We start from the raw sequence: 57671 nt of genomic DNA, 5'->3' as shown, positions 1-57671 counted from the left end.
ATGGCACTCTAGGCGCTCTCTTTTAATATTTTTACATTCATCAATTTCAAAAAATGACTTCCACGTTTTAAACAAAATTTCAATCTGCCAGCGAAGTGAATACAGTGAGTGCACGTAGTTCGTTGGTACTCCTTCTAAAGACGTGTTCGTAATATATACATTCATCCCCATTAAACGCTTACTTTTATCCTTCATGACAATGCCTTTTTTCTTTTCACGTATCGCTTGGTTTTTTAGGCGTGTTTGCGTTTGATTATCGGTTAAACGATGGATAATGACACGTGCTGGAAGTTTTTGATTTTGGTCAATGTATGCCTCGGTAATTTCTATCGTTTCACCAGGGATTAGATCTGACATCATTTGTGTCATATCAAGCTGGATGTATTCTGTTTGCTTTTTTAACGTGCCGTTGTTGAAGTATTCTGGCTCAGGGTTCTTGATATAAATCCGCGTATTCAGCTTCAACCGCGAGATGTAGTAAGCTCCTTTATCATGAATAGTTTGTAAGTCTCCTAAATCGAAGTAACCAAGATCACGTAAACACAAATCGCCGGTCTCTACGGTTTCAAGGCAGATGGTACCGTATGTTTTATCATTATTCTTTCCTGGTCCAAGCTGCACGTTAAGAAATTGACCACTAAGTAAATCATATTCCAATTGGATTTTTACGCCTGCCGTATTACTACTTCCACCTGAACCTTGATAGTCAGTGGCGAAATGATCAGGCAGTTGAAACACTGTTGCATCCAAAATACGGATACGATTGAAAGTAGATATCATGTGTGCAGAAAGTGAGTGATTTGAACAGAGTTTTTGTTTGAGAAGAGAAGTAAAGACTTCTCGAAGAAATGCGACAGCTGCTGGATTAAAGCGTTGATTCAGTCCTTCTGAGCTCATAAGTACCCCAGTGGAAACTTCTAACTGACTACACAATTGTGTAAGTGATGTGCTAGCAATTTCTTGACTAAGCCATACGCAAAGGGCAATGAGTTCTTTTGCTTGATACTTACTAGATCGTTGTACAAAGCCAACTTGTTTGGCAATATCTTGTAGGACCACTGGAGATAAAAAGTATTGTAGCTCTTGAGCGAAAAGATTCAATCTATTTGAAATGATAGGATTCATCAAAACGCCATCCTTTCTTATAAACTGTTTACAATAAGCATAGCGTTTTTTCATTTTGAAGGTATGATTTTAACTTTGCTTGAAGGGAATTTGGAGGGACCACTTTAAACAACAGGAGTGATTTTTTCATGAAGAAAAATGGGTTTTTTATGTTAAAATATTTAAAAGAATATAATAATTTTTATTTTTCTAACCGTTTGTATTGAATTATAAAATTTTGGGGGGAATAATCTTATGGTTAAACTAAGTGAAATAGTGTCTAAACTGGACATTGAACTTGATATAAAATCATTTGGGAAGGATTCTGCTTTCAGTCAATTCATACCAATGGTCTATGAACCTTTAAAGTTTGACTGGAAATCAGTTTTTGAAAAAGACTTTGTGGAATTATTTAATGGTCTAATGTTAAAAGGAGATGCAAATGTAAAGAAAATTTTTCTTGCCGTCTTCCCTACAGATGAAGTGTTGGAACGTTTTATAGAAGAAAGTAATAGCGGAGACTTACTTTTTATGCACCATCCCTTATTGATGGAATGTGGAGATCCAAAAGGAGTATGGGGCAAAGGTTTTGTTCCTATAAAAGAAAAATACATTAAACAAATAAAAGAAAAGAAATTATCATTCTATACATGCCATGTACCGATGGATTATCATGCCAATTTAGGTACAAGTGTAGCTATTGCTAAACAATTAAATGCAGAAATTATTGATGGGTTTTTAACAAGTTCTATAAATAATGAAGACCTAGTTCTAATTTGTAACATTGAAGAAAAGAGTACAAGTGAGCTAACTTCTCACTTAAAAGAAATATTCGATATTCCATATGTTGATTTTGAAGGTAAGAACATAAATAACGTAAAGAAAATTGCTATCGTTGCAGGTTGTGGCGACAAAGTAAGTTGGATGGAGGAAGCTGAAAAGAGAGGAGTTCAAGCCTATATCACTGGCGAAATCCATTGCCATATTGATAACGAATATGGTAAACAAAGATACAAACAAATGATGGATTATGTTTCTAATACTTCGATGTCTTTAATCGGCGTTTCCCATTCTGCATCAGAATATCTGGTCCATAAAACATTGATGAAGGAATGGTTTGAGAATAACTTTGATATTGAAACAGTTTTAATTCCACAGGAAAAATGGTGGTTATAAAGTTATTAAGTAATATTTAAAAGAGCTTGGGAATTCAAGCTCTTTTTTGCGAATTTAGCTGAGAATTATATCGTGAAAACTAGATGTTTTAGTCTGTGCTTATTGCTGAAGTTTTAAGTCTAGCACCCCAAAAATGCAAAAAACAAGCAGAATTTTCATAAATAATTGTAAAAAAGTAAAATTCTCGTTATGGGGGTGTCTTAAAATCTTAGCTTGATGGGCATGTGGTGCTACCCCTAAAAGAATAAAGCTATATTTACTTGCTAATTTTATATAAATTAAAATGATTATCTACTATTAAGTTGGTCCTTATACTCTTTTAATGCTTCTTTCCAATGTCTTAATGGTTTTAAACCATTCAGGATAATGCAATCTTTGCTTAACACTGAATATTTAGGTCGGTTGACTGCTTGCGGGAATTCTTCTGTCGTTAAAGGAATTATATTGATATCTGTATTGAAGTCTTTAAAAAATTCAACTGCAAACTCATGCCATGAACATATTCCTTCGTTTGTCACATGATATAAACCGTATTGATCCGTCTTTATTAACTCTGCAATAAAATTTGCTAAATCTAGTGCATAGGTAGGTGAACCAAACTGGTCAGATACCACGCGAACTTCACCGTATAGATTTGCTATTTTTCTTATCTTAGCGATAAAGTGACCATCGCCCTTTCCAAATATCCAGGACGTTCTAATAATAAAATGTTTCTTCGTGTATTTTTTTACGAAATGTTCTCCAGCCAATTTCGTTTCTCCATATATATTTAATGGATTAGGACGATCTTCAAGATTGTATGGTGTATGCTTTTCGCCATCAAATACATAATCCGTACTAATATATACAAATTTACATTTTATTCTCCCTGCAGCTTCAGCAATATACTTGGTACCTAATACATTCGCTTCATATGCCAGCCCTTTATTTTTCTCTGCCCCATCTACATTTGTAAATGCTGCACAGTGTACAATTACATCTGGCTTTAACCTATCAAGATAAGAGCTAACTTTTATTTTATTTGTAATATCTAACGTGGTTCGATTCACACCATATAGCTCATGATGTGTTCTGCTGAGTACTTGCATTAAAGTTTGTCCTAGTTGTCCATCTACTCCCGTTATCAGTATCTTCATTTTAAAATTCCTCGTTTAACTTATGTAATTTTTAGTTAATAAAATTCATTCCCACCAAGTAGGGTTATCTATATACCACTTAATTGTTTGAGTGAGTCCAGCATCGAATAGATAGTTTGGTTTCCAACCTAATTCTTCTTTCAGCTTAGTAGCATCCATGGCGTAACGTCGATCATGTCCTAAGCGATCTGAGATAAATGTAATTTGCGATTGATCTTTATTTAGGAATTTGATTATTTTTTGTACAATATCTAGATTTGTATATTCATTATCTCCTCCGATGTTATAAATGTGCCCATCTGCTCCATCATGAAGAACTAAATCAATAGCTACACAGTGATCCTCTACATGAAGCCAATCTCTTATATGTAATCCATCACCGTATAGAGGAATATCTTTATTATTTAACGCATGAGTTATTGTTAATGGTATTAATTTTTCCGTGAACTGATAGGGACCATAATTATTGGAACAACGAGTGATATTCATAGGTAAACCGAATGTCTCATGATACGCTCGTACCATTAAGTCCGCACTAGCTTTACTTGCACTATAAGGACTATTAGGAGCTATTATTGAATGCTCTGTAAACGCACCTGTTTGAGATAATGTTCCATATACTTCATCTGTAGAAATTTGTACAAACTTTTTCACTTTTGTTTTATATGCTGATTGTAATAAGGCTTGTGTACCTAATATGTTAGTTTGAACAAAGATATGGGGACTTTTAATACTTCTATCAACGTGAGATTCTGCTGCAAAATTTAATACATAATCAAATTTCTCTTTTTTAAATAACTTATCTATGAATATTTCATTTGAAATATCCCCTTTGATAAATTTATAATTCTGATTTGATGATATTTCCTTGAGATTAGATAAATTTCCTGCATATGTTAATAAATCTACATTTACAATTTGGTATTGAGGATATTTCTTTAAAATGTAACGAATAAAATTACTACCAATAAAACCTGCCCCACCCGTTATTAATAATTTCAATTAAAATCATCTCCATAAACAAAGTTGATATTAGTATCTTTTAATCTAGGCAGTTTTCTATCTTTTTCTGATAAAATTGGTTGATTAGTTGGCCAAAATATTCCTATCGTTTCATCATTCCATAGAATTCCCTCTTCATGGTTAGGGGAATAATACTCATCTACTTTATACTGGACGATAGTATTAGGTTCTATTGTACAAAAACCATGTGCAAACCCTTTAGGAACGGTAAGTAGACGGTTATTATACTCACTTAAAATTGTTCCGAACCATTGCCCGTACGTGGGGGATCCCTTTCGAATATCTACCACTACATCGTAAATAGAACCAGAAATGCAGCTCACTACCTTCATTTGGGCTTTAGGATTCAACTGATAATGCAGCCCACGTATCGTGCCTGTGTGAACAGATAATGATTGATTATCTTGTACAAATTCTCCCTGTAAATCTAAAAGTTCAAATTTTTTCTTATTATATGTTTCTATGAAGTAACCACGTTTGTCACTGCATTTATCAAGCTCTATAATAAAAACACCATCTAATGCTGTATGAATTTTACGCATTCTTCTCTCTCCATTCATTTAAATGCTATTGATGGGCAACCCTTAATAAATATCGGCTGTATTGATTTTCCTTTACCGAATTTGCTATTTTTAATAGTTGTTGCTTGGTTATATATTTCTTTTTAAATGCAATTTCTTCTAAACAGGCTACTTTTAAACTCTGTCTTTTTTCAATCGTTTCTATAAATTGTGCTGCTTCTAATAATGATTCGTGTGTGCCTGTATCCAGCCATGCATAGCCTCTTCCCAATAATTCAACTTCTAATTCTCCCATCTTAAGATATTCTTTGTTTATATCTGTTATCTCTAATTCTCCACGACTAGACGGTTTTATGGTTTTTGCTATTTCTATCACACGTTTATCATAAAAATACAGACCAGTTACTGCATAGTTTGATTTTGGTTCCTTTGGCTTTTCCATGATATTAATTACATGCTTTTTAGAATCAAACTCTACTACTCCAAAACGCTCTGGATCATTGACATAATAACCAAAAACTGTAGCTCCCCTTTTCTTCTTAACAGCCTTTTCTAGTAATTCTGTTAGTCCATGACCATAAAAGATATTATCGCCAAGAATTAAAGCTACATTATCATTTCCAATAAACTCCTCAGCGATTATAAATGCTTGTGCTATACCTTCTGGATAAGGCTGAACAGTATATGAAAGAGTAATTCCATATTTTGAACCATCACCTAACATTTGCTCAAATTTATTAATATCTTGTGGTGTTGAAATAATTAGTATCTCTCTTATCCCCGCCAACATTAGTACTGATAAAGGATAATAAATCATGGGTTTATCATAGATAGGTAATAATTGCTTTGATACAATTTGGGTAAGGGGGTACAATCTAGTACCGCTCCCACCTGCAAGAATGATACCTTTCATGGCATTGTGCTCCTTCATAGTTTTTCTGATATGCTCAATTAAGAGCCTAAGCTTTAAAAACTATATAGCTTATTATGCAGGGGGCCATTACTTACTTAATAAAAGTGGCCTCCTACATAAATAATTAATTTAAATATTTTCCTATTACAATAGAATTATAATTACCACCGTAAGAATATGTACTAATTAAGGCATTGCTTACCGGTGTCTTACGAGCGTTTTCTGTGACAAGATCGATTCTTCCTCTATGACTCTTTACATTTTGCGTAGCTGGTATTTCACCGTCAAATGCACATATTACACTAATAAGAGAAAGAAGGCCTGCAGTTGCATGAGTTTCCCCAAAGATAGATTTTGTGGCACTAACAGGAGCTCCATTTCCGAATATACGTTCTATAACTCTCTCTTCAATACGGTCAAAATATGTATGACCATTGGCAGCTGCACAAATATATTCTATCTCTCCTGGAGAAATCATCGCCTCTTTCATTGCTAAACGCATAGATTCCTCCCATGCCTTTCCTAGATGATTTAAGTCCCCTATTTTACTATCATCAGATGTTAACCCAAAACCTTTAATTTCAGCTAAAATATTACCATTTCTTTTTAACGCTGCCTCCTCACTTTCTACAATAAAGGCAACGCTCCCTTCACCAAGTATGGTACCGCTATTATTACAATCAAAAGGACTTATATTCTCAGTTGTTAAGTATCTTTTTATTTTTGAGTGTCCCTCTATTATTGGATTATTTACTTCATCTGCCGTTACCACAATGAATGTGTCATAATCACTAGATTGAATCATGGCATAGGCATAGTATAGTGCACTAATACCAGAAACCCCGCCACATGAAATAGTTGAAGTAGGCCCTTTTATTTTAAAGTTTAATGAAATATGTCCAGCTGCTGCGTTCATAACTGTGTTTGGAAATAATTTAGCATTGGCGGCCTTAACACCCTCTTGGATAATATTTCGGTTAAATGATTCTACCGTTGCAACTGGTCCTGTACCAGTTGCAAAAATAATTCCTATCTTGTCCCTATTATTTTTATCTATCTTTAAGTTCCCGTTTTCTATAGCCATTTTCACTGACAATACTGCATGTTTGCTAATTGAATCCATCTTCCTTAATAAATTAGGATGTATTAGCCTTCGATAGTTTTGTTCTGGTATTTTTCCGGCTTGTATGCACTTAGGATTGTCGTTCCACTGTTTAATCTTTGAGGTACCACTCTTTCCCTTAAACATACAATCTTTAATTTCTTGAAGATTTGAAGAATTCCCAGCAAGTCCCCCTACACCAGTAATTACGACTTTTTTTTCTTTAATTAGCTTTTCCTTTGCGGCTGATAACTCAAGGTTCTCATTGTACTTACAGAATAAGATACTTGCATTGTTTCCACCGAAAGCAAATGAATTTGATAGTACATAACTCAAATCACTTACCCTACCTATGTTAGGTACAAAATCTAGATTAAACTTTTGGCTTTCAACTTCAAAGTTTATAGTTGGAGGTAAATATCCATGTTGAATAGCAAGAATACTTGTTACTGCTTCCGCCGCCCCTGCGGCTCCTAACATATGCCCTATCATTGATTTAGTTGAAGAAACTGGTGTCTTATTTTCATTAATTAATGTACGAATTGCTTTTGGCTCTGATACATCATTTGCTGGTGTACCTGTACCATGTCCATTGATATAGCTTACTTCCTTAGCATCTATATTGGCTTTCTTTAAAGCACCTCGCATGGATCTCAAAGCACCTTCCCCGCCCGGATCTGGTGCCGTCTGATGATAGGCATCTGAAGATAAATCGTAATCCACTACTTCAGCTAGGATATTTGCACCTCTTTCAACCGCATGATCTAAGGATTCCAAAACAAGAATAGCTGCACCTTCTCCGATTACCACGCCATTACTCTTGCTATAGGGCGATGGTGGCGTTGGTGCTAGTGCTTGTAAACTATTAAAACCACTCATTGACAATTTAGATAAGGGATCTACACCACCGGTTATCATTATATCTGCTTTGTTATTTCGAATTGTATCCAGCGCAAAACCAATTGAATTTGTACCAGCGGCACATGCATTGGAAATAATCATTTTTGGTCCTTTTATTTTTAAGTCTCGAGTAATATTGTCACAGGGAGTATGGATTGGATACTTAAAAAGTAACGTTTCATCTGCTTTTTCAATGCCATCTTTGATCCACTGATTATGAAATTCTTCTCCGCTCAACATCCCTCCTAAAGAGGTGCCTAATGATATTCCAATTCGGTATGGATTAAAGTTTTCTATTTTTAATTTTGCATTTTCAACCGCTTCCCTTGCCGCCATGACACCTATTTTTCCACATCGATCCATATCCTTTATTTCATCTTTAAAGAAGTAATCATCTACCTGAAGGTTTTCAATCTCCCCGCCATAATCTGTTACCATTTCTGCCATATCGATATTTTGAATTACCTTAATACCAGATTTCCCGGATTTAATATTGTCCCAAAATTCCTTTACACTATTTCCGTTTGAACAAATAATTCCCATGCCAGTCACGACGATTCGTTGATTATTTATGTTCATATGCCATCACCTTTACAGTATTTTGATTGACCATGATTTAGGTAGAATATATGGTGAGGACTGAGTATGTGCCTCATACAAAGCATTTTCTTTATTTTTCACATAAAATCCAATTCCTGAAACAGCAAATGGTTCCTCTAATAAAGCAACCCCGAGTCTCATATTTAATACAGGACTTTCTTTAAGTTCAATAACTTTACCAATTAATTGTTCTTCTATAAAAATCTCATCATTAACTGTAATTTGACTCTCTATTCCTGTCGTGAATCCCACAATTCTTTTATTTACTCCAGCTTCCGATTGCTGTTCTAAGGAGTCTCTTCCATAAAATTCATCTTTATAAAAATCAATAAACCATTCTAAACTAGCTTCGAAAATATTTAGTTCTTCTAAATGTTTAAATTCAAAATATGGATGTCGAATTTCTAACATTAACGTCTCTAATGTTTCCCAATCCACTTTTTTCAAGTTAATATCGTCATCTTTAAAAGAATTTATGGTTTCAAACACTATTGGTTCTAAGTATTTTTCAAACAATAATTGATAACCATACTCTGCTGTTACACCTGTTCTTGCCAATAGAATTTCCTTTCCAAATAATTGATTTAACACAAATGATTGAAATGGTAGTGATGATATTTCGAAATCTAAAAATTGTTGAGCTAATCTCCATGCATAAGGGCCTTCAAATCCAAGGAGAGAATGTGTTTGACTTATATCTATAATCTCAATGCCATTCGTCTTTTGATTTTCTAACCAAGCTAGTACAGTGTCCTTTTTATGCGGTGTAGTAATAACTGTAATAGAATCCTCATTTTTAAATAGATTGATTATATCGATTACAGTCCCATCTTCTTTTAACAATAAGGTAAAGAGTGTAGTTTCTTCTTCCATAAACATAATATCTTTCGTAACTAAACGATCTAGGAACTCTACATGGTCCTCCCCTTTTACAACAATTCTTCCTGTTTCCGATAAATCTATTACACCTATTCCGCTACGTACTGCATCATATGATTCATTTTTTTCTTTTTGTATATTAATTTGATTACTCATGATTAAGTGCCCCCAATTCTCTCTTTATCACATCATTTATTGTCGGTAAATTACAGACATTATCTATATATAGTTGTTGCATTTTCTTTAATTTTTCAATCTCAGTTTTGCTATATAGCATATTGAATATCGTTTTACTGGTGTTCCTTAAATCAAAAATTTCACAAGTATGCACACAATTAAAATAATCATTTTTCTCCATCAATGGAGCTAGTTCTTTATGCCAACCATTTGGGAATACAAGAAATGGATAAAGTCCATTAGGCATTATATAATTCCATTTTTCTATAATGCTTTTTAATGTAGGATTAAGGCTGTATCCTTGAGCTTTTAATTCTTCATATCCCATATGATTTACAAGGCTAATCACAGGTATTTTTCCAAATACTGCTTTTCCCATTGAACAAGATGTTATATTATCAGTGATAAATAAATCACACGATAATAATAGTTGCTCGTATTCTTCCAAATGAAGAAATGGTAGTGAAACAAATTCTATTTTCCCTCCATTTTTCATAGAAACAAATTTAGTCTCATCTGAAACCCCAATTAATTTAATACATGTATCGCTTGGAAAGTCCTGAAGATATAGACTTAATAGTTCTTGTAATATATATTCATAGCTAAACCTTGCATCATTGTACTGTTTCTTCTCCATGAGCCTCATTTTTACTAATAGGTTGGCCCATGATGATTTCGCAATCATAATTAATTTATCTTGCTCTCTACAACCAAGTTGTGCTCGTATTCTCATTTTTCTTTCTTCATCTACTTGTAAAGCCTCTTTATACAACTTGACGGAAATAATCTTCTCATTATCTTCTTTATAACTATTTACTGGGCACGTTCTAATTAACTTAAATTGAGACGGAATTTTAGGTAGTTTTATCAATGACCTTTTCTTTAAGCTATTGTAGTTTGCGTTTTTAAAAAGTTTATTTTCTAATAATCTATCCTCACTACCCCAAGCCAAAGAATCAATAGAGAAACAAGGTATGTGTAGGTTTAATAGATAATCAAGATCAATAATTGGAGACTCTAAAAATAAATTATGGTAATCAGCTAAAACAATAGCATCAGGTTGAAATGAATTAGTGATTTGTTTTATAACCTCTTTTTGTCTTAGCCCCTTTGTTAGTGATGTAACATTGGCTACAATTTTACTGGCATACCATGAGAATTTTTCGCTTGTTAAAAAATAAACTTCCCCATCTTTTTGAATTTGTTTAGCTAGACATAAGGCATTATGCAACTCACCAATGCTAAAATGACTAGGTGCAATAAACAATACTTTCATGTCTTATTCCCCTCTACTAAAATTTGCGAAAAGTATTCACTATCAAGTAAAGTTTCTCCAACTGCAATATTAAAGCGAATATCTCCATCATTAAATTCATTCTGATTACCATATATTCCGATTTGCATCCCTTTTTTGGGCCATTCGTATATAAAACATTTTGTACTATGTGATAATGCTAAAATAGATACAAATAACCCATTAGATAATTCGAGAATTATCTTATTATCTAAATAAATCTTTCTTTGTTTGCCATTTGGTATTAACGTGTTTTGCTCTCCATTCTGCCAATAATACATCTTTTTAATTTTTGTTTTTCCTTTTTTCTCCCAGAATAAGTGAAAGACACTAGTTTTCATTTTATCTTTCTGTAGACTTTTCAATTGTATTTGTAAGACAGGTAGATCATATACAGTTGTATATTCAACTTTCCACTCGTCAGATTGACAGAAAATCCGATTAATAAATTCCTTATATGTATTTTCCGTCGCTACTACTGATTGATTACTTTTATTGAGATATATTGAATTAATGCTCAAATCTTTCCTACAATCTGGGGTATAAGAATTAGCTGTTGGTATCATTACACCGGGTAAAAAATTATAAGAACTTAATACTGAGTTTTCTTTTAAAATCTCTTTATCTTTATACATAAATTCTGTTATTTTACTACTTTGGTTTACTTTAATCTTTAAATTTAGTACATTATTTTGAACTAGATATTCTTGTTTTTTTTCGCTATATGTTAATTTATTTCTTCCTTTAAGGAATAGATATATTTTTTTAGTTATCGCATTTCTATTTAATTCATCTTGATACGTGAGTACGGCATAATGTGCTTTTGACCAATTGACCTTTCCACTAAATTCAAAATTAAAATTGCTTATAGATTCTATGTCTTGTATAAACAATTGTTGTTCGTAAGATGTCTGAGGGAAAAACAATGTTAATTTCCCCTTTAATATGGAAGAAAATAAGTTTTTTAGACTTCCATGAATATGAAATTCCCCGTTTTCATTTATAATATGAAATTGGTCAGTCTCAATTGAGTACGGAATCTTATTAGATATAAATTTGGATGTATGATTAGTAATATCGTTATAGATTTCTTCCACTTCATCTTTGCTATCATGAGAACATAAAGTATAATAGTGAGTTTTTGTTATACATTTTTCTTTTTCACTCCGTTTAAATATTACCGCTGGCATCCACCTTAATCCAAATAGGATACGCTCTATATTTCCTTTCCATATAAATCCAATATTAATATTTTGTGATTCAAACAATGTATAATTTCGCTCATACATGTTTGGATGACTAGGTAGATCGAATTGATTTACAAATTCATAGTCATGTAGTGCATATGGATACTCACCATATACCATAGGTTTAGAAACTAACCCACTCTTTAATGGTACCGTCATCTTCGCATCATATAACATGCACCAAGGATATATCTTTATATATTTCCCTTCCTGTGCGAAATCATTTATTTGAACTATCTTATCTGACAAAAAACAAATGCTTCTCTTTAATTTTGTGGCCTCATGAATAATTTCAAAACATGAATCAGATTTTATTTCCCATGACAGCTCATTTACTTTCGGTTCTTTTACTGCATTTAAAAATGGATAATCTAGATCTGGCCATGCTTCTTTTGCCAATAATTGTTGCTTTCTAAGGTCATATATATATAAACAACCAGTACTTTTACTTATTTGTACAGTTATATACATATTTTCTAGAACTAAGTATTCTTTTGTTTCATAAACAGGATTTTTCCCATACGCATGAATCGGAATTATTGTCTTTAATTCCCCAATATTTTTATTTTGATGACTAACAGCCGTAAGTGTCATATTAGTGATACCAATTTTTTTAGGATTCAATAAAATAGGATGATTCTTTATTTCACCCGGTTCTATGATACAGATTTGGTGTTTTTCTAGCAGTTTGAAATCTAGTATTTTCGAGTTTCCTTGTTGAATAAGTAGTTTGTAAATTAATCTATCTAAAGAATTATTTTTTATATTAACGATACATGCAGATTCTTTTCCATTAATTAACTTAGGATAATTAGCAACATTTATTTCTAACGGTTTTGCTATGGTTACTCCAAAATGAACAATTAGTTCTAGTTCTTTTGCTTTTAACTTTGTAACAAGCTCTCCCTCAATTTTCTTATTTACTGTTATAACTTCTTCCCACTCGTACTTTTTATTTGGATAAAAAATTTTCTTGAAATCAATTAAGTAATCGTTCCCTATCGTCGATTTAATACTAGTTTCAATAGGATTTGGAAAATGGTGTTCATATACATAACAGATACGAATCTTCTCTCCAACAATTAAATTGTTTCCTTCTAAAATATAACTAGTGAATCGTACTTGTTCGGTTTCTACCTCAGTAATTTTTTCACTTTTTATATCAACCCAACAATTTACATCTTTTGCTCCAAGATTAATAGCATACTTTACAACTTCAATTCCATTTCTTGTTATGGCGTTACTCTGAATAGAACGTAGGGATTTCAATCCCCTAACTGTTTTCCAACCTCTAGATAGCCATATCTCTTGGTCACTTTTTGAAATAATTGGTTCAAATGCCTCTAACAGATAAGTAATAACATAAGGTAAATAGCTCCTTAAATTTAAGTAGCCATCATAGTCTATATACGACCTACTTGTTTGATATAACCCCACTCTTTTATAGAGTGCCATGGCTACTTTATCTTCCGGATTCACTTCTGTATCAATATACTTAATATCTTGTTGGATAAGATTTTTAATCGCATAAGCAAATAATTTATCTGGTATATTTCCCGAACGAAATTCTGGGTGGATTAAAAAGAATCCTGCCCAGGTTCCATCTGGAGTTGCTGCTCTTTGACCTGATAAACTGGAAAATAATAAGCTGGCTATAATTTCATTTTCATATTCAGCAATTAAATATAACTGTATCTTCCGCTCTCGAAATAATTGCTTGATGTCTTGCGTATTTAAGGGATACCCATATTTAATGGGACCATACTGATATTTATTATAAAAGTGAGCTAACTTCTCACTATCTGCCTCTGTACACTCACGAACTTGAACATCCATACCATGGATCATATTTCCTCAACTCTTTTAGAAACTTGGATACTACCAGTAGCAACTTTCTTTTTATCTACATAAGCCGTAATTTCCACTTGTGAGATTAATCCAAGAGACCTTCCAATTTGGACATGTAATTCTAGCTGGTCTCCTGGTACTACAGGTTTTAAAAATTTCATATTACGTACAGAAACTAAATAACCCACATATGAACTCGGATCTATTTTAGGTGAACATGCACCAAGTGTATCTATTTTTGCTAGTTCCCCTGTAACATAAACAACAGCCGTCATCTGTGCCAAAGCTTCAATAATTAACACTCCAGGCATAATTGATTCATTTGGAAAGTGCCCTTCAAAAAAAGGTTCACTTACTGTTACATTTTTAATACCAATTCCACTCTTTCCTGGCTCAAGTTGAATAACTTTATCTAAGAAAAGGAATGGCCATTTATGCGGTAAGATATTTCGGATTTGATCTGCATTTAATATCGGTCTCACTGCACATCATCCTCCCTATTTTCTTCAATAAAATCGGCAATTTTATTAATAGAACCCAGTACTGCCATATTCTCGTCATATACCGCAACGCCAAATTCCTCTTCAATTGCCAGAAATAGCTCTAATGCATCCAAGGAGTCAACCCCTAAGCCTCTTCCGAATAATGGCTGATCATCAGTAATGAAATGCGGTTCGATTTCTAAATCTAATCTCTCAGTAATAATTTCTTTAATTCTAGTAGTTAATTGTTTTCTTTTTTCAGCAATAATTTTTGTTTCTACATACGTAAACATCTGTTTTCCCCTTTTCCTTGTTTAACTCAAGATTCGTCATTAAATCATCTATTGTTTAGCCATTAACTAATCCACCATCCACTGTAAAAACTTTCCCGGTTATATAACTCGCATAGTTAGAGGATAAAAATGTTGTTAAATGTGCTACCTCTTTAGGATCTCCAATTCTGCCAAGCGGCACCAGTTCTAACATCCTTTTTAAAGTCTGTTGATCCATTCCTTTTGTCATATCTGTTTGTATAAAACCAGGTGCAACAGCATTAACCCTAATCCCGTATTCCCCACCTTCTAATGCTAAAGTCTTGGTTAAGGAAATAACCCCACCCTTTGAGGCAGAGTAATTACATTGACCTCTTGCACCCGTTATTCCACTTGTCGACGTAATATTTACAATAGAACCTCTTTTCTGTCTCATCATTATTCTTAATGCTTGCCGGCAACAAAGAAATGTTCCTTTTAAATTTAAATCAACCACATGATCCCACTTTTCCTCGCTCATCATTGCAGCAAATCCATCATTTATAACTCCTGCATTATTTACTAAAATATCTATTCTTTTTTCCTTTGAGCGTATGTGTTGAAACAATTTATGAATAGAGTCTTCATTTGTAATATCTACATGCATAGGAAACGCTTGTCCACCTTTTTCACCTATAGTATTTGCTATTTCATTTGCTGATTTTTGATTACTTTGAAACGTAAAGTAAACAATTAAGCCCTGATTGGCTAGGTCCATTGTTATTGCTTTACCAATGCCTCGTGATCCTCCGATAACTAATGCCACTTCGTTTCCATTAAACATAGACCCATTCCTCCTTAAATTCTTTCTCTATTGTAGTAAGACTTCTTTTTAAATACATCGGTGTTTCTGTAGAGGATACAGATATGTTCTGCTTAAAGGAGTGACATAACTTGGTTAAAGTATTTCTGGGACCTACTTCTATAAAGTGTTTCGTACCATTATTCAATAAAGTGTAGATAGTGTCTTGCCACATAACTGGATCTACGCATTGTCTTTCTATATCTTGTAAAATATTGATTCTATCTATATTTGGTTTCCCTGAACAGTTTAAAACAATTGGTATTTGAGCACTTTTTAGCGAAAATAAATTTAAATACTCCTTAAACTCAAGAACCATTTCTCCCATTAAACGTGAGTGAAATGCATGACTAGTTGAGAGTATTTTAGTTTTTATACCATTTTTCTGATCTAGTACCTTTTGAAATTTAAGAATGCTCTTACTCTCACCAGAAAATACAACCTGTGTAGGGGAATTATAGGCAGCGATATCAATTTCATATTGTTTAGATTCCTCTACAACTTCAAATAATGTTTGATATGTGTTCGACACAATCCCTAACATACATCCCTCTTGCTTTACATTACTCATCAGCTGGCCACGCTTCCGTACAATGGATAAAGCATCCGAAAATTGTAAAGACCCTGCTTCTACCAGTGCAGAGAATTGTCCTAAGCTATGACCCGCCACTTTAGATGGCTTTATGCCGTACAAATGTAAAATTCGTGATATCCCTGTGCTTACCGTAAGAATAGCTGGTTGTGTAACACTGGTTTCTATTAATTTTTCACTTGGCCCATATAAACATAGTTGCTTTAAATCAAATCCTAGCGTATCATTTGCTTCCTCAAATAATGGGACAAATATGTTTGGGTATTTATCTAAATACCCTTTACACATCCCTACGGATTGAGACCCTTGTCCTGGAAAAATAAATGTAATCATATGACACCCCCGCTATTTTCAAATTGAAGCTTTTCTAAAATTTCTTCTGGTAATCTACTGATTAATTGATCATTCGACCGTGTTAAAACGTGTTTTGAAAATCCCTCCGCTAACAAAACTCGGCATCTCTTGCGGAATAATTTATAAACAAATTCTATATAAACTTTACTTTCATTCTTAAGATAGGTTTCTACAATTAAGTCGTCTTGAAAACGAGCTGATTTTTTGTAGGTACATCTTATATCAATAATTGGAAAATACAATTTTTCCTGTTTTAAATACTGGTTTATACCAGTCTTATCTAGCATTTGAAACCTACCCAGCTCAAACCAATGAAAATAATGAGAATGGTGAGCAATTCCCATAGGATCGCATTCCCCAAAACGAACATTCACCTCATTTTTTACTAAGTACACTTATTTCACCTACTTTTCATAAGAGCGTCGAAATTTTTGTATGGAGATTGTTAAAAATAAAATTCCCATACCAATTAATGCAGCTGATGGAATAAGAACAGAGGAGAATTCTTTGTTATATACTAATAAATCGTTAAAGCCTCCCATTGCCCAGGCTGTAATCGTAATATGCGCTAGGTTTTGCATCCATTCAGGCTCTATATAGAGTGGCCACCAAGATCCACCTAAAGCAGACATAGTTAACACGATTAAAATAGAAATACCATTTGCTTGTGATCTTGTTTGACATATAGAAGCTAATAAAATTGCTAGGCTTGAAGCTGCAAATGCAGTACATACCACTAGCAATATAATTCCTAATACACTTTTCCCTAGCCACATTCCAAATACAAAATGTCCTACGCTAAAAAGGACTGCACATTGAACAATAGCTGTTATAAAGCATGAGAGCATCTTTCCAAAAATGATTGATAATGTATTAATAGGTAAAGTAAGAATTTTTCTTAACGTTCCATTCTCTCTCTCTTCTACTAATGCACCTGCAGCTGCAGCAGTACCTAAAAGTACAAACATTACGGCATATCCTGGTACATTAGATTCAAATGGAGTAGGTTTATGTTCATTATCTGATGCTAATTTTTTAAACTCTACTTTCACACTTACTTCCATTTGGGCAGAGGCTTGTTTTACAATCTCTTTAGTCATATCTCTTTGTATTTCTGACACAATTTGAGTTACAGCATTTGAAACAACACTTGGAATAATGCGATCAACTTCATCTTCTATGATGATGACTTTGGCCTCTGTCCCTGAATATACATTTTGTGTGAAATCCTTAGGAATAACGATTGCCGCTTTTTTAGTTTGAACTTCCTTTTTCACTTGTTCTTCTGTATATGCTTTCTTTTTACCATTTAGTTCATAAGTTTCTTCTATCTCAAGGGCAGGGATTTTTTTCAATTCCTCAATAACCCTTTTAGAAAGTTCTCCATTATCATTTACTACTATAGGAATCTTGAATTTTTCTGTCTTACTATCAAATACATTTGATAATGCAAAACTAGCAACTGCAATAACTATAATAGGTGTAATAAATAAATAGATTAGACCAGGAATATCCTTTAAAAGAATAAGTAAATCTTTCTTAGCTATATACCAAGCTTTCACTTTTAACATCTCCTTTCATTTAAGACCTTAAATTTTTTCCCGTTAAATGTAAAAATACATTTTCTAAATTAGAATTTTTAACATTAAATAATTCGATTTTTAAATTATACTTTTGAATCAATTTCATAACTTCTCTTGTAACATTAAAACTATCTACGCATTGAATGATGACTTTTTTATCTACCAAAGTGCAGGACTTCACATCAGCAATCATTTTTGTTTTATGTATAAATTCTTCCGGAATATTTGATATTGCAATCTCTAAATAATTTTCCCCATACTTTGTTATTAAATTTTTTGGGGTATCAATATCTAATATTTCACCCTTATCATAAATTGCTACACGATGGCATAACATCTCAGCTTCTTCCATATGATGAGTTGTATATATGACAGTGATTTCTAGTTCTTCTACGAGATGGCGAATACAATTAAAAATATGGTTTCTTGATTGTGGATCAATTCCCACTGTTGGTTCGTCTAAGAAAATAACTTTTGGCTTATTTAACAAACCGATCACTAAATTAATTCTTCTTTTCATGCCACCTGAAAATGTATCAATTCTCTTATGTGCCCAATCCTCAAGCTGTGCGAATTGCAAAGCTTCTTTTATGCGGCTTTTTTTCCTATTTCCCTTTAATCCATATAAATCAGCATAAAAAGATAAGTTATCATATGCAGTTAAAGTCGGGTATAGCGCTAAATCTTGAGGTACTACACTCACATTTTTTTTAATCTTATTCCGTTCCGTATACAAGTCGTAGTTACATACTGTACCATACCCTTCATCTGGCAGAGTAAGAGTAGATAAAATCGATATAAGTGTTGTCTTTCCAGCTCCATTCGGTCCTAGTAATCCTATAATTTCACCTTTACGGATATCTATGCTTAAATTCTTAATAACTGTATAATCTCCATATGATTTCTTAATGTTTCGAATGGAAATCATAGTATTTATATCAGTCATAATGTTTCCCCCTTCTTCTTGCTGTTACAATTTATTAGAAGTGACTCTTCTTTATCTCCATTAAAGCTTCAAGGTATTTATATCCATACTTTTCATCTGGTTCTAGGTATGTGCCTTCTGCCCACTCATTCCAAGCATTAATAAATAAAAAATCAGTGTCCTTACTATGTTGTAAAAGATACTTCTTAAACTTATCGGGATTAGCCCCTTTCATAATTAAAGCGCTTTCTTTTTTTCTTGGAGAGTTATCCCAATCTACAAAAGCTCCTTTATATATGTTTTCACATTCTTTAATTTGACGGTTTAATATTCTTTTCCATACAAAATCATAACTTAAGTGAAAATCTTTTTTTTCTTGATGTAGTGAAGTTGTATTACCTATTAGTTTTTTTAAAGTGTACATAGGTTCAAACTCTATAGCAGCATCAAAAGGAAAGTCTGATTTATCTTCAAAAATTGTTAACATTTCTACAAAGTGTATCCCTAGAAACCCTTCAGATTGAGCCCATTCATTCCATAGACTCAACATTTTATTTAGGTTTGGTATAGAAGCTGGTCGGTAAATTACAAATATCGGTTTATCTTTAATATTTAAATAGTTTTTGTTTTTAAAGAATGGCAATAGATAATTAAAGTGTTCTTTCCAATCAGACTCATCCCCATATTCTTGTCGCATTAATACTTCTTGGTCTTTCCCATCCCAAGATCTTGTCCAAGATTCATTTGCCCAACATAAGCAATATGGGAAATCAATTTCCTTACATTGATTTCTCAATTCTATTGGTTTTTCTAGTAATTTTTTCCCTTTGAACCAATAGTGATAATAGCAAAAACCATCTAAACCATACTGTTTTGCTAAATTTATCTGCCACTTATGTACATCTAAATCTAACAAATTGTAATAATAATCCCTTAATGGAGCCCTAGGCTGATAGTGTCCAAGAAAACGTGGTTTTGCTTTTTTTACATTGGTCCATTCTGTAAAACCCTTTCCCCACCATAAATCGTTTTCAGGTATTTCATGAAATTGTGGTAAATAAAAAGCAATAGTCTTCATTAGTAAGGACTTCCCCCTTCCCCATATGCAATGACTCACTTATTGATAAAAAGCAATTACACAATATAAAACTCTGCTTTTTAACATGAAACTATTTAATCTGATGTTAAATCTTGTCACAAAATAAGGCAAAAAGACCCTAATTGTTGTAATTTTCACACATAAAAAACTATATTTTTAATTTTTTTTAGAAAATTATTCAAAAAAACACTTTAAATCCAGTTAAGTATTGTATAGTTTTATATTATAGGAGGGGAAAAATATGTCGTTTTTTGGCGAAAAATTCACAAATTTATTGGTAAATTTAGATGTAGCAAGCCTAATTGGAAAAATAAAGCAATACCAAGGGAGATTGGAGGTCTATGAGAAGGAATTTCCATGTACATTAGAAAAGTTGCAAATATCTACTCAACTTCAACATACCAAAGATTTTGTCGCAATGTATAAAAACTTAAAAATAACAAATAAAAGGTTAAAAGAATTAATTACATATGATCTGTCGCCAAAAACAATGATTGAAGATGAAATATCTTGTTACGTTGATGCGCTATCACTCATTCATAATAACTATGAAAGGCTTACTATTGATCCAAGCACAATCTTAGAAATACATTTTCAACTTTTTAAATATGCTACTTCGGATAGTGGAACGTGGAGAAAACAGGACATCTTACTTGAAGAACATGAGCAACTTAATTTCTCATTTTATTGCTATCGCCCTTTAACAATTAAAGAAATCCCAGAAGCAGTAAAAAATTTATGTGAAGAATATAATTATTTATTAAATCAAAAAGATATTGATCCACTAATTTTAATTTGTAATTTTGTACTTAATTTTATATGTATTTTTCCTTTTGAATCTGGAAATGGAAGAATGGTACGTCTACTTATATCTTTATTACTATTACAAAGTAAACATTCACTAGTGAAATATATTTCACTAGATAAAATAATAAAAAAATATGAGAGAGATTATTATGATGCCCTATATAAATCTTCAGCAAATTGGCATTTTCAAGAGCACAATGTATCCTTTATATTAAAATGTCTATTACATATTATTCTAGAAGCATATAAAGAACTAGACGTACATATTACAAGTTACCAACTGAAAGGGAACAAAAGCTTTAAAATTAAAGAGTATATATTAAAACAAGAACTCCCTTTTACAAAAGAAGCAATACGGATGGTATTTTCAGATGTTTCACCAAGCACAATCAATAAAGCATTTGCTTGTTTACAAGAAGAAAAATTAATTAAACTAATATCAAAAGGCCGTAATGCAGTTTGGACTAAAACAAAAATATAAATAATATCAAAAAAATATAGGGTAATTTTCTAACATTAATGATTAAAACATACATATAAATTTATTTCACATACACAATAGATATTTTTACATAATACATATAGAGAGAATTTGTCGCTACATTATTCATACAACTATTTTTGTATTTTTTCTCTATACTTCCGAAAGTCTGATAACAGACTTTATAGGAAGTATTTAAGATATACAAACTAGACATTCAGATTTTATATCCCCACTATTATTTTAGTAATAGGAACGTTTAGCATTTATACCGTTTCACTTAAAGCTTTTTAATAAAAGTAATAGAGAAAATACCTAGATTCAGCTTTAATTCATTAAAAGATTCGATTTCACTTAAGTAAGTGCTGATTAATCTTGTCTCTAATAGCAATAGCTATAAATTCTTCAATAGAGCTATTTGTTTCATTTGTAATTTCTTTCAAGTATTTGTATTCCTTACTTGTAAGTATGACAGGCTTCGTTACTGTATTACTATCCAAATATACGCTATGATTCATTCTTGGAACAATTTTCCCTTCTATTATATAAGGCGTTAGCTCCTCAATCCATTCCATTTGAATTCCTGGTGGTAATGTAATTAATGATTGACGAATTTCAAAATACCAAAATGTCTCTTCTTCTAAAATCTTTATATTTCTTGGAGATACGTACTGTAATATATTATCGATTATATGAAAAATGTTGTTTCGTAATTGCGCAGATTTAGGAAAACGAAACTTAACAAACCTTTGATGATGACTTCTAGGTTTATCCGACAGTTTATAAGCGGACTCATATCCTGCTTTTAACGCCTCACTAAGTGTCATATTAGTTCCAAATTCATCAAGAACTATAATATCACCACGTTTTGGAATAGAAATAACACGTGCCAATGTATTGCCTTTTACAAACTTTTGAAATAATACTACATTATATTTCTGCGAAAATGTATATATATGATTAGCTTGTTCTACTTGCTGAACAAGTTCACGAACATCCTCCTCCTTCACAAATTTCGTTTGTCTATTACGATGTTCTATTAAAAAATAAACTAACTTTCCTTCTTCTATCCATTTTTCAAGCTGATTCATACTAATATGATACTCTTTACTTGCTTGGTATAAAGTAATCCCCTCAATTTTACGTTCTTCTTTTACTTTTTCTACTTCTTCTCTACTAAATAAAAAACTGCCATCTAAACGCCACGTATCCTTATTGATTGGTGTTAGTTTTCCTTGCTTCATTAAATTATTAAAAATAAAGTGACTTATATCTAAATAATCTTTTACTTCATTTGTAGTCATAGTCATTTCATATGCGCTAATCATTCTAATTCCTCCTCACACCTCGTAATTTACATAATAATATTATGTAAATTAAAATTTATAGTATTTACATTTTAAATAAATTATAACATATATCGATATATATATTAGATTGTAAATTAGAGTAATGTCTAATTTAACTTTCTTTTTAAATTTAATTTTATAAAATATTAAATTATATAATAAAAACACTATTTTTAAAATTAAATAATAACCATAGAAAATGAGAGATTTTCTATAATTACTATATACATATCACTTCATAAATTTAAATTTTAATATGTAATTTAATTTCTATTTGATTACGGTATAATGTTTAATATAAAAGGAATTTATAAGGAGTTGAATAACATTGAAATTTGAATTAGATATTGTTCATAGTCAGACTTCTTTAAATAACATAGAGAAACAAAAACAAAATTTTACAAATCTAATTGCATTATGGAACCCTGATTATATAAATGAAGCGGAATTAAAAAAGGAAAATAATGAAAGAGAAGATTCATATACATATGAAGGATTTTCAGATGAAGAAATACTGTACTACTACTTGAATCGACAAACACATTTTGACCAAGGAAAACGAATCAAGGATGCATCAAGAATTCTATATGCACGTGATTTAAGTCAGTTTTATTTCTTCATTAAACAAAGTGAGGAATTTCTACAGAAAGATGTAAAGGATTATAAATTTGGTCAAGTATGGAGAAACCTTAGAAAACGACATATCCGTAATTATCAAAAATGGTTATCTCAAGAGGCAATATCCTATCAGTCAAAAGATAAATACAAGCCATCTACAATTAGTAGAAAGCTTGGAGTTATTCGTTCATATTTGAAATGGCTATATGAAATCCAATATATTCAGGATCCTCTACATGTTGAAATACTAAGTACAACTGTAAATAAACAACATAAACCTAAACGTGAGTTATCATATGAGGAAGTAAAACAGTTACTTCATTACTACAAGGATAATGAAATCAATTACGCTTTATTGTCAGTTCTAGCTACTACAGGATTACGTGTTGCAGAAGTAGCACATGCAAAGTGGGAAGATCTTGAGTATGATGCTATAAGAGGTCGATACTATTTAAAGGTTGATACAAAGGGGGATAATGAACGGATTGTTTCTATTAATAAGGAGATTTTTAATCGGATTGTAGCATTTCGAATTCGGCGAAGATTACCAATAGACATTGGGAATGGAAATGGTGGAACAGTATTTCAAACTAAAAACCATACTCCTTATAGAGAGAATTATTTGTCACAATATATTTCTAAAATCATTAAGGATACCCAGCTATCCTTTACAGTGAATATTGGAATTACTCCCCACTTCTTTAGACATTTTTATGTGCAGTACTTATATGATTACAAAAGATTACCACCTCATATTATTGCAGCAGCAGTAGGTCATAAAAATGATCGGACTACAAAAGAAAATTACCTAAATCAGCGATTGACGAAAGATAATGATGCCGGTAATTTAATTTTAGAAGATGAATTTTAAATTGTTCCTCTATAATTTAAAATTAAATAAGTTAAATATTGTTATTTATAGTTATGTATTTTTTATATAATTAAAACCGATTTACGCCCTATTTATTTTCGTTTTTTCTCATGATCATTCATTAGTTCTTCGCCAAGGTTTCCTATAAATATGTAATATTTTCAGAAACCTTAGCAGGCACTATTATAAAATACTTAGAAAAAATCGCACCATAAGTTAGAACTTAATTTTATTTAGAAGCGTTAATTTATTAGTTGTAAATAATATATAATCCAATTTTTTTGTTCTAATAAAGATAGTTTCTGAATGCTTGAACTTATTACCGATTTCCACTGCTTTGTTAGTATTCTTACACGTATTATTAATCTCAATTATATCTTCTAATGGAATACTTATTGTTGCACTTTGCCATGTAATGGTTATTTTTTCTATTGATTTTATAATTTCTATCTCTTTCATATTTCTAGTTACTCCCTAGTTTACTTGTATTTATCTATATAATAAAGTATATATTTATAATAGAAACCAGCCAATTTCATATATATTCACTCAGCCATTGTGTAAATAGGTAATTTTAGTACAAAGATTCTTAAGTCCATTTACAATCTAGGTGTATATGGGGTTTGTGAAGTAACGGAACAGAAACGGCAATAGGAGTAAATTTATAGAAAGATGCCTCTTTCAAGTCCTAATACACACCTTAAAAAGAGCACTTTTAAAAAGTGCTCTTTTTACTTTACATGTCACTCATCCTACAATGAATTGAGATTTTAACTTGCGAATAATTCATGTAATTATTTCCAATAATAAGAATAGATTGGTAACAGCCAATCTATATCCATAATGAATCTTTGATTTTCTTGAATCCTCCCTAAGGCAAGGCGGATATTTTTAATAGCCACCTTTATTGTATGAATTATAAATATTTGCACATATTATTAATGGAATGGTTGAATCATTGTCATTGAAAATGTTCAGCGCTTCCGCTCCTTAAGAGAACAGTCTACGTAACTGTTCTCTTTCCTATTTCCTTTTTTCACACATATAATATGACAAGCATTATTAACTCTAACTCCCCTACAATCAATCGCATTGCAACATTCTCAACATTTCCTCAACAAATTCTCAATATTTTTCATGGACAACAGCACACTTTCTCAACAGTTTTAATATCTTAATATTAGATACCGAAAGGAGGTGTTGAAAAATGACTTGGTTCATTATTTTAGGATTTATGCTTATTTTAATAATAAGCGGTTTTCATGCACATAGTATTCATATCATTTTCAAAATAGGTTCAGATACAAAAGCTGTGCCAAGTTGGTCTTTCGTTATTCCTTTAAGTTTCTTTAATAGATTATTTAGCAAAACATTAATTTTTCTATTCCTATTCTTTTACTCTCAATACTTAAACTAACGTAATATGAGATGAGTTAAAGAATAACAATCACTAAGCTTAGCAAGCCAACTTTCGATTGCCTGTAATGAATTGAACCTGAAGAATTAAACAAAAAATTAAGCGGCTGTTTGAATGTGAGTCCGGTATTGCACTGGACTCATTCCTTTTTAACTGTACTTTGATTTTTTTGCGATTGTAACGAATAGTATACTTATCTAATACTATCTTAATATGTTCCATACCTTCGAATTTTGTAAGATAAGTTACTTTTGCTTTGTCTTGTTCTGTAATTCCATCTCTTTTTGAACGAAGTCCTTCATGCTGTTAAGCAATCCCACAACACATCAGCATTCTCTCCATAATAGTATACTTATCTAATACTATCTTAATATGTTCCATACCTTCGAATTTTGTAAGATAAGTTACTTTTGCTTTGTCTTGTTCTGTAATTCCATCTCTTTTTGAACGAAGTCCTCCATGCTGTTAAGCAATCCCACAACACATCAGCATTCTCTCCATAATAATTCGGTAAATCTAATTTATTTTTCAATATTTTATACATTATCTCTTTACTTGTAAATTTCCATCCATTTAATTGGATTGTTTCCATATGTATAGTATTTAAAGGAAAGGAGCGAGACTTACTGGGTGCCCTTTTCTTCTCATCCTTTTAAGAAGCTCTTTTAAATCTAACTCTATTGTATTTCTGCTAAATAAAATTCTCACTAATAAAAAATATGTTATATAACTATAAAAACTCTACTAAATTATTAAAGGAATCTCCTTCCCCCTATCGAATTATTGTAGAGGAAAGGAGAGGAATACATGGAAATTCTAGGATTAGATCCTCGCGCATTAGCGACTTTAGGTGCACTTGAATACACCAATCGTCGCAATAAATTAATTGAAGACTCGGAGAATAACATTTACGAGTGTAAAGAAATAAAAGAAATACTTCAATCACTCCCTAAAGAGAAGCAGCTCGAGGTTCTTGAGAATCAAGCTTACTTTGAAGCTGTGGCAAAGATGATTGAACAAAACAATTTAATTCTTTTAGAACAGATGAAAGCTCTACAGCTAATTCAGAAATAACAAACTTATGATTAATTAATTCTACATATGCTTCCATATATAATGTCTCTTTATCTATACTACCAGCCTCTGTTTTTACAGGGGCTTTTGTTATGCGTTGATTCATATTTTGAATTTGAATGGTTTCTTTCACATGTATGAATAGATCTTCTAACAAACCTGGTGTAGACTCTAATTCCTGCTTTTCAATTTCCTCTGTGACGGCACTAATAAATTCCCATAGTACTTTTGCACCTAGTAGTTCTGCTAAACGTTTTTCACGCATTTCAAATGTTTTCATGTTCATATTTAACCACTTCCTCCTCCGTATTTTTTACCGTTAATTAAATTGTTTAGATTATGATGTAGCTGCTATGTAAGGTAATTGAATTCTCACTCACCCCACTTGTAAACTATAGTTTACAAGTGGTTCCAAAAATAGATTCAACGCTTGTTCCCAAAACCTTTGCTATTTTTATAGCTAACTTAACATTGGGTTGTTTTTTATTATTCTCTATCTCAGAAATATAAGTGCGCGATAAACCAACTTGTTCCGCTAATTTTTCTTGTGATATTAGTTTTTCTTTCCGTAATTCAGCTATCTTATTCACTGCTCTACTCCTCTCCGCTTATGTATTCATATAATTACAAAATAATTGTAAACCATGGTTTACTAAATCGTCAACAATGTTTTACATGTTTTTTCTCTATTTTAGTTTCTTTTTGTAAATTATTGTTTACAATTGTAATAGGAGGATTACATATGAAGAAAACTCTTAGTGAAATTATTAAAAATTATCGTTTAACAAATAAACTATCCTTGCGCGATTTTGCTCAAAAATGCGATGTTAGTCATACTTATATAGACAAACTTGAAAAAGGCGTAGATTCCAGAACAGGAAAACCTGTAGAACCAACACTATTAGTAATTGAAAAAATAGCAAACGCCATGAATATAAGTACTAAATCCTTATTAGAAGAAATAGGATTCATTGCAAAAGATAGTACCGAAGTACATAATACAGAATTAGAGAAATGGTTTATATCAATTAAAAGTGCCTCTCCCCAAAAGCGAGAGGAATTAAAGAAGTTTTGGGAATTTATAATACAGAAAGAAAATTAATATATCAAAAAGACCACCACCTTATCAAGGTGGCGGTCGCTGGTTTGAACTCAAACGAGATTATACCTCTTCCCCCTTGATATTCAAGAGGGGTTCTTATGTATAACAATGGAACAGCACTTTTAGGTAATAAAATTCCATTTGACTTAAGCTTCTTTTCGATATTTAGCTAATACTTGTTCTAAACGTTTATCTTCACCTTAGGTGCATTCTGTTCTAAAGCTATTTCCATTGCTTTGAGAACAAGTTGTGCATTCAAATCTTCAATCCCCGCATTATTCCCTTCAGCTACAAATGGTTTACTAACTCTAAAGTTTGCTCGTTAAATGCTATTGGGTTTTCTTCTACTACTTTTCTATCACTTGAGCAGCTTGCTACTTCTTTTCCCTTCATATCAAAAGCCTTTAAGGTAATTCTGCTAGCTTTAGGTTAGAGCTATCTTGTTAGTTTATTAGTATATTTCTGACCTTTTAATCTGACCATTTCCATGAATCACATATTATGAATAGTTGAATTTAATGTATCTAATTCCTTTTATTATCAGAATAAGCCTTTACAACAACTATTTATTATTTTTTATTTCATTAATTCTATAATTTCTTTAATACACTTACCATTATCCATTGTTATATCTAATTTTCATTTAAAACCTTTCTTTGTAAGTTTATACCTATATATCGTGTTAAATTGTGTGTGGCAAGATAAAACAAGCTGTTAAATTTAATTAGTGTTAGCTAGTTTCTACAGTATGATATTATCACACAATTAGTTATACATATAAAAAAAGGGTTCCTGTCTTCTAACAGGAACCCTTTATGTATTATTAACCTACAAACCTAAAATTTCAACAATCTGACGTGCCTTAGCATTATCTATATAATAATGCATCTCTAACTCTCTTCTTTCTGAACGGAGTACGGTTCCCCTTAATTTTGATAGATGTTGTGAAACAGTGGATTGGGGGATTCTTAATATTTCCGTTAACTGTGTAACATTACACATTTTATGGTGCATTAATTCATTTACAATTTGTAATCGAACAGGATGTGCCATTNGATTGGGGGATTCTTAATATTTCCGTTAACTGTGTAACATTACACATTTTATGGTGCATTAATTCATTTACAATTTGTAATCGAACAGGATGTGCCATTACTTTTAATACATCTACATCGTCTTCGTGGATTTCAGCTAGATTTCTTTCAGATATTAATGTTATCATTTCGCATTCTCCTTTATTATCAATTTATATTTTCCTTTTATTCTTATAATTAATACTTATAGCTGATTACCATTTGTCCTGTTGAGAAAATATATTCTCTTTTTAAAACAAAAAGGACACCAATTCATTAAAACAATTTTTACTGCTTTAATGAATTGATGCCCTCTAATTTTTTGATCAGAATATATCTTGTTTTAAAGGATATTTTCAATTCCTTTTTCTCACATCTAGTAAAAAATTTGTATTTTCTTTAAAATCAATATGAAGAATATTCTTCAAATCCTGAAATCATAAGTTTGCGGCAAACTTATGATTCCTATCACATTCCACATCAATCAAGATAATTAACACTATCAATGCAGTACTAACTATCTTAATTGAATATTAGTAATAGTTAGTCTAAATATTATCAATTCACTTTATATTACATATATGTAAAAATAATAACATGATAAGCTTTTTCAAATTTTTCTCCTGATAAAGATTTGAAATTAGCATTTCAATACTCTCCTTACTGTTAATATGCCTAGAAAAAGAAGAGGGATATCTCCCCTCTTCACCAATAAAATCGAACATATTTACAATTAAGGAAGGGCATACATTCATCAAGAGACGAAATGAACGATAATAGTTCACCTAGTGAATTATAACACAAAATCAATTCCATTAATAGCTAATATTAACATTTATGGAATTGATTTTGACATAATTGTTAATGATCTTAATATTAAAAGGCTTTATATGTATGTAAATTGAAAGTAGATAGTGTAAGAATAAAATATAAGGGGGATATACCATGTTTAACAAAAAACAAACATTCGTAACAACGGTAACAGCTTTAACATTAGGATGTGGATTTACATTCGGATTAACACCGGCCTTTGCAGATTCTAACAAGATTTCCGCCAATAATATTCCTGTTCATACTATTCAGAACCAAGAACAAGAACCTTTTACCGGATATGTCATTTCAGTAGAGAACAATTATTTAGTAGTTGCTGCTACGTCTACAAAAGATGAAGCTCTTGCTTATCAACATGATTGGTGGGATCTGGTTTCTCAAAATAAGATTTTAAGGGTCCCTATTTCAGATGGTGAAAACTATACATTAGGTGAGAAATTAAATGTATATGCAGCTGCATGGACTAAATCTCTACCACCAATAGCTGTTATGCCTACAATTGAAAAAGTATTTCAGTAGGTAATATTTCAATAATTAAGCTATCCCATATAAAAAGGAGTCGAATAATGACTCCTTTTTATATTCTTTTTTTACGTTTCCCTGGATTCCTTACCTTCTCGTACCCCTAATATTTAATAAAATGCTTATTTCTCACTAGCTAACGCAATTTTCATCTTAGAAATTATTCCTCATATTACTTATTTAAATCCTTATCATAGTTTTGAATGATCTCTATTATAAAAAACGCATCCCACCTACATTTACCTATACAAATTTAAGAAATAAATAATTCAAAAATAAAAATACTACAACAAAGAATGTCCATTTGTTTCTTTTCGTTGATTTTCCAACGTGTTGTATTTAAGAAAATAAGGAAATACCTGACATGGTAAATAAAAAAATTGATAATAATCAATCATCTGTAATACCCCATCCATACAAAAATAAGAAGTCTCTTTTTAAGAGACTTCTTATTTCTAATACAAACGACATACATAGGATAAATATACACAATATTATCGGGATGGTGTGCTTTGTTGCCCCTTTAGCATAACACACAATATCTCATTTTTGTTTAATAATCCCAATTTATAAAACTTTATCAACATTAAAATATTTCACTTAAAGCAAACGAACAAAGATAAACTCAACGAAATATTCACTTAAAAAACCAACCTGTGTAAAAAAACAGCTACAATTCCATTCATAGTTTTAAATGGTATCAACATATATGTCTCAAATACACCTGAAGAAATTGTTCCAATGGAACAAATACACGATTTTTACTCTCTTCGTTGGCAAATAGAAATTATCTTTAAAACATGGAAATCCTTATTTCAAATTCATCACTGGCAAAACATCAAACAAGAACGATTATAGTGTCATGTATACGGAAGACTTATTGCCATTTTTATATGTTCTTCTACAATGTTTAAGATGTGACAGCTTCTGTTGCAAAAGAACAAAAAGGAATTAAGTGAATATAAAGCCATTGGAATGATTCAAGAACATGTCTCGTTGTTATATCAAGCGATACACAAAAACACCCAAGACATAACAAAGCTCCTAGTCCGTCTGTTCCCCTCCTACAGAAGAATGGACGGAAATCTCACCGATATGAGAAAAAACAATCTTTGATATTATGGGTGTTGTCTATGAGTATAATGGGTTTGGAAAACAAAAGAAAGCTGGATAATAAAAAAACGATACCTATTTAGGTTTATTTAGTATGTGCATTTTTATTGATACTACATATTTTAAGAGTTTCTTCATTTATATAAATGAGAGTTTATGGCGTTTCCACTCTTAAGTTGATGGGCATGCGGCTTTACCCCTAGTCCGTTGTTATTACTTTTATTGTAGTACAGGAAAATTAAGAAGAACTCTAAACCTGATAGAAGTAAAGAGATTGTATTTGTAATCATAAACGCGCCAGCAGTATGCATTACGAACCACATGTAAACAGCGTAAGCTTCCATGAATAGTACCCCTGTGAAGATTCCACCTACATAAATTCTTGAAAAGTCCTGTACTGATTTTGTTTTTAAAATTTTAATGATTTGTGGAATGTAGCCCACTGATAGAATAATACCACCAATAAATTGTAATAAATTAAATAATTGTAATGTGCCCATAATTAATTTCCTCCTAGTTTTTTGTGATAATTGAATAAGTGGGTATTTTTGCACATCCCCCCGAAAAAGGGAAATAAGGATTATTCCTGGAATTACAACTATATTGGATAAGGGAGATATTACTCTCCCTCGTTATTCGATTAGTTATGAATTACTGTCTAAAATGACCTTTAATTGCACCAATTCCCCGTTTACTTTCACGTAGGTTTCATCAACCTTCTATGAATCATTTGTGGACTTAAGGTGACATCGTACTTTTTCTACTACTTGAGGTCCATATTGATGAACCCAATGCATAATTATTGTGTGAGCAATTGATAAATCTCTTTCCTACATCATTTCTACCAGGTTACGAAAGTTCAAATTATACCGTAGGTATCATCTTACTGTTAATAAGATGAGTTCAGGCTGATAATGCTCCCATTTGAACAAATTTTCCTTTTCCATACTGATCACACACCTTTTTTAGAGTCATTCATACATATCAGTATATCCAAGTGTAGAAGATTACTTAAAATAGTCTGTGAGTTTTTGCACCAGAACCGTTTGCAGAAACTCAAGATAAAGAAATATTTTTATATTTTTAATTCATTGACATCTACGAATAGAGAGCTTCCCTTACTGTCCATATTTTAAGCATACTGCTGCTGCACTACCCATTTCATTATATCCTATTAATAACAGGATGCTTCCCTTTTTTATTAAAACGTTATCATAATACAAATAGCTTGCATTCCCAGCATCCGCTTCCAAAAACAAATTATTAGGTAAATAGTAACCAGCCATCTTACTTAATATTGCCATAGCTAAAAATGAAAAAGGAGCAAAGCATTCGCCTATATAAGCTTTCATCATAAAAGTGGGTACGGAATTACTAAATAAATGTTCAATTCCTCTTTTTTCGTTTTTGTTAAATTCACTGATGGAATTAGAATTCGATACGATAAAAGAAACGTCTTGTTCACTAATCTTGCTGTCTTTCATAGCATTGTTTATCGCAATTTCCACTGCCTTCTCTGTTTTAGGACCAACTCCGAAACCAATTCCTAATACTTCAAATAATACCAGCTTCTTATCAATATTCTCTCCTAATTGCACTTTAACACTTGCTGCTGCTTCACTAAACTTAACCTCTTCAAGCTGATTCTCGACTAGAAACCCTTTTTGTGCCTCTGTGATTGTTTCAAATGAACTGATTATTATTTCATCTGCGATATTATCCTTCACGCATTTAGCTGCCTGCCAAAGTGCTGTCAATGAAGCATCTGATGCTCCTACATAATGGTTGGTAAGTCCTCTGATACCACATTCAATAGTTGCTAAGGAATTTGGTATATTGCATATCGACTGAACAAAATCCTTAGGACTGGCATATTGTGTATTCTCCAGGGTTTTTAATTGGCTGAAATAATTATTCCTTGATTCAGAGCATCCATAAGTTGATACTGTAATCAGGCCGATTCTATCCTTATCACACAAGGATTTTTCCTTGATAAGCTGGGCAGTTGTTCGAATACATAACTGTCCGCACCTATCAATCCGAGTCTTCACTTTGTAAGAATAGCTGTAAAAGTCAAAATTTGATATAACATTAAACTTTTCTTTTAAAATATTCTTCTCAAGCATCCAGCTATTAAAAGTTTCATTGATTGTATTGCCAAAAGGTGATAGTGCTTCTGTATCAGTTATAACAACACTTTTCTGCATAACTCCTACCCCCTTCTAACAAAATACAAACATTGGTACCCCCAAAACCGATTGAACTCGAAATTGCATATTTTATGTAACAGTCTATTTTCTCCTCAAAACAATAATTTAAATCACATTCTACGTCATTACCTAAAAAATTAGCTGTCGGATGAATAATCCCCTGATCCATTTGCATAATGGTAATGATTACTTCTATTACACCGGCTGCTCCTAATGTATGTCCAATCATTGATTTTGAGGAATTAATATACAACTCATACGCATGCTCTTTAAAAAGCTCCTTAGTCACTTTTGTTTCTATGATGTCATTTAGCTTTGTTCCGGATCCATGTGCATTAATATAGTCAACTTCATTTATGGGTATCCCAGCCATATTGATGGCACCTTTCATTGCTTTTAATAATGCAGTACCAGATGGTTCAGGAGAAGTAATATTATAAGCATCACTATTCACACCGTACCCCACAATACTAGCATGTACTGTGGCAGATCTTGCCTTTACCGTTTCGGAGCTTTCAATAATCATTACACCAATTCCGTCCGCTAAGTCTGTACCTGTTCGCCCCAAAGAAAAGGGTGCAATTTTATGCTTTGACAACGCTCCTACTCTCCTCATTCCATTTTTAGGAATTTCCGATTCGATATCATAGCCTAATACAATAACAACATCCGTTTTATTATCATCAAGTATTTGACACGCTGTAACAATGGCATTTCCACCAGAGGAACACGCAGTAGAATTGCATACAATTACCCCATTAATAGGATAAATATCTTTTAAATATGTGGTAATATAATTTTCATCTTTCATTGTCTTCATTTCATCTTTTTCCCAAAAAGTATTTTCAAAAAAATTAGATGCAATGATTAAACTTATAATATAATCTGAGCTTATATTAAGCCTTGCATTATGAATTGCACGGTCTATTGTTTTTTTTATAATTTCACAAACATTCTGAATGTTACTTTGATTAACGCAATTTGTCCAATCAGAATTCTTTGACTCTGTAAAGCCAATATTTCTTTCATAATTAAAATTGCACTCTGTACCCGCAGCTGTATGCATTGCATATCCTGTAATAGGCCATTTATTATTCATTAAAAACACTCCCGAAAGTAATTGTTCTATCCCCCTGGAAAGGCGCTGTTGCAAAATAGGTGTTTATACAATATGTCGGAAAAACCCCTTCATCCATATGCACTATATGCGGCTTTTAAATTCTATTTTGCGACAGCCTCTTTTGCTAGATTTCTAGCCTGCCTACAATAAATCTTTCTATATTAATATAATCCTTAACAACTTCAACTACCTTAAAGCCGTTTTGAATAAATAATTCTTGTATCTTTTCTGATTGGTCTTCTCCGTTTTCAAAAATAATATATCCATTCTTGTTTAAGAATTTATGCGCATTTGCAAGTATGATTCTATAAAAATCTAAGCCGTCCTCTCCACCATCAAGAGATATTCTAGGAGCATTATCCTTCAATTGCGGGATTAAATCTCCTATAATTCCTGTTTTAGCATAAGGCGGATTTGATATCAGCATATCAAATCCTGTTTTATTTTGTTCTTCAAACGGTTCAAACATACTTCCTTTTAACAAATGAACATTTTTTAATTGATAAAAATTAATATTTTCCTGTGCAACTTTTAATGCTTTATCTGATATATCAGATGCATAAAAATCTACATCTGGATATTCCATTCCTAGCATAACAGGAATAACCCCACTTCCTGTACATAATTCCATAACCTTATGACAATTCGTCATATATTTCTTTGCTGTATTGATAAAAATATCCATTTCTGGGCCCGGTATCATTACATTTCTATCTATAATAATTTTTTTATCGAAGGTATAAGTATAGCCCGCATAATATTGAATTGGTCTTTTTTCACTTAACCATTTCATAACTTCTTCATATCTGTTTTCATTTAATTTATTTTCTAAAACTTCACCAATTATCTTAATTTCTAGCTTAGGCTCTTGAAAGGCGTTCTTCACTAAATAAGTTTCCACTAACCCCGCATATACATTTTCGTTATCTATTTCCTTCGTATTCACTACCATTTTCTATCCTCCAAATCATTATTAAAATATGTCTCTTCTTAACTCGCATTTCTAAATATTTTGTAAATATTTCTTTGTTTCATATTCCTTTACTATATATTTTGCCAAATTTTCCTCTAGTGTAATAATTTTATTCAATTGATCACATACCAGCTTTTTGTTAAACTTACCGTCCTTTCCATCAAGGGCATATTTCAAAATATAATTACTTATTGCTTCCCATAAAGCTGCTGCTTCGGTCATTTTGCCTGCTATATATATAATGTCAAAATCGCTGTGGTCTTTTTTATCCATTAAGAACATACTATAATTATTCCTACTCCATGCAATGCATCCGAACGAACGAATCACTTCTATTGCTCTTATATCATTCGTTTCTCCTATTTCTTTATCAATATCGAAATGCTGTTCGATATCCAACAGAAGACTTCTCATATTATCAAAATCACTAATTCCATTAAATCCAGTCATTGTTTTAAGCACAGATAAGTAAATCAGCTCATCACAGGAAACATACGGAATATCAGGTGTGATTTCAAACGTTACAAAACCAAAGTTATACTTTTTAAATGTATTAAAATCAATTCTTACATTCTCTGGCCTTGGTGATACAGCTAAAACACCATCATTACTAGCCAAAGTATCATCAATGCATATGAAACCTTGGTCATCTATCCCAACTATCAAGCAATAATGCACAAAATGATATTTATTTGCAAACACATGCCAATTACAGGAAAAAATATCTATCCCTAAACCGATAGGCCGATTTGCCTCCAACTCTTTTTTAACGATATCAATAAAATATTCCATATCACAATTCATATGCCAAATCGGTTTTATCCCGCAATATTTCTCAAATGCATAGCTTTGTTCCGTATTGATTGCTTGACCATCCCGGCTAAACTTAATTTTTCTGGCAAAACTTTCATTGTGTTGTATATAACCAAAATTCCACGAATATGCATAAATATCTTTATCATTTCTATTCAATGCTTTACACATTGAAGTGTAAAGATTTTCGATACATACATTCTTTTTGCTGTAAAATGGCTTTATCTCATTTAACATATAAGCTTACTCCTCCCATTAATCAATTGAAATAACTTTATCTGCATATTGATTTAATTGAACGCTGTTAGACGCTATAATAATAATCTTGTTTTTTAACGTCTTTAAATTTTCCATTATTCTTTGTTCCGTCACTACGTCTAATCCACTTGTTAAATCATCCAATAAAATAACCTCTGGTTCCCTATAAAGCAGTCTGGCTAATGCTAGTCTTTTAATCTGTCCGCCTGACAGTTGATCTCCACTATTTCCCACATGGGTGTTTAACCCCAGCTTCCCTTGTTGAAATTCATGTTCTAAGCTTGCCACTTTCAATACTTCCAAAAACTTCTTTTCATCGTATTCTAATCCCATGCAGATATTATTTTTTATTGTATCTGAAAATAAGCGTGTCGTTTGAGAAAGATAGCATATTTGCGGCGGTTTCATTGATATATTATTGGCATATCCATCCTTTGTCAGCCAACAAATTTCATTCGATTGATTCGTAAAAATATTCTTTAAAAGCAGGCTTTTTCCACTACCATTTTCCCCCTTTATTAAGCACAATTCATTTTTCTTTATCTCATATTTGTTTTGAATAAAGATTCCATTAACGCTGTCACTGTGCTTCATAGTATTATTTTCTGTATCTGCTAATAGGTCAAATTCCTGTATCCTCTGCTTAGCAACAGCCAATTGCTTATATTTGCTGTATACACTGCTAAATACTCCTGGTAAATCTGTTAAGAACCAGAAATAATACTCAAATAAAATAAAATCACCAATCGTAAAAGTACCAGCTTTAATCGCATTATAAGCAAAGAAAAGAATCACAGCCAAAGCGAAAAACATTAGATTCAAAGAAAAAAGTGATAATAGATTTTGTAAAAATGCATCCTTAATGGAATATCTTCCTCTGGACTCACATAATCCCTTGTAATGCTTCACATATTCCTCTGTTTTATCCGATACTTTTATTGTATCCAAGGAACTAAATATATCACCCAAAAACTGTGTTGCTTTATCCGTAGACTGACGTGCCAGCCTTTTATTTTTAACAAGCCTTCCTTGAATAAGATGTATTGTAAATATTACGATAAGCAACGGTACTACGCTGATAATGGTTAAGAATGTGTTTATTTTAAACATTATGATTAGAGTAATAACTGACATCATTAATTTTGGAGTTTGATTATATATTTCAGTAAAAAAATTGACTATATCTGCGTTGTCATCACGAAAACGGGTAATAACTTCTCCTGAAGTATCATTAAACTTTTTATTTATTGGTAACTTATAAATGATTTTATATATGTATTCCTTTAAGTTATTACTTATATTTTGCTGTGCTGTGGAAAATAAATATCCATTTATTTGCTTCGTAACGTTAACAACGAGAGGTGCTAAGGTAGACAAAATAACTAATGCTACTATATTAAGATTGATAATGGTTTCCAAGCCCTGCAATTCGTTAAAAATATCCCGCCTTGCTATCCCAGTAATAGTAAAAATAACTGAATAGGAAATAGCATCAAATAATACAACAAACAAGTAAATTAATAATGTATGCTTTAGCGCAATTTTTAATATTTTATACATCTTACAGATTCCCTTCTATAATTCTGTTTGATACATGTTTGCGTTCATCGTAAAGTTTAATTTTTCCATTTTCAAGTATTAGCACTTTATCAACTAGTTCAAGCAATTTCAGTTTGTGAGCTATAATAAAAACGGTCTTATCATACGTTAACTTTTTTAATGCTTGGAAAATTTTATCTTCCGATTTTTCGTCCAATTTCGAATTTACTTCATCAAAAATGTAGAGCTGCGCTTCATTGAGAAATGCTTTTCCAATGTACAAAAGCTGCTCCTGTCCTGCCGAAAGCATAGAATGATTGATGACTGTATGAATGCCCTCTGGCAAACTAGCTACCCAGTCAGTCAGCCCAATTTTTTCTATTACATCATTTACTTCTTTATGGCTGACAGAGGAATCAAAGCATGTTAAGTTTTCATAGACAGTGCCGTTAAAAATTCTACTGTTTTGGGATATAAAACATATATGCTTGTAAAAATCCTTTACATCTAATTCCTTTATATTCTTGTCATTGATCAATATGCTTCCTGTTTCTATGTCGTACATTTTCGCAAGCAATTTAATTAATGTTGTTTTCCCGCTGCCTGTCTTACCAACGATGCCGATTGTTTCCCCTTGCTTTACCTGAAACGAAATATCTGTTAAAACTGGAGTATCTCCATACGAAAAGGATACATTTTTAACATCAATGGAAAGTTTTTCTTTATTCAGCTTTATATTTCCGGTACTTATTTTACTTTGAAAAGCAAATAATTCTGAAATTCTGTTTAAAGATGCTCCTATTTTTTGCAAATTTTCTAACTCATATCGAAGCGCTATAAAAGGTCTATTCAGCAAGCCTACATAAGTGCTTATTAGATAAATAGTCCCCATTGTCATTTCATTTTTATAAAACAAATAGACTCCGATACCAATTGCTATTAAATCTCCAACGTTTAGAAGCGCAAAAAAACCAGAAGTCGGAATATTACTTATAACAACAGCTTTTCTGAAATCTACTTTTGTTTTATGTAAATATTTTTTTAATAAGCTTTTAAAATAATTTTTTTCCCCTATCCCAAGTATATCTTCTCTTGCAGAAATACTTTCTTGTATATAACCATATAATTGGGCTTCATCTTCTCTATATGCAGTCCATAGTTTCACAATTTTCTCTTGTAAAGATAAGAATACAAAATATGCAAAAATAGCTATTATGCTGTAACATATGCCTATCAGTCCGCTTTTTATATAAAACATAGTAATAATGAGCAGTACAAATATGGAATTACCGATTATATTAACCAAAAACATAGAAAAGAAATTTGATAGAAAAGTAACATCTCCGTCCACTCTTTCGATCATCTCTCCTGTTTTATACTTCTTATGAAAGTTAAAGTCCAGATCAATACTATGCCTTACCAAATTGACTCTTAATTTATTACTAATCGTCCATCCCAAACGTTCACTGATATAAGAATTAATTGTTTCAACTATTATTTTTACAAAAAGCATAGCTAGATAGATACCGGCAAGACTTATAAAAAAGTCACTTTGATAGCTGCTATTATCTAGACTATCAATAAAAATACTAACTATAATAGGAAGAGTAATGCTGATACCTATTCCTACAGCAAGAAGAAAGAATATTTGTACTATTTCTTTTTTATAATCTGCCAAGTATTCTTTAAAATATATTCTTATGTTTTGAATGATTGACATCATAGAATAACCTCCTGGTTTTTATTGTAAGCAATTACCCCACTTAATTCATTACTAGTTCAATTTTTAATCATTTTCTCTCGAATACTCCCGTTTTCTCTGATTTTTAAAAGGGATTTCTACGACAGGTAGCTAATTCAATTACTAGAGTAAATTGGGATGATAAAATATGGTGGCACCTTTTTGTTTTGCCCTTATGTTTTCCCAAAAAAACCATCCGGTTTTTGAATTTGTCGAGGATGAGAATAACGTGAAAGGTCCCCAACATCTGATAATAAACTAGTACCTTGACGACCGGCACTTGATCTTGTCAGATGTTGGGGAGTTATCATTTAGCTCTTTGCTCTTATTAACATGCATGAAGCTAACAAGAACAACACTTATTCCCTTCTTACGAAGGAACTGTGCCACGGTTAACCAATAAGTGGCTTGGCAACTTCAATCCCACGAAGATCTTGTGATCTGGTTACATGTACTTCTTTGTCAATGTCGATACCAATGATAAGTGTCGCATGGACATGCTGACACACGTATGTTAACAGAAAGAATTTTTTGTTGAAAAACTTTTTTAAGAGTTTACAGGATTACTTTTTAATTCATTTAATACATCAATTACTCTGTCCTCAAGATTGTTAATACTACTTGTTTCATTCATCATTTGCTTCCAATTCTCTTTACAACCGCAATCAACCTTATCAAAAATTGATACCTCTCCGCTTTCGTTATACTGCTCAAACATTTTATAAATGGATTCATTGCACTTATCGCAATTACCAGCTTTATCAACAGCTTCTACCGAATAAACCATTGGGCTGATATAAAGAGGCACTTTTAAATCAAGTTTGGCTCTTCGCTGTAATATTTCTATAACAGACCAAAACGTAATAGGCTTATACATCCCCTTAGCCCATAAGTCATAGTTGAGTGTATCTCTTACAACGGTTGGTAATTCCATATCAATCCTTTCCAGATTGAATTTTTCCAGATATACTAAGCTTGATACAAAATCTTCAACTGCTTCAATTTCCGACAAAAAGGCTGGTTTTACCATTAACAGCGGCACTATACTGATATTATAAGCCTTAGCCAGCTCTACCTTTTTTTCAAAGCTTTCATTGGTAAACGGTCTGTTGACACATAATTCTCTTACCTTTTGATTGGCTGATTCAAAGCCAACTGTAATTTCAAACGCTTTATCCGTAACTTCTCTGATTTTTTTCAACTTTTCTTCCGTAATGTCATTTACCTTTGCTTCAATTACTATTTTTTCTATTGAATCAATTGAATTTAAGGTTTGAATCATATAGATTAATACCTTAAAGCTTAATTCCTCCTCAACGAGCAAGCTTCCGTCATTATATAAACAAACTATATTAAAATCTGATATTTTGTTATCTTGATCATTAATTATGTCGTGAATCTCCTTAATATAAAAGGAATCTTCTATTTTATCACCTAGATTGGAAATAGAATAAAAGCCACAGCAAGTACACCCGCCATTCTTTTTAATAATGCTGCATCCAGTTCCCTTTAAAAAAACTACAAGTCGATCTACATATTTTCCATTTAATACCCCCCTACGTCGATCAGTAGATACTACCTGCTCCGAAAATCTATCGACATCTTTTTTTTCTTCAGATACTCTACTTCTTAATTCCCTCATATAACTTACTATACTTTTTTTTGCTACTACTACTTTATTTTGTTTTTTTTCGCGAATTTCCATTTGTTTTTCCCCTTTATTAATTATATTTTTTAATTTACATAAATAATTTATCGTAATTTTCCGTCACTTAATGATTGACATCCTTTTATAGAAGAGCTACATAAGTGGCTCTTTTAAAGTGAATATATATCCCAATCAGGTACTCTGAAGGAGGCTAACCACATCTTTTATATTTAAATCCTCCATGCTGTCACCTATAGGATCTTGTACTGAGCATACTGAAACTATATATTGCTCATCCATTTGAAACGTCTTAAACTGACAATTTCTTAAAGCATTTTCAGTATGAATTGATATATGGTGTTCCTTAATAAGCATCGAAAAAGATTTCATGGGCAATCGCAACCCCCGCCCATCCGCTTTGACATAGCTTTCCTTTAAAGTCCATATCTGATAGAATCTCTTTTTTAACTCCTCTTCTGAATGATGATTCAAAATGAATTGATATTCACTCGTTGAAAAAAAAGACTCCGCAATTTGTAAATTAACTTCTTTCATATACTCTACATCAATGCCAACTGAATTATTGGATATTGTACATAATACCCAATCACCCGAGTGTGATATATTGAAAAAAAGTCCCGCTGGAAATAACAACCTTGGTTTACTCCCTGGATCAAACTGTATTTCAATGCTTTCATTCAAGCAGCCGCTTTGACGGCATATTGCATAACGAGCCAGCATTTCTCCCAGTACGCTTCGATAGGAGTCACGAACATTCCAAAATCTCATTGCTCTTTTTCTTCTAGGGGAAGATATATATTGTAATAAATTTTGAATATTATTCTTCTTAATACTCTCATTTATATTAATTCTATATATCACCACCATTACTTTAATTCCCCTTTCTAGATGCTGTTACTATTTTTTTATCAAATATCCAAACAGCTTCTCTCCCTAATATTCCTTTTCAAAAAAAACCCAAACCTTCCATGAAGACACTCTAAAATTACTATATTTTTGAAGATGAAATTCATATCAAAGTCTTTGATGAGAATTTTTCTCCCATTTGAAACCTTGACAAACCCATACAACTGTTACAATATCTAAATAAAATTCCCTTGTGTGGCTCACCATAAGAATACTGCCTTTATCTTGACCCGACCTATCCTATGTGCATTATGATTAGCTGACTAGATGAATAACAGTATCATTTTGGTTCAGTAAGATCTGTGTGCTAATGATAAACAATAAAAGCATCATCTCCTTTTCGGTTGTATGATTTTTGCTTCTAACTTTATTAAAAAAACGGGTTACTGCAATGCTGTTAAAAACATCATATTTTTTCAGACTCTCCTCCGAAACTGCCATACTGACTTTTTCATTATTTAATAAACTGTTGCCACTAATCATAGCTCTATATGGGAATTTTTTTCTGTTAATAATCTCATCCGGTAAATATTTTTTTGCAAGCTCTTTCAAAATATATTTTTCATTTAAAACATTTATTTTGTATCTATCGTTTAAACTAAATGCAAAGGCAGCGACATCATTATCTAAAAACGGATATCTGCATTCCATACTATGTGCCATTGAAACGCGGTCTCCTTGTGTGGATAATAAATAGTTGCTCATAAATGTTTTTATTTCTAAATATTGAGCCTTCGATATATTTGTATAATTTTCGAAGCCGCTTGGCAGATCAATTGCTAAATCCTCTTTAACCGAGTAATCTTTCAATATTTTTTTCATAGTATCCGAAAAAAATTGAGAGCAATATTCCCCAAATTGAAAGCGGATTGCATGGCTTGAAAACAACTCACTTGATTTTACCTGATTAAAAAAGGTTGCCAGTGCAGCAGAATTATTATTATTAAAATTATTAATATAGGAATTTGTCTTTTTGTACAACAATGGTCTTAACTTTGATTTGGGATCTCTTTCACAAAAGGCGCGGATTTTAGCTTCTTTGAATATATCGTATCCGCCAAACAGCTCATCGGCTCCTTCCCCCGATAACGCAACCTTAAAACCGTTATTATGTACAAATTCTGCCAACAAATACATCGGTATGGCACCTAATCTTAATATCGGAGTTTGCAAATGTAATATTACGTTATACAAGTTGTCAATTATCATCGTATCCGTAATTTTCAATTGACGATGCTTACTGTTTAGTTTTTCAGACATAACCTTCTGATATTCTGCCTCGTCAAGATTATTATCGCTGAACGATATGGAAAACGTATTCATTTTTTCCTCTATATATTCTGAGGCAATTGCTGCAATCAGACTTGAGTCAAGTCCACCGCTTAAATAAAACGATATCGGTACATCTGTGTTGATACGTTTCGATACTGATCTTTTCAGCAAAGTATCTAATTCTTCCAATAGCTCCGTTTTACTTTTATTGTTAAAGCTATCAGTAAGAAAGGTCGGAGCGTAATAATACTTCGATGTTATCCTATGCTTCTCAATTATCAAATATTGACCACTGTCAACCGAATTAATATCTTTATATAAGGTTTTTCCCCGAATCGGTACCCAGGTCGTACAAATATCTTTTAAGCATTTTGCATTTATCTCATAGCTTTTTTTAGGTATTAATAAAGGCGTAATCTCAGAAGAAAAAAATATATTATTCTCTATCTTTCTGTAATACAGTGGTTTTTCACCAAATTTATCTCTTGCTAAGATTAACTTTTCATTATTTTTGTCCCAAATTGCTATAGCAAACTGTCCATTAATCATTTTAAACATATCCGTTCCGTATGCCTCATACAAATGAGGAATTATATTTGTATCACAGGCATCTGAAAAAACATATCCGAGTTTTTTTAAGGATGCAGTTAACTCTCGATAATTATATATTTCACCATTTGCTACAGAAACAATTGTTTTTGTTTGATTTAAAACCGGTTGATGTCCATCTTCAATTCCCAAAATAGCCAGCCTCGTATGGTATAATAAAGCATTATCATCTTTGTAACTGCCTAAGGAATCTTTTCCTCTGTGGGACAAGGATTCTATCATATTAAGCATAGTAGTTGAATAATTTTTATTATCACCAATGACCCCTGCAATACCGCACATATTAATCTTCCTTTCCCTAAATAAAGCCTCCATCCGCTACTATAACTTGTCCTGTTATATAACTAGATGCATCACCTGCCAAAAAAAGAGCTATATTAGCAATTTCGTCTGGGCTTCCAATCCTCCCCAGCGAATGTTTGTTTCGCATCAATTCATTCGTAATCTTTACGTTATCTATCATTTCGGTATCAACGTATCCAGGTGCTATTGCATTTACTCTTATATTTTTTGACGCCAATTCCTTAGCAAGCGATTTTGTTAATCCAATTAATCCAAACTTTGAAGCACAATAATTACTTTGACCCGGTATCCCAACTATACCTGATACCGATGCTATATTAATAATACTTCCGTACTTTTGCTTAATCATATTTAATAAGACACTTTTGCAAGTATAAAACGGTCCATAAAGATTGGTCTTTATTACTTTATCCCAATCACTATTTTTCATGGAATATAATAGGCTATCCTGGGTTATCCCTGAATTATTCACTAATATATCAATTCCTTTTAAATCATCTTGTATTTGCTCCATTACTTTATTCACCTGTTCTGCATCGCTTACATCCATGTTATAAATAGCCAGCCTGTCTGAATAGCTTTCTAATTCGCTTTTCATTTGATCAGATGAATCCTTTGACTTATAATAAGTAGCGGCAACAACAGCACCCTCCTGTAAATATTTCTCGACAATCGCTCTGCCAATACCTTTGCAGCCACCTGTGACTATGATTCTTTTATTTTCTAATCCCTTCATTCCTACACCCCTTTCCATTATTAAGCTGATTTAAGCACTGCAAGCATATAATTTCCAGATATATCATAACCTGAAACCAGCGCACAATTGACCTTCCTCTGAAGTGAATCTAACTTCAATGGTAGCCTGCTATTTTTAATACATAATGCTGCTACCATAACATTCATATTAAATGCCGCCCCTAAGGTTTCACCAAATAAATTTTTCACATGATTGACATATAAGGTATCTTTGTTTAATACTTCTTGAGCAGCTTCTAACTCTACACAATCAAAATATGAATTATTACAGGAGCTAAAAAAGACATCAATATCATATTGCTTTACCGCTTCACTGATTAATTGTTTAATTTTCCCCCTAACTTTATTTCCCTCTACTCTGTCAGTGATAGGGTATTTGTCAATATTGCATTCGAAACCATCAACTATATTGCAGTATGCTAAGCCTGAATCATCCTTATTTTTCACTAATAATGAAACTGCTCCCTCTTTTATGAAAATATTCTTAGAATTTTCATGTACCTGAAAGGTATCATGTAATTCTTTACAATATTCTTCAATCGCTCCAGTCAGAATATAGTCTGTATGCTCCTTATTCATCAAAATCTGTGAATAGGTTAGATTATTACTCCCCATTAAAACAGTACTAACACCTTTGAGGCCAAGTAGCATGCATATGTGTCCTACACAAGTGTTATTTACCGTGTTGGCAAATATTGTCGGACTGCAAAATTCATAATCACCTTCGACTACACTTTCACTAAATTTTAATGAAGACACTATCGGCCCATAGCCGGTAGTATAAACAGTACCGACCCTTTTCTTATCTATATTGTCTACATTGATTTTGGAATCCTTAAGAGCCATCTTTGAAACATAGAAGCCCATTTCGGAATAACGGTTTGCTTTTTTTCTTTGGCTTAAGGATAATCCTGATTCAAACAGAATTTCATCTCCACTATTAAGGGTTTCACCCTCTTGCATTAATTTTTCCCAAATCGTTTCTACATCATTACCTAAATTGCTTATTACACCAATTCCGATTATTGATATTTCATCCATATAGTTCCTCCTGGAATACAAGTTTAATAGTAAACTTATTACAATAAATCTTCCATATAATATAAAGTTAATTCACCTTGTGCGACTATTTCATCATTTACAAGAGCTTCACATCGAATCCGTGCCATTTTTTTTATTTTCATAACAATTTCAGCGTTAATGTACATTCTGCAATCAGGAATGACTTTTTGAAGAAATTTAACATCATTTACTTTTCCTAAGTAAGACTTTAACAATTGAGGATTTTCTTCATTATAGAAAATAAATGCTCCAATTTGAGCCATAGTTTCAATAATCAATGTCCCCGGAAAAATAGGATCATTAATAAAGTGTCCTTTTGCCCAATCTTCATCCCTTTTTATATTTCTATATCCTTTTGCAGATTGACCATATATTATCTCACAAATATTATCAATACATAACATTGGTTTGCGAATTGGTACCACTTCTAAGATTTTTTCTAATTCCATATTATTTGCCTCTTTTTTATATAAATTTTAACTTATCTTAAATTTATAATTTTGTGTTTGCATGAACATACTACTTTTGACCCCATTCAGGCTTATATTCCTAGTTACCATTTAAATCCTCTAAACCACAAAAGAAGAATCCACTAATTTTTTGCTTATCCATTCTGGTATTTCTACACACATTTTATTCTTTTCATTTACAAATACATGAACCGTTTTACCATAAGCATATTTCTTTTTTGAAGTTTTATCTTTAATGATATAATTAAATTCCAGCTTAGCATTTTCAATGATTCTGCACTCCACCTCCAAAATATGATAATCCAAAGAAAATTTAAGAGGATTTTTATAAATACAAGATGACTCTATAACAGGAAATTTAACATCTGATTCCACATTAAATCCAAATATATCTGCTGAAAATTGAAATCTTGCTTCTTCGAAGTAATTATAATAATTTCTATGATGAACAATCCCATATGCATCTGTATCGCCAAAACGAATTTTAAAATTATATCTATATTTCATATTTCCTCCATATTCAACTAATTTACTGAATAGCTACAATTTTATATAGACCGTGTCAAAACCTATCCAAGTCTTCAAGAGGTGACTATAAGGATAAGCTTATTATGTTATTCGCAGTAAGAACCAACTAATATACTGGCTGTATTTCCAGCAAATGCAAAATTATTTGATAAAGCGGTCCTGATTTTTATGTTTTTATTTTCCTTTAATAACTCTATATTTTTATATCCATTCATTTCGTTATACAAATTTATATTTTTTATACATATTCCCTTATGAATTGATAATATTGTAACTGCCAGTTCAATTACTCCTGCCGCAGCCAGACAATGTCCAATCAAGGATTTTGTAGATGATACCAATACCTTTTTATTCGTATCCTGAAACAAATTTTGAATTGCTCTAAGCTCCATTTTGTCATTCAGTACTGTACCTGTTCCGTGCACATTAATGTAATCAATACTCTCAAGCTCTTTATTACTATCTGCAATAGCCATATTCATGGATAAAAACGCACCTTCTCCTTTCGGATCAGGACTGGTTATATGGTATGCATCATTATTAATTCCATATCCCAATATCTCAGCATAGATTTTAGCATTTCTTTCCTTTGCACTTTCAAGCGATTCTAATACTAAAAATGCTCCACCCTCCCCTATATTAATGCCGTCTCTCTCCTCATCAAACGGCTTACATACTGATTTAGTTAATGCTCTCAAGGAATTGAAGCCGTAACAGCTAAATTCACTAAGTGGGTCAGCTCCTCCCACTACAACTAAACTTGCTTTCTTGCTTTTAATTAAGTCAAGTGCGATGCCCACCGAAGTAGTAGAAGCTGCACAGGCAGTTGTTGTGGTGTAACAACCGCCTTCTATACCTATAAAATCCTTTATCCACGGTAAAAGGCTTGGAATTTGTATTAACCACTCCGGCTCAAGCTTTCCTTTCAATTTACTTTCCATATATTTCATTATTTTACCATTATTCCCAAGAGAAGTTGCAAAAGAAAGATATGCTTTGTTTCCCAACTTTGAAATATATTCTTTTGTTAAGTTACTATCTTTCATCATCTCTACCAAACATTTTTCAATGATTAACTGTATTCTTTCTTTATCGCTAGGCAGCTCTGTTAAATACGGAAATTCTTCTTCAATCTGTCCAACGTATTCTGTACTAAATATAGAAGCATCAAACAAAGAACACTTTTTTAAACCTGACACACCATTGCAACAATTTTCGAAAAATTCATCTTTATTATTACCATTCCCCGCTATAAGCCCAATTCCAGTTACAACTACTCTAGGACTCAACACTCGAATATTCACCTCCCACAAAGTATCCAATTTTATTTCTTATTTTTTATAAAATCAGCAATGGAAGATACATTTTGCAAAGCTTCCATATCTTCATCCCCAATTTTTACATCAAAATCTTCCTTAATGGCTATAATAATCTCTATCGCATCAATGGAATCTAAGCCTAGTCCAATACCTTTCTCATCATCTGCTGAAAAAATTGGCACATTATAATATTGTGTATAAACATCGTCAGTTATATTTTCAATTCCCAGTCTTTTAATAATACTTTCCAATACCTGCGCTTCTAATTGATAATTTTCCATAATGATTCATTCCTTTCGTACTTTTATACTTTTACTTTTCTTCCGTTACTTCTTTGTTAGAAAGCTCTAATTTTTCTCTTACATTTGCCGATATTAATTCAATATTCTTAAAATTATTGATAGATAGATCAAAAATATCAAACTCAATTTGAAATATTTTTTCTAATTGTTTAACTAATTTCACAAATGTGATTGAATCAAATATATTTATAGCTAACAAATCGGTATTCTCTGTAATGTCTTTTTTTTTGCCTACGCATTCCAATATTGTGTCTTTAATAATTATTTTAATTTCTTCACTATTCATTTAGTGTATAAACCTTTCTTTGTATTTTTCCATTCTTTGTTTTCTTGATATCGCTTACAAATTGTATTTTTGATGGAATCTTATATTTTGCTAAATGCTGTAAACAATACTCCTCAATATCTAAAACATTTATTGCGCCATCTATAGGTATAACATCAACTATAATTTTCTCATCTAAAATTGGATCCGGAATTCCATATGCATAAGCTTCCTTAACCATTCCGCTATTTTGCAAAGCAGCTTCAATTTCTTCCGAAAAAACAGTATAGCCTCCAGATTTAATAATATTTTTTATTCTGCCAACTACGTATAAATAACCATCTTCATCAAAATAGCCAATATCGCCAGTATGTAAATAACCGTTGTTCAGTGCTGCTTTTGTGGCTTGAGTATTATTGTAATATCCTTTCATTACAATAGAACCACCTATTAAAATTTCTCCAGTAGAATTCGGCATACCTTCCCTATTATCAATTTTGACATTGCTATTTCTATAGGGCTTTCCCGCAGAATGGATTTTTTCATAAAATAGTTCCTTATTATTTCTGGATATATCAGGATGGATGCCCGATACAATACAAGTTGCTTCCGTAATTCCGTATCCCGGACTGAGTCCAACCTCCGGAAAATACTTCATCATGATTTTCATTGTTTCCGGAACTGCCTTATTCCCACCAATTCCTATGAATTTGAGTGAATTATAATTACTCGGTCCAAGTTTAGCCACATCCGAAGCTAAAATATTCAGCATACTTCCAATGCAAATAAGATGCGTTATTTCTTCTTTTCCAATTGTTTGTAAAAGAGTTGCGCTATTGAAAAATGATGGCATAAACACAATGGTCCAGCCTAGCAAGACGCATGTGGTTATTACGACAGTACCAAAGGAGGTACAGGCTGGCATAGCAATCAATACTTTACCATGAGTTGATGTATCTAAGGCACCCTCAACCCAGTCTGTGCAATTCGTCATGATATTTTTCTGAGTCAGCATCACAATTTTATGTATATCCGTTGAACCTGAAGTATTTAGAAGCACACAAGTATCATTTATTTTGCTTTCAACGTAACAAATGCTTTCCAAATCATCTGTATTTGAGTCATATAGCGTTTCATTATCTACACAAATAATCTTGATATTGCTGTTTTGGCACATTGCCTTTAATTGTTCATAGTAATCATGAGTGCATAAAATGACATTAGAGCCTGTACGTTCTATTGCACTAATTACTTCATCTTGTTTACTTAAACTTGAAATCGGATATACGATTTTATCACAAGCTAATATTGAAAAGTATGAAACGACATAATATATATTATTCGGTATACATATAATGATAGTGTCTGTAGCTTCACCAGAAAGCTTCCTGCCTAGCAAACTGCTTTTTCGGAATAATTCTTTATAAGTAATTTTATCTTCTCCGTATATAACAGCCTCTGTAGATAAGTTTTTATTCTTTTCGAGAAATTGATAGACCATTCTTATATTACCCCCCTTATAAAAATGATTGTTTTAGCATTTCTTTTAACTCGCTTCTCTTAATTTTCCCATTTGAAGTTTTAGGCAGTTTATCCACAGTATATAAAATACTAGGTATTTTATATGATGGTAATTTTCTCCTTAAAATTTGAGATAAGTCATTGATATCCAGCTTTTCATTTTTCAAAACTATTACAGCTGCAATTTTCACATTCTCTTCCTTACGGCACTCAACAACGGCGGATTCCAAAATATTATCATGCATATTGATGTAATTTTCTATTTCCACTGGACTAATTCGGTACCCAAGATATTTTATAATGTCATTTTTCCGCCTTATAATATAAATATATCCATCGGAATCCTTGTAGCCGATATCCCCTGTATAAAGCCATCTGTCTTTTAGCACTTTCTCGGTTTCATCAGGCATATTTAAGTAGCCCGACATTATGTTATCTCCCTTTACAATAATCTCACCATTTTCATCATGTTCAACCTCTATACCCTCTTCATCAACAATTTTAAGCGTAACGCCCTTAATCGGTTTTCCGACAGAACCAAGCTTTTGCTCAAGCATACTTGGTTCTAAATAGGTTAATCTTGCACTTGCTTCGGTTTGTCCATACATAACATATATTTTTAAGTCCTTGTTCATGTTATTCAGCTTGATTAAATTTGACTTCACCGTCTGCTCCCCTGCAAGTGTAATATATCTAAGTTTTCCAAAGCTCTCCGCTGTAAAGTTCCCCTGTTTCAGCATTATATTTAGATGGGAACCTACCGTAGAAAAGCCTGTTATATTTTCTCTTTTTAGTATATTAAGAATTTCTTGTGGATAGGTTGCTCTAAATATATATAATAAACCGCTCGCTTTTGTATGCGTTAATAATATGGAATTACCATACGAATAAGTAAATGGCAGCGTAGCCAAAATACTATCAGAATGATCTAGACACAAATAATCTAAAATAGAATCTGTATTTGTAATTAGATTTTTGTGAGTCAGCATAACCCCCTTTGGTTTACTGGTTGTCCCTGAAGTATAAATAATCATTGCAAGCTGCCCTGTCCTACATTGCTGGCTCTCAACACAAACTGTGCTATCAATTTCTTTTATACTAATTGATTGAACATTGTTTTTTTTTGCCAACTCTGTATTTTTAATATTCGAAAAAATACTTGAAGAAGTTAATAGAAGCGCAGGCTTACAGTCCTCTACAATATCATTTATATTCTCAATGGTTGATGATGTCGTGATAGGAACAACTGTTGCACCCAAATATAAAATCGCAAAATAAGATATGATATATTCAATTGAATTTTCCATATATAAAATTACTTTGTCATTAACACCAATACCATTATTTTTAATTTTAACAGTCATGGCTTTTATATATTGATTCACTTCGTTATATGTCCAATATTTTTGGTCAAAAACATAATAGTTATTTGGATATGTTTTGTAGCTATTATGAAAATACTCATACAAATTCTCCAATTCATGTCGCCCCTAACCATCGCGATCGCTTTCATTTTTATCGCGAATTACTTCATGAAGTTAAATATCCACCTCATATCAAAAACTATCTTTGCTTCTTTGTTTCTGCATACGCAAATTCAAATGTAAACGCTCCCCTTAGCAATTATTTAACTTTTGTTCAACATACTTAATAATTTCCTTATTATCATCTTCCATAATTCTGCTTAGAGCTTCTTCTCTATCCATTGAATTGCTTCTAACCAAATGGGCTAGCTCTAATGCATATGGATGAAATCCATACTTTTCTTTATGCTTATGAATGGCATATGCATTCATAAGGCAGTTGGTACTATTTCCATCAGTATCTGTAGGCTTGACCCATCCAAATTCTGAAATTTTATCAAGAATTTGATTTTCATTATAATTATCATTCATAAATGGATAAAACAAAGCAGGTATATTGTCTTTATTTTCATCCACCAAATCATCCATCAGTAAAATTGAGCTATAACTTTCTCCAAATTCCTTTATTATGTTGCCTTTGATTCCAGCAAAGTTAGATTTCAGAGTTCTATAATCTAATTTAACGACTTGCTTATTGATATTAATCTGTCCAGGTGTAAAGCCAAATGTGATATATGGAATTTTTCTTAAAATTGCTTCTTTGTAAACATACATTTTTACCAAACCAATGCAATAAGTACAGATAGCACTAGCTCGCTCAAGGGATTTTTTTGGTAAAGATTCATCTTCATTTGAATATTTATATATTGCATTTATTTTCTTGGTAGAAGGAGCAATGATTAAGCTATCTGCATTAAGACTGGCACAAACATTTCTAATATTACTGTATGTTTCCTCTGCTAAAAATCCATTATCAAATGTAACAGCTAAAACATTCAATTTGTATTTTTCTTTTAATAAATATAAAGTATATGTGCTGTCTTTTCCTCCGCTATAAGCTAATACAATATCATAGTTTTTCCCATTTGTTTTTAAGCCGAGGTCCTGCGGCTTTTTATAATCGGATGTATATGTTTGAGTTTTACAAAAATTACACACGCCATCATCATCTATTGTAACGGAAAAAAGTTTATCTGATAAAGTACATTTAGAACAATACTTCATTTGATAACACCTCCATATTGAAAAATATTCACAAGAACAATTAAATAATTATCTTATGCAAGCTTTTTTAATAAATAATCTGAAATCAAATCGATCGAATCAAGATTTTCTTGAATGATTTCTTCATCTAAGACTGATATTTTAAATTCACGCTCGAGAAATGCAACCAACTCCATGATACCAGTGGAATCCAACACACCAATCTCTAAAAATGATGTATCATCAAGAAGTTCATCGTCCTTATAGCCAAATAAAAAGTTTTCTTTCATATAACTTCGAATTTCATTTTTGATTTCTTTTATCTCTTGCAATATACTTCTTCCTCCTTTATCATCCAGCTAGAGCTCCAAAGACTTTTCTATTTAACTAGAATAATATTTTGAATTATTTCAGAACTTTCTTTAATGCTTTTTTTAATGCTTGATCGAAAAAATACCAGTCATGATTGCCTGACCATTCTTCATACTCAATGTCAAAGTTAAGATTCCGCATTTCATTGTTGAATCTTACATTAATATCACGCATAAAATCTTCAGTTCCACATGCGATATATATTTCAGGTCTGACTGACTGATCTTTGATCTTGTTAGCTAGGTCCAATATCTCGTGCTCATCACTCCAATTCAAGTCACCTCCTAAAATCCCTTGAAAATCCTTGAGCATCTGTTCTCCATAAACCATTCTAAATCTTTCAATCTCTCCATGCTCATCTAAATCCTCCTTCAAAAATAAGCATGGTGATGAAAATGCACAACAATACCCATATTGCTCTGGCTTTGATAATGCGCATTTCAAAGCCCCGTATCCTCCCATTGAATCACCAATAATTATCGTATCCTCTCTTTCTGAAGATATGTTAAAGACACTTTTACATATAATTGGCAATTCTTCGGAAACGTAGCTAAAAAATTTAAATCCAAATTTCATATCCGAACAAAAACTTCTGGATATTTCTGGCATTACAAATATTGCATTATAGTCATTTGCATAAACAGGCAGCATCGTATAATTTGCCCAATCACCATTACCTCCGCAAAGACCGTGAAGCAGATATACCACTTGATAATTTTGCTCCATATTAAATTTGTTTGGAATAATAACTGTTATACCAGTTTCCATTTCTAGCATACTAGAATAAACACTACCTCTTAATATCATTGCTATACCTCCGTTTATGGGCTATGACAACCAAAATGGTTTTCTAGGGCCATGTGCAAATAAGTCCCAATTACTTTATTAAAGAGACTGAAATGTAACAAAAACGAACGTTTATGTTACATTTTTTCTTTTCAAATACAGAACTAAATTGCATTGAATTTAGATGTAACTAAATGCTGTACCAAAAATTGTTTGTAACAATATTAATTAGTTTCCTTTTTGTTACACTGTCCGGCTATGTTTTGGAAAATTATTGAATATGACCCTATATTTTGCTTTCGGTTGCCATACCCCTTCATTCTTACTAATTGCATTTTTTTAAATACTTAAAAATAATACATCCAAAATTTACTATTTAATTTTTTTCTTGTCAACCCTTTTTATAACAAAAAAGTATTATTTACCCATAATTTTAACTGTTTCCTATTAGAATTCACAATTTCGACACATAAAACTAAGTCATTAACTGAAGATTTCAAACAAAAACCGGTTACGGACATTAAGTTTTCCGACCATGTATAAGGGCTTTCAAATCCAAACGATTCGTACCCACCTAATCAAAGTAGCAAGCAAGTTGGTGAAGTCTGGTCGCTCACTCTATTTCAAAATGTCCTCAAGTTTTGTCTATAAAAGCCTTTTTGGGGACGTACTCACCCGAGTGCAACAGCTAAAATTCAACTAAATATCCCATTAAAAAAAATCAAACCCGCACCAAGAGAGAAGTCTTCTCAAAAATCGAATCCATACCAATAACTGGTTAAAATCACCTTTAATTGGACTGTTATATATTTGCATATTTGCCTTAACACTATAAATCTCATAAGATCACCAAATTTTTATACTTCGATGAATAATTCAGGTTAAAACGAAATTACTTATTATTGAAATGAATAAATTTAAATTGTGTTAACCATTCTTCGAATCTCCACTTTTAATGTAGTAGCTTCCTTCTCAATATATATACGCGCTTGAATTAGTTTATTCTGAAGTTGTCTTAAGTCTTTTGAAGATTCTTTGTCTATTAACATATAAACTTGGGTCAAACTAATCATTATCTTAATATCACTCAAAGCATTCTGAATAATTCGATCGAACTGTTTTTGCTCACTACAATAAATTGCTTTTGATACTTTTTCCATACAAGTAGTCATTTTTTGTTCTAAAATATAGACAAATCTCTTGGTATCTAGATCCATCCCACTTTCCTCCACCTTCAATATGGTTCTGTATCATGTCTGTTCATGGATAAATGATTTAACTAATTTATAAAATATCCAAAATACTGACAATTTATATTCTATCACATCAGAAGATGAAATATATGTAAAACATTTCTTAAATATAGAAATATTTGTGAATTTTTTACTTCTGGTGCAAAAACTCACAAACTATTGTAAGTAATCTTCTACACTTGGACATACTGATATGTGTTATTCTAACAAAGGGGTACGGAAACGATTCGAAGAATCCCCCGTCATATCCCCATAATTTTCATTTAAGGAAGTAACCTATCAGGGAATACGAACTGTCCCCCGAATCATGGCCACTTAAAAAAAGCCCCATGATTCGGGGTTTTTGTGTATTTTTATCAAAAAACCTCGTAATAATGGAACCAACGATAGAAATGAGGTACGGAGAATGATTAAAATTATTTTTAACGAGATTCAAATGAAACAGCTAGAAAAAAATAAAAATGTATTAAAAGCGTCGGAACGTTCGATTAGCTATTGTCCAGATTTCAAAATAAGAGCGGTAAAAGAAAATCAACAAGGAAAAGGTCATAGCCAAATCTTTTCAGAGAATGGGTTTAACTTAGCTGTGATTGGTGAGAAGAAACCAAAACAATGCTTGAAACGTTGGCGAAGAACCTTTGAACAATTTGGTGAAGAAGGCTTTTATACAGAACGCCGCGGGAAAGGAAGCACGGGACGCCCCTTGGAAAAACCGCTCTCTTCTGATGAAAAATTAAAAAAAGCGGAAGTACGTATTGTGTTTTTAGAAGCGGAATTGACATTCCTAAAAAAGTTAGACGAACTCGAAAGGCATGCGTTACAGAAGAAGCGTTAACATCACGAGAAACATACGCACTGATTGAACAAACCATACTTCGATTCCAATTCCCACGTATGTTGCGTTACCTTTGCACACTGGCTGGGGTAAGTCGGAGTGGATATTATGCGTGGCTTCATCAGTCAGATAAACATCTAGAAAAGGAACGTAATGATGAAACAGACTATGAATGGATCCAAGAAATTTTTAATCGAAAAGAAAAAATATGTGGTGGTCGTTCTATCAAAATGGTATTGGAAAAGACAAAAGGAATTTGTATGAATCTCAAGCGTATTTACCTTATTATACGTAAATATAATCTTGTAACAAAGATTCGCAGAGCGAATCCTTATAAACACATCGCAAAAGCGACACAAGAACATAAAACATGTCCGAATCTTTTAAAGCGCCAATTCAATCAAGAAGAGCCTGAAAAAAGTATGTTAACCGATATTACCTATTTATTTTATGGACAAGGAAAGAAAGCTTATTTATCATGTGTAAAAGACAGTACAACACGAGAGATTTTAGCCTATCATGTCTCCTCTTCTTTACAAATGGATATCGTCTATCGAACATTAGATAACTTGAAAGAGAGATTAGGAGAAGTCATCCATCCTGAAGCGCTTCTACATTCAGACCAAGGTATTCATTATACACACCCTGAATTTTAGAAACGTGTAAGAGAAATGGGGATCAGACAATCTATGTCCCGTAAGGACAATTGTTTAGACAATGCACCAATGGAATCCTTTTTTGGTCATATGAAAGATGAATTAGATTATAAATATCCCCAAATATTTGAATCCCTTGAGCTCAACATAAAGGATTATAAGTATAATCGTTATCAGTGGACATTAAAAAATGGCTAATAGAGGCCTAATGTATAAATATGCAATATTGCATACATAAAT

53 protein-coding genes and 7 pseudogenes (2 of these 60 cut by a window edge) are annotated in these 57671 nt (G+C 32.0%); 12 read left to right on the top strand and 48 right to left on the bottom strand.

The annotated features are described in order from the left end of the window. A protein-coding gene (locus tag ASE54_RS16260; RefSeq protein ID WP_001068151.1) for an IS4 family transposase crosses the window boundary here: on the bottom strand, positions 1-1125 show its 5' portion. 306 nt of this gene lie to the left of the window's left edge; the window shows 1125 of its 1431 coding nt (coding positions 1-1125); the start codon lies at positions 1123-1125; its stop codon lies off the left edge, out of view. Between the two features lie 234 nt (positions 1126-1359). On the opposite strand from ASE54_RS16260, the gene ASE54_RS16255 reads away from it, so the two are divergent. Continuing rightward, a complete protein-coding gene (locus tag ASE54_RS16255) occupies positions 1360-2280 on the top strand; it encodes a Nif3-like dinuclear metal center hexameric protein (RefSeq protein WP_000240015.1) in 921 nt (306 codons plus the stop codon). Between the two features lie 287 nt (positions 2281-2567). On the opposite strand, the gene rfbD is transcribed toward ASE54_RS16255, so the two are convergent. The 16 genes from rfbD to ASE54_RS16175 all read right to left on the bottom strand — a co-directional run bounded on the left by rfbD (position 2568) and on the right by ASE54_RS16175 (position 20047). Next, positions 2568-3416, bottom strand: coding sequence for a dTDP-4-dehydrorhamnose reductase (gene rfbD / locus ASE54_RS16250; RefSeq protein WP_000697861.1), 849 nt, complete (start codon positions 3414-3416; stop codon positions 2568-2570). A 45-nt stretch (positions 3417-3461) separates the two neighbouring features. Further along, positions 3462-4418 carry a dTDP-glucose 4,6-dehydratase gene (rfbB, locus tag ASE54_RS16245; RefSeq protein ID WP_000770927.1) on the bottom strand — a complete coding sequence of 319 codons (957 nt, stop codon included), beginning with the start codon at positions 4416-4418 and terminating at the stop codon, positions 3462-3464. Continuing rightward, a complete protein-coding gene (gene rfbC, locus ASE54_RS16240) occupies positions 4415-4981 on the bottom strand; it encodes a dTDP-4-dehydrorhamnose 3,5-epimerase (RefSeq protein WP_001226088.1) in 567 nt (188 codons plus the stop codon). Before rfbC ends, rfbB begins: the two co-directional genes overlap by 4 nt. Before the next feature lie 25 nt (positions 4982-5006). Continuing rightward, positions 5007-5873: a glucose-1-phosphate thymidylyltransferase RfbA gene (gene rfbA / locus ASE54_RS16235; protein WP_000676108.1), complete on the bottom strand. Its 867-nt coding sequence runs from the start codon at positions 5871-5873 to the stop codon at positions 5007-5009. 124 nt (positions 5874-5997) lie between these two features. Continuing rightward, complete coding sequence (locus ASE54_RS16230) at positions 5998-8454, bottom strand: beta-ketoacyl-[acyl-carrier-protein] synthase family protein (RefSeq protein WP_001024724.1); 2457 nt, start codon at positions 8452-8454, stop codon at positions 5998-6000. A 12-nt stretch (positions 8455-8466) separates the two neighbouring features. After that, positions 8467-9510, bottom strand: a complete 1044-nt coding sequence (locus tag ASE54_RS16225; RefSeq protein ID WP_000070726.1) for an aminomethyltransferase family protein — start codon at positions 9508-9510, stop codon at positions 8467-8469. Next, positions 9503-10807, bottom strand: a complete 1305-nt coding sequence (locus ASE54_RS16220; protein WP_000865871.1) for a DUF6365 family protein — start codon at positions 10805-10807, stop codon at positions 9503-9505. The genes ASE54_RS16225 and ASE54_RS16220 overlap by 8 nt, the downstream gene beginning before the upstream one ends. Further along, positions 10804-13920 (bottom strand): GNAT family N-acetyltransferase, encoded by a 3117-nt coding sequence (locus tag ASE54_RS16215; RefSeq protein ID WP_000581208.1) that lies wholly within the window; start codon positions 13918-13920, stop codon positions 10804-10806. Before ASE54_RS16215 ends, ASE54_RS16220 begins: the two co-directional genes overlap by 4 nt. Next, positions 13917-14402, bottom strand: coding sequence for a 3-hydroxyacyl-ACP dehydratase FabZ (fabZ, locus tag ASE54_RS16210; protein ID WP_001247407.1), 486 nt, complete (start codon positions 14400-14402; stop codon positions 13917-13919). The genes ASE54_RS16215 and fabZ overlap by 4 nt, the downstream gene beginning before the upstream one ends. Continuing rightward, positions 14399-14695 (bottom strand): phosphopantetheine-binding protein, encoded by a 297-nt coding sequence (locus ASE54_RS16205; protein WP_000495741.1) that lies wholly within the window; start codon positions 14693-14695, stop codon positions 14399-14401. Before ASE54_RS16205 ends, fabZ begins: the two co-directional genes overlap by 4 nt. A 55-nt stretch (positions 14696-14750) precedes the next feature. Further along, positions 14751-15497 (bottom strand): 3-oxoacyl-[acyl-carrier-protein] reductase, encoded by a 747-nt coding sequence (fabG, locus tag ASE54_RS16200; RefSeq protein ID WP_000481737.1) that lies wholly within the window; start codon positions 15495-15497, stop codon positions 14751-14753. Next, positions 15490-16440, bottom strand: a complete 951-nt coding sequence (locus ASE54_RS16195) for an acyltransferase domain-containing protein (protein WP_000627588.1) — start codon at positions 16438-16440, stop codon at positions 15490-15492. Before ASE54_RS16195 ends, fabG (ASE54_RS16200) begins: the two co-directional genes overlap by 8 nt. Further along, the gene (locus ASE54_RS16190) at positions 16437-16856 is read right to left on the bottom strand and encodes an acyl-CoA thioesterase (RefSeq protein WP_000281616.1); all 420 of its coding nucleotides are present in this window, start codon (positions 16854-16856) and stop codon (positions 16437-16439) included. Before ASE54_RS16190 ends, ASE54_RS16195 begins: the two co-directional genes overlap by 4 nt. Positions 16857-16865: 9 nt before the next feature. Then, on the bottom strand, positions 16866-18023 hold the full coding sequence (locus tag ASE54_RS16185; protein WP_000649291.1) for an ABC transporter permease: 1158 nt from the start codon (positions 18021-18023) through the stop codon (positions 16866-16868). Positions 18024-18042: 19 nt separating this feature from the next. Continuing rightward, positions 18043-18990 (bottom strand): ABC transporter ATP-binding protein, encoded by a 948-nt coding sequence (locus ASE54_RS16180; protein WP_000129817.1) that lies wholly within the window; start codon positions 18988-18990, stop codon positions 18043-18045. A 34-nt stretch (positions 18991-19024) separates the two neighbouring features. After that, positions 19025-20047, bottom strand: a complete 1023-nt coding sequence (locus ASE54_RS16175) for a glycoside hydrolase family 99-like domain-containing protein (RefSeq protein ID WP_000848165.1) — start codon at positions 20045-20047, stop codon at positions 19025-19027. Between the two features lie 262 nt (positions 20048-20309). On the opposite strand from ASE54_RS16175, the gene ASE54_RS16170 reads away from it, so the two are divergent. Then, positions 20310-21356, top strand: coding sequence for a Fic family protein (locus tag ASE54_RS16170; protein WP_000007498.1), 1047 nt, complete (start codon positions 20310-20312; stop codon positions 21354-21356). Between the two features lie 350 nt (positions 21357-21706). Here ASE54_RS16170 and ASE54_RS16165 read toward each other — a convergent pair whose 3' ends face one another. After that, positions 21707-22684: a hypothetical protein gene (locus ASE54_RS16165; RefSeq protein WP_000622369.1), complete on the bottom strand. Its 978-nt coding sequence runs from the start codon at positions 22682-22684 to the stop codon at positions 21707-21709. 349 nt (positions 22685-23033) lie between these two features. Between ASE54_RS16165 and ASE54_RS16160 the strand changes: the two genes are divergently transcribed. Further along, positions 23034-24194, top strand: a complete 1161-nt coding sequence (locus ASE54_RS16160) for a tyrosine-type recombinase/integrase (protein WP_000667298.1) — start codon at positions 23034-23036, stop codon at positions 24192-24194. A 216-nt stretch (positions 24195-24410) separates the two neighbouring features. Here ASE54_RS16160 and ASE54_RS16155 read toward each other — a convergent pair whose 3' ends face one another. Then, positions 24411-24653 (bottom strand): hypothetical protein, encoded by a 243-nt coding sequence (locus tag ASE54_RS16155; protein WP_000658337.1) that lies wholly within the window; start codon positions 24651-24653, stop codon positions 24411-24413. Between the two features lie 748 nt (positions 24654-25401). Between ASE54_RS16155 and ASE54_RS16150 the strand changes: the two genes are divergently transcribed. Continuing rightward, positions 25402-25611 carry a hypothetical protein gene (locus ASE54_RS16150; protein ID WP_057272994.1) on the top strand — a complete coding sequence of 70 codons (210 nt, stop codon included), beginning with the start codon at positions 25402-25404 and terminating at the stop codon, positions 25609-25611. 457 nt (positions 25612-26068) lie between these two features. Here the strand turns inward: ASE54_RS16150 and ASE54_RS37035 are convergent. From ASE54_RS37035 to ASE54_RS16140, 3 genes and pseudogenes are all read right to left on the bottom strand, one after another. Further along, positions 26069-26203, bottom strand: a pseudogene (locus ASE54_RS37035) (barstar family protein); the annotation flags it as partial. A gap of 357 nt (positions 26204-26560) precedes the next feature. Beyond that, positions 26561-26971 (bottom strand): hypothetical protein, encoded by a 411-nt coding sequence (locus tag ASE54_RS16145; protein ID WP_001056466.1) that lies wholly within the window; start codon positions 26969-26971, stop codon positions 26561-26563. 106 nt (positions 26972-27077) lie between these two features. Further along, positions 27078-27275, bottom strand: coding sequence for a helix-turn-helix transcriptional regulator (locus ASE54_RS16140; RefSeq protein ID WP_001033051.1), 198 nt, complete (start codon positions 27273-27275; stop codon positions 27078-27080). Positions 27276-27427: 152 nt separating this feature from the next. Here ASE54_RS16140 and ASE54_RS16135 point away from each other — a divergent pair, with 152 nt between their 5' ends. Continuing rightward, a complete protein-coding gene (locus tag ASE54_RS16135; RefSeq protein WP_000753230.1) occupies positions 27428-27787 on the top strand; it encodes a helix-turn-helix transcriptional regulator in 360 nt (119 codons plus the stop codon). A 196-nt stretch (positions 27788-27983) separates the two neighbouring features. On the opposite strand, the pseudogene ASE54_RS34470 reads toward ASE54_RS16135, so the two are convergent. Then, a pseudogene (locus ASE54_RS34470) lies at positions 27984-28183 on the bottom strand (replication protein); the annotation flags it as partial. A 432-nt stretch (positions 28184-28615) separates the two neighbouring features. Beyond that, a pseudogene (locus ASE54_RS35795) lies at positions 28616-28841 on the bottom strand (metalloregulator ArsR/SmtB family transcription factor); the annotation flags it as partial. Positions 28842-29805: 964 nt separating this feature from the next. Here ASE54_RS35795 and ASE54_RS16120 point away from each other — a divergent pair. Beyond that, positions 29806-30210: a DUF3221 domain-containing protein gene (locus ASE54_RS16120; protein WP_003254435.1), complete on the top strand. Its 405-nt coding sequence runs from the start codon at positions 29806-29808 to the stop codon at positions 30208-30210. A 693-nt stretch (positions 30211-30903) separates the two neighbouring features. Beyond that, positions 30904-31387 (top strand): annotated as a pseudogene (locus ASE54_RS34460) (transposase); the annotation flags it as partial. A gap of 73 nt (positions 31388-31460) precedes the next feature. Here the strand turns inward: ASE54_RS34460 and ASE54_RS16115 are convergent. The 23 genes and pseudogenes from ASE54_RS16115 to ASE54_RS16010 form a co-directional block, all read right to left on the bottom strand. Continuing rightward, a complete protein-coding gene (locus ASE54_RS16115; protein WP_000537015.1) occupies positions 31461-31826 on the bottom strand; it encodes a PQ-loop domain-containing transporter in 366 nt (121 codons plus the stop codon). Positions 31827-31979: 153 nt separating this feature from the next. Beyond that, a pseudogene (locus tag ASE54_RS34455) lies at positions 31980-32273 on the bottom strand (IS6 family transposase); the annotation flags it as partial. A 171-nt stretch (positions 32274-32444) separates the two neighbouring features. Then, a complete protein-coding gene (locus ASE54_RS16110; RefSeq protein ID WP_001172810.1) occupies positions 32445-33533 on the bottom strand; it encodes a hypothetical protein in 1089 nt (362 codons plus the stop codon). Continuing rightward, entirely contained in the window at positions 33508-34635 is a 1128-nt protein-coding gene (locus tag ASE54_RS16105; RefSeq protein WP_001060957.1) for a beta-ketoacyl synthase N-terminal-like domain-containing protein, read from the bottom strand. The genes ASE54_RS16110 and ASE54_RS16105 overlap by 26 nt, the downstream gene beginning before the upstream one ends. Positions 34636-34780: 145 nt before the next feature. After that, on the bottom strand, positions 34781-35608 hold the full coding sequence (locus ASE54_RS16100) for a HemK/PrmC family methyltransferase (RefSeq protein ID WP_000261319.1): 828 nt from the start codon (positions 35606-35608) through the stop codon (positions 34781-34783). Positions 35609-35659: 51 nt separating this feature from the next. Beyond that, positions 35660-36679 carry a hypothetical protein gene (locus ASE54_RS16095; protein ID WP_000931230.1) on the bottom strand — a complete coding sequence of 340 codons (1020 nt, stop codon included), beginning with the start codon at positions 36677-36679 and terminating at the stop codon, positions 35660-35662. 18 nt (positions 36680-36697) lie between these two features. Further along, positions 36698-38260, bottom strand: a complete 1563-nt coding sequence (locus ASE54_RS16090) for an ABC transporter ATP-binding protein (protein ID WP_000276743.1) — start codon at positions 38258-38260, stop codon at positions 36698-36700. A 1-nt stretch (position 38261) separates the two neighbouring features. Next, positions 38262-39962: an ATP-binding cassette domain-containing protein gene (locus tag ASE54_RS16085; RefSeq protein WP_000987035.1), complete on the bottom strand. Its 1701-nt coding sequence runs from the start codon at positions 39960-39962 to the stop codon at positions 38262-38264. 565 nt (positions 39963-40527) lie between these two features. Next, complete coding sequence (locus ASE54_RS16080) at positions 40528-41685, bottom strand: radical SAM protein (protein ID WP_000405656.1); 1158 nt, start codon at positions 41683-41685, stop codon at positions 40528-40530. A gap of 135 nt (positions 41686-41820) precedes the next feature. Then, on the bottom strand, positions 41821-42516 hold the full coding sequence (locus ASE54_RS16075) for a 4'-phosphopantetheinyl transferase superfamily protein (RefSeq protein ID WP_000260424.1): 696 nt from the start codon (positions 42514-42516) through the stop codon (positions 41821-41823). 294 nt (positions 42517-42810) lie between these two features. After that, the gene (gene asnB / locus ASE54_RS16070; RefSeq protein ID WP_000333843.1) at positions 42811-44718 is read right to left on the bottom strand and encodes an asparagine synthase (glutamine-hydrolyzing); all 1908 of its coding nucleotides are present in this window, start codon (positions 44716-44718) and stop codon (positions 42811-42813) included. A gap of 16 nt (positions 44719-44734) precedes the next feature. Continuing rightward, on the bottom strand, positions 44735-45475 hold the full coding sequence (gene fabG / locus ASE54_RS16065) for a 3-oxoacyl-ACP reductase FabG (protein ID WP_000677145.1): 741 nt from the start codon (positions 45473-45475) through the stop codon (positions 44735-44737). A gap of 20 nt (positions 45476-45495) precedes the next feature. After that, positions 45496-46536 (bottom strand): beta-ketoacyl synthase N-terminal-like domain-containing protein, encoded by a 1041-nt coding sequence (locus ASE54_RS16060; protein ID WP_000343519.1) that lies wholly within the window; start codon positions 46534-46536, stop codon positions 45496-45498. Between the two features lie 38 nt (positions 46537-46574). Next, the gene (locus ASE54_RS16055; RefSeq protein WP_000418180.1) at positions 46575-47006 is read right to left on the bottom strand and encodes a 3-hydroxyacyl-ACP dehydratase FabZ family protein; all 432 of its coding nucleotides are present in this window, start codon (positions 47004-47006) and stop codon (positions 46575-46577) included. Between the two features lie 120 nt (positions 47007-47126). Further along, positions 47127-47534 carry a thioesterase family protein gene (locus tag ASE54_RS16050; protein ID WP_000877524.1) on the bottom strand — a complete coding sequence of 136 codons (408 nt, stop codon included), beginning with the start codon at positions 47532-47534 and terminating at the stop codon, positions 47127-47129. A gap of 107 nt (positions 47535-47641) precedes the next feature. Next, the gene (locus ASE54_RS16045; RefSeq protein WP_000950931.1) at positions 47642-48847 is read right to left on the bottom strand and encodes a beta-ketoacyl-[acyl-carrier-protein] synthase family protein; all 1206 of its coding nucleotides are present in this window, start codon (positions 48845-48847) and stop codon (positions 47642-47644) included. 32 nt (positions 48848-48879) lie between these two features. Beyond that, a complete protein-coding gene (locus ASE54_RS16040; protein WP_000433020.1) occupies positions 48880-49155 on the bottom strand; it encodes a phosphopantetheine-binding protein in 276 nt (91 codons plus the stop codon). 31 nt (positions 49156-49186) lie between these two features. Further along, a complete protein-coding gene (locus ASE54_RS16035) occupies positions 49187-49462 on the bottom strand; it encodes a phosphopantetheine-binding protein (protein ID WP_001083578.1) in 276 nt (91 codons plus the stop codon). Next, complete coding sequence (locus ASE54_RS16030) at positions 49455-50942, bottom strand: class I adenylate-forming enzyme family protein (RefSeq protein WP_000262983.1); 1488 nt, start codon at positions 50940-50942, stop codon at positions 49455-49457. Before ASE54_RS16030 ends, ASE54_RS16035 begins: the two co-directional genes overlap by 8 nt. A gap of 16 nt (positions 50943-50958) precedes the next feature. Beyond that, the gene (locus ASE54_RS16025) at positions 50959-52440 is read right to left on the bottom strand and encodes a class I adenylate-forming enzyme family protein (RefSeq protein WP_000429540.1); all 1482 of its coding nucleotides are present in this window, start codon (positions 52438-52440) and stop codon (positions 50959-50961) included. A 138-nt stretch (positions 52441-52578) separates the two neighbouring features. Further along, positions 52579-53550 carry a 7-cyano-7-deazaguanine synthase gene (locus tag ASE54_RS16020; protein WP_000872602.1) on the bottom strand — a complete coding sequence of 324 codons (972 nt, stop codon included), beginning with the start codon at positions 53548-53550 and terminating at the stop codon, positions 52579-52581. A 53-nt stretch (positions 53551-53603) separates the two neighbouring features. Further along, complete coding sequence (locus ASE54_RS16015) at positions 53604-53861, bottom strand: acyl carrier protein (RefSeq protein ID WP_001155960.1); 258 nt, start codon at positions 53859-53861, stop codon at positions 53604-53606. A 73-nt stretch (positions 53862-53934) separates the two neighbouring features. After that, entirely contained in the window at positions 53935-54708 is a 774-nt protein-coding gene (locus tag ASE54_RS16010) for an alpha/beta hydrolase-fold protein (RefSeq protein ID WP_000603290.1), read from the bottom strand. A gap of 484 nt (positions 54709-55192) precedes the next feature. On the opposite strand from ASE54_RS16010, the pseudogene ASE54_RS34450 reads away from it, so the two are divergent. Next, a pseudogene (locus ASE54_RS34450) lies at positions 55193-55390 on the top strand (transposase); the annotation flags it as partial. A gap of 214 nt (positions 55391-55604) precedes the next feature. On the opposite strand, the gene ASE54_RS16005 reads toward ASE54_RS34450, so the two are convergent. Next, positions 55605-55904, bottom strand: coding sequence for a hypothetical protein (locus ASE54_RS16005; RefSeq protein ID WP_000362515.1), 300 nt, complete (start codon positions 55902-55904; stop codon positions 55605-55607). Positions 55905-56346: 442 nt separating this feature from the next. On the opposite strand from ASE54_RS16005, the gene ASE54_RS37030 reads away from it, so the two are divergent. The 4 genes and pseudogenes from ASE54_RS37030 to ASE54_RS37015 form a co-directional block, all read left to right on the top strand. Further along, positions 56347-56775, top strand: coding sequence for an HTH domain-containing protein (locus ASE54_RS37030; RefSeq protein ID WP_000590440.1), 429 nt, complete (start codon positions 56347-56349; stop codon positions 56773-56775). Then, positions 56673-57431, top strand: coding sequence for an IS3 family transposase (locus tag ASE54_RS37025; RefSeq protein WP_309414572.1), 759 nt, complete (start codon positions 56673-56675; stop codon positions 57429-57431). Before ASE54_RS37030 ends, ASE54_RS37025 begins: the two co-directional genes overlap by 103 nt. Positions 57432-57446: 15 nt before the next feature. Then, entirely contained in the window at positions 57447-57629 is a 183-nt protein-coding gene (locus tag ASE54_RS37020) for an IS3 family transposase (protein WP_003260056.1), read from the top strand. A 20-nt stretch (positions 57630-57649) separates the two neighbouring features. Beyond that, a pseudogene (locus tag ASE54_RS37015) lies at positions 57650-57671 on the top strand (hypothetical protein) (it continues 165 nt past the right edge of the window).

Source organism: Bacillus sp. Root131, from assembly GCF_001429475.1.
Taxonomy (GTDB): Bacteria; Bacillota; Bacilli; order Bacillales; family Bacillaceae_G; genus Bacillus_A; species Bacillus_A thuringiensis_S.
Note: the sequence above shows the minus strand (reverse complement) of the source record. Positions and strands in the feature narration are given on the sequence as shown.

What these genes read in the sequence shown, in the direction of transcription:
- ASE54_RS16255 (WP_000240015.1), top strand. Translation starts at nt 1,360, where the DNA reads ATGGTTAAACTAAGTGAAATAGTGTCTAAACTGGACATTGAACTTGAT.
- rfbD (WP_000697861.1), bottom strand. Translation starts at nt 3,416, where the DNA reads ATGAAGATACTGATAACGGGAGTAGATGGACAACTAGGACAAACTTTA.
- rfbC (WP_001226088.1), bottom strand. Translation starts at nt 4,981, where the DNA reads ATGCGTAAAATTCATACAGCATTAGATGGTGTTTTTATTATAGAGCTT.
- rfbA (WP_000676108.1), bottom strand. Translation starts at nt 5,873, where the DNA reads ATGAAAGGTATCATTCTTGCAGGTGGGAGCGGTACTAGATTGTACCCC.
- ASE54_RS16230 (WP_001024724.1), bottom strand. Translation starts at nt 8,454, where the DNA reads ATGAACATAAATAATCAACGAATCGTCGTGACTGGCATGGGAATTATT.
- ASE54_RS16225 (WP_000070726.1), bottom strand. Translation starts at nt 9,510, where the DNA reads ATGAGTAATCAAATTAATATACAAAAAGAAAAAAATGAATCATATGAT.
- ASE54_RS16220 (WP_000865871.1), bottom strand. Translation starts at nt 10,807, where the DNA reads ATGAAAGTATTGTTTATTGCACCTAGTCATTTTAGCATTGGTGAGTTG.
- ASE54_RS16215 (WP_000581208.1), bottom strand. Translation starts at nt 13,920, where the DNA reads ATGATCCATGGTATGGATGTTCAAGTTCGTGAGTGTACAGAGGCAGAT.
- ASE54_RS16205 (WP_000495741.1), bottom strand. Translation starts at nt 14,695, where the DNA reads ATGTTTACGTATGTAGAAACAAAAATTATTGCTGAAAAAAGAAAACAA.
- fabG (WP_000481737.1), bottom strand. Translation starts at nt 15,497, where the DNA reads ATGTTTAATGGAAACGAAGTGGCATTAGTTATCGGAGGATCACGAGGC.
- ASE54_RS16195 (WP_000627588.1), bottom strand. Translation starts at nt 16,440, where the DNA reads ATGATTACATTTATTTTTCCAGGACAAGGGTCTCAATCCGTAGGGATG.
- ASE54_RS16180 (WP_000129817.1), bottom strand. Translation starts at nt 18,990, where the DNA reads ATGACTGATATAAATACTATGATTTCCATTCGAAACATTAAGAAATCA.
- ASE54_RS16175 (WP_000848165.1), bottom strand. Translation starts at nt 20,047, where the DNA reads ATGAAGACTATTGCTTTTTATTTACCACAATTTCATGAAATACCTGAA.
- ASE54_RS16170 (WP_000007498.1), top strand. Translation starts at nt 20,310, where the DNA reads ATGTCGTTTTTTGGCGAAAAATTCACAAATTTATTGGTAAATTTAGAT.
- ASE54_RS16165 (WP_000622369.1), bottom strand. Translation starts at nt 22,684, where the DNA reads ATGATTAGCGCATATGAAATGACTATGACTACAAATGAAGTAAAAGAT.
- ASE54_RS16155 (WP_000658337.1), bottom strand. Translation starts at nt 24,653, where the DNA reads ATGAAAGAGATAGAAATTATAAAATCAATAGAAAAAATAACCATTACA.
- ASE54_RS16150 (WP_057272994.1), top strand. Translation starts at nt 25,402, where the DNA reads ATGACTTGGTTCATTATTTTAGGATTTATGCTTATTTTAATAATAAGC.
- ASE54_RS16145 (WP_001056466.1), bottom strand. Translation starts at nt 26,971, where the DNA reads ATGAACATGAAAACATTTGAAATGCGTGAAAAACGTTTAGCAGAACTA.
- ASE54_RS16135 (WP_000753230.1), top strand. Translation starts at nt 27,428, where the DNA reads ATGAAGAAAACTCTTAGTGAAATTATTAAAAATTATCGTTTAACAAAT.
- ASE54_RS16120 (WP_003254435.1), top strand. Translation starts at nt 29,806, where the DNA reads ATGTTTAACAAAAAACAAACATTCGTAACAACGGTAACAGCTTTAACA.
- ASE54_RS16115 (WP_000537015.1), bottom strand. Translation starts at nt 31,826, where the DNA reads ATGGGCACATTACAATTATTTAATTTATTACAATTTATTGGTGGTATT.
- ASE54_RS16110 (WP_001172810.1), bottom strand. Translation starts at nt 33,533, where the DNA reads ATGCAGAAAAGTGTTGTTATAACTGATACAGAAGCACTATCACCTTTT.
- ASE54_RS16105 (WP_001060957.1), bottom strand. Translation starts at nt 34,635, where the DNA reads ATGAATAATAAATGGCCTATTACAGGATATGCAATGCATACAGCTGCG.
- ASE54_RS16100 (WP_000261319.1), bottom strand. Translation starts at nt 35,608, where the DNA reads ATGGTAGTGAATACGAAGGAAATAGATAACGAAAATGTATATGCGGGG.
- ASE54_RS16095 (WP_000931230.1), bottom strand. Translation starts at nt 36,679, where the DNA reads ATGTTAAATGAGATAAAGCCATTTTACAGCAAAAAGAATGTATGTATC.
- ASE54_RS16090 (WP_000276743.1), bottom strand. Translation starts at nt 38,260, where the DNA reads ATGTATAAAATATTAAAAATTGCGCTAAAGCATACATTATTAATTTAC.
- ASE54_RS16085 (WP_000987035.1), bottom strand. Translation starts at nt 39,962, where the DNA reads ATGATGTCAATCATTCAAAACATAAGAATATATTTTAAAGAATACTTG.
- ASE54_RS16080 (WP_000405656.1), bottom strand. Translation starts at nt 41,685, where the DNA reads ATGGAAATTCGCGAAAAAAAACAAAATAAAGTAGTAGTAGCAAAAAAA.
- ASE54_RS16075 (WP_000260424.1), bottom strand. Translation starts at nt 42,516, where the DNA reads ATGGTGGTGATATATAGAATTAATATAAATGAGAGTATTAAGAAGAAT.
- asnB (WP_000333843.1), bottom strand. Translation starts at nt 44,718, where the DNA reads ATGTGCGGTATTGCAGGGGTCATTGGTGATAATAAAAATTATTCAACT.
- fabG (WP_000677145.1), bottom strand. Translation starts at nt 45,475, where the DNA reads ATGAAGGGATTAGAAAATAAAAGAATCATAGTCACAGGTGGCTGCAAA.
- ASE54_RS16060 (WP_000343519.1), bottom strand. Translation starts at nt 46,536, where the DNA reads ATGGATGAAATATCAATAATCGGAATTGGTGTAATAAGCAATTTAGGT.
- ASE54_RS16055 (WP_000418180.1), bottom strand. Translation starts at nt 47,006, where the DNA reads ATGGAATTAGAAAAAATCTTAGAAGTGGTACCAATTCGCAAACCAATG.
- ASE54_RS16050 (WP_000877524.1), bottom strand. Translation starts at nt 47,534, where the DNA reads ATGAAATATAGATATAATTTTAAAATTCGTTTTGGCGATACAGATGCA.
- ASE54_RS16040 (WP_000433020.1), bottom strand. Translation starts at nt 49,155, where the DNA reads ATGGAAAATTATCAATTAGAAGCGCAGGTATTGGAAAGTATTATTAAA.
- ASE54_RS16035 (WP_001083578.1), bottom strand. Translation starts at nt 49,462, where the DNA reads ATGAATAGTGAAGAAATTAAAATAATTATTAAAGACACAATATTGGAA.
- ASE54_RS16030 (WP_000262983.1), bottom strand. Translation starts at nt 50,942, where the DNA reads ATGGTCTATCAATTTCTCGAAAAGAATAAAAACTTATCTACAGAGGCT.
- ASE54_RS16020 (WP_000872602.1), bottom strand. Translation starts at nt 53,550, where the DNA reads ATGAAGTATTGTTCTAAATGTACTTTATCAGATAAACTTTTTTCCGTT.
- ASE54_RS16010 (WP_000603290.1), bottom strand. Translation starts at nt 54,708, where the DNA reads ATGATATTAAGAGGTAGTGTTTATTCTAGTATGCTAGAAATGGAAACT.
- ASE54_RS16005 (WP_000362515.1), bottom strand. Translation starts at nt 55,904, where the DNA reads ATGGATCTAGATACCAAGAGATTTGTCTATATTTTAGAACAAAAAATG.
- ASE54_RS37030 (WP_000590440.1), top strand. Translation starts at nt 56,347, where the DNA reads ATGATTAAAATTATTTTTAACGAGATTCAAATGAAACAGCTAGAAAAA.
- ASE54_RS37020 (WP_003260056.1), top strand. Translation starts at nt 57,447, where the DNA reads ATGGGGATCAGACAATCTATGTCCCGTAAGGACAATTGTTTAGACAAT.